This is a genomic window from Ohtaekwangia sp., assembly GCF_036786105.1.
Lineage (GTDB): Bacteria > Bacteroidota > Bacteroidia > Cytophagales > Cyclobacteriaceae > Ohtaekwangia.
Genome location: NZ_DAIQRQ010000032.1, coordinates 1 through 55052, shown reverse-complemented (window position 1 = coordinate 55052; position 55052 = coordinate 1). Strand labels below are relative to the sequence as shown.

At 43.9% G+C, this 55052-nt stretch carries 62 protein-coding genes; 16 read left to right on the top strand and 46 right to left on the bottom strand.

Annotated elements, in window-relative coordinates:
• From V7Q33_RS14170 to V7Q33_RS14140, 7 genes are all read left to right on the top strand, one after another.
• On the top strand, positions 1 to 821 hold an 821-nt coding region (locus V7Q33_RS14170; protein WP_333820245.1), incomplete at its 5' end, for a hypothetical protein.
• A 155-nt stretch (positions 822 to 976) separates the two neighbouring features.
• Positions 977 to 1921 (top strand): hypothetical protein, encoded by a 945-nt coding sequence (locus V7Q33_RS14165; RefSeq protein WP_333820244.1) that lies wholly within the window; start codon positions 977 to 979, stop codon positions 1919 to 1921.
• A 296-nt stretch (positions 1922 to 2217) separates the two neighbouring features.
• Positions 2218 to 2592: a hypothetical protein gene (locus tag V7Q33_RS14160; protein WP_331982984.1), complete on the top strand. Its 375-nt coding sequence runs from the start codon at positions 2218 to 2220 to the stop codon at positions 2590 to 2592.
• 603 nt (positions 2593 to 3195) lie between these two features.
• Entirely contained in the window at positions 3196 to 3999 is an 804-nt protein-coding gene (locus V7Q33_RS14155) for a hypothetical protein (protein ID WP_333820243.1), read from the top strand.
• Positions 4000 to 4058: 59 nt separating this feature from the next.
• Positions 4059 to 4655 (top strand): hypothetical protein, encoded by a 597-nt coding sequence (locus tag V7Q33_RS14150; RefSeq protein WP_333820242.1) that lies wholly within the window; start codon positions 4059 to 4061, stop codon positions 4653 to 4655.
• 52 nt (positions 4656 to 4707) lie between these two features.
• Positions 4708 to 5319, top strand: a complete 612-nt coding sequence (locus tag V7Q33_RS14145; RefSeq protein ID WP_333820241.1) for a hypothetical protein — start codon at positions 4708 to 4710, stop codon at positions 5317 to 5319.
• A gap of 26 nt (positions 5320 to 5345) precedes the next feature.
• Positions 5346 to 5795: a hypothetical protein gene (locus tag V7Q33_RS14140; protein ID WP_333820240.1), complete on the top strand. Its 450-nt coding sequence runs from the start codon at positions 5346 to 5348 to the stop codon at positions 5793 to 5795.
• Positions 5796 to 5871: 76 nt separating this feature from the next.
• Here V7Q33_RS14140 and V7Q33_RS14135 read toward each other — a convergent pair whose 3' ends face one another.
• The 3 genes from V7Q33_RS14135 to V7Q33_RS14125 form a co-directional block, all read right to left on the bottom strand.
• Positions 5872 to 10038, bottom strand: coding sequence for a two-component regulator propeller domain-containing protein (locus V7Q33_RS14135; RefSeq protein WP_333820239.1), 4167 nt, complete (start codon positions 10036 to 10038; stop codon positions 5872 to 5874).
• 8 nt (positions 10039 to 10046) lie between these two features.
• A complete protein-coding gene (locus tag V7Q33_RS14130) occupies positions 10047 to 10559 on the bottom strand; it encodes a phosphoheptose isomerase (protein ID WP_331982988.1) in 513 nt (170 codons plus the stop codon).
• Between the two features lie 123 nt (positions 10560 to 10682).
• Positions 10683 to 11966, bottom strand: coding sequence for a glycoside hydrolase family 26 protein (locus V7Q33_RS14125; protein ID WP_333820237.1), 1284 nt, complete (start codon positions 11964 to 11966; stop codon positions 10683 to 10685).
• 479 nt (positions 11967 to 12445) lie between these two features.
• On the opposite strand from V7Q33_RS14125, the gene V7Q33_RS14120 reads away from it, so the two are divergent.
• Positions 12446 to 12916, top strand: coding sequence for an FKBP-type peptidyl-prolyl cis-trans isomerase (locus V7Q33_RS14120; RefSeq protein ID WP_331982992.1), 471 nt, complete (start codon positions 12446 to 12448; stop codon positions 12914 to 12916).
• 281 nt (positions 12917 to 13197) lie between these two features.
• On the opposite strand, the gene V7Q33_RS14115 is transcribed toward V7Q33_RS14120, so the two are convergent.
• From V7Q33_RS14115 to V7Q33_RS14105, 3 genes are all read right to left on the bottom strand, one after another.
• Positions 13198 to 13545 (bottom strand): MmcQ/YjbR family DNA-binding protein, encoded by a 348-nt coding sequence (locus tag V7Q33_RS14115; RefSeq protein WP_333820236.1) that lies wholly within the window; start codon positions 13543 to 13545, stop codon positions 13198 to 13200.
• Positions 13546 to 13640: 95 nt separating this feature from the next.
• On the bottom strand, positions 13641 to 14774 hold the full coding sequence (locus tag V7Q33_RS14110) for a LysM peptidoglycan-binding domain-containing protein (RefSeq protein WP_333820235.1): 1134 nt from the start codon (positions 14772 to 14774) through the stop codon (positions 13641 to 13643).
• Positions 14771 to 15553, bottom strand: a complete 783-nt coding sequence (locus V7Q33_RS14105; RefSeq protein ID WP_333820234.1) for a DUF4905 domain-containing protein — start codon at positions 15551 to 15553, stop codon at positions 14771 to 14773. The genes V7Q33_RS14110 and V7Q33_RS14105 overlap by 4 nt, the downstream gene beginning before the upstream one ends.
• Positions 15554 to 15629: 76 nt before the next feature.
• Here V7Q33_RS14105 and V7Q33_RS14100 point away from each other — a divergent pair, with 76 nt between their 5' ends.
• Together V7Q33_RS14100 and kdsB are read left to right on the top strand one after the other, a co-directional pair.
• Complete coding sequence (locus tag V7Q33_RS14100) at positions 15630 to 16964, top strand: NfeD family protein (RefSeq protein ID WP_331983000.1); 1335 nt, start codon at positions 15630 to 15632, stop codon at positions 16962 to 16964.
• Positions 16961 to 17710, top strand: a complete 750-nt coding sequence (kdsB, locus tag V7Q33_RS14095) for a 3-deoxy-manno-octulosonate cytidylyltransferase (protein ID WP_333820233.1) — start codon at positions 16961 to 16963, stop codon at positions 17708 to 17710. The genes V7Q33_RS14100 and kdsB overlap by 4 nt, the downstream gene beginning before the upstream one ends.
• Before the next feature lie 21 nt (positions 17711 to 17731).
• On the opposite strand, the gene V7Q33_RS14090 is transcribed toward kdsB, so the two are convergent.
• Both V7Q33_RS14090 and V7Q33_RS14085 read right to left on the bottom strand, forming a co-directional pair.
• Positions 17732 to 18589 (bottom strand): phosphate/phosphite/phosphonate ABC transporter substrate-binding protein, encoded by an 858-nt coding sequence (locus V7Q33_RS14090; protein ID WP_331983004.1) that lies wholly within the window; start codon positions 18587 to 18589, stop codon positions 17732 to 17734.
• A gap of 53 nt (positions 18590 to 18642) precedes the next feature.
• Complete coding sequence (locus V7Q33_RS14085; protein ID WP_333820232.1) at positions 18643 to 19473, bottom strand: phytanoyl-CoA dioxygenase family protein; 831 nt, start codon at positions 19471 to 19473, stop codon at positions 18643 to 18645.
• A 118-nt stretch (positions 19474 to 19591) separates the two neighbouring features.
• On the opposite strand from V7Q33_RS14085, the gene V7Q33_RS14080 reads away from it, so the two are divergent.
• Positions 19592 to 20386 (top strand): glutaminyl-peptide cyclotransferase, encoded by a 795-nt coding sequence (locus V7Q33_RS14080; protein ID WP_331983008.1) that lies wholly within the window; start codon positions 19592 to 19594, stop codon positions 20384 to 20386.
• Positions 20387 to 20417: 31 nt separating this feature from the next.
• Here V7Q33_RS14080 and V7Q33_RS14075 read toward each other — a convergent pair whose 3' ends face one another.
• The 3 genes from V7Q33_RS14075 to V7Q33_RS14065 all read right to left on the bottom strand — a co-directional run bounded on the left by V7Q33_RS14075 (position 20418) and on the right by V7Q33_RS14065 (position 24758).
• Positions 20418 to 20927 carry a YfiR family protein gene (locus tag V7Q33_RS14075; protein ID WP_331983010.1) on the bottom strand — a complete coding sequence of 170 codons (510 nt, stop codon included), beginning with the start codon at positions 20925 to 20927 and terminating at the stop codon, positions 20418 to 20420.
• A 5-nt stretch (positions 20928 to 20932) separates the two neighbouring features.
• Positions 20933 to 22915 carry a TonB-dependent receptor plug domain-containing protein gene (locus V7Q33_RS14070; RefSeq protein ID WP_333820231.1) on the bottom strand — a complete coding sequence of 661 codons (1983 nt, stop codon included), beginning with the start codon at positions 22913 to 22915 and terminating at the stop codon, positions 20933 to 20935.
• A gap of 223 nt (positions 22916 to 23138) precedes the next feature.
• Positions 23139 to 24758, bottom strand: coding sequence for a DUF4139 domain-containing protein (locus V7Q33_RS14065; RefSeq protein ID WP_333820230.1), 1620 nt, complete (start codon positions 24756 to 24758; stop codon positions 23139 to 23141).
• A gap of 184 nt (positions 24759 to 24942) precedes the next feature.
• Between V7Q33_RS14065 and V7Q33_RS14060 the strand changes: the two genes are divergently transcribed.
• Positions 24943 to 27186 carry a PAS domain S-box protein gene (locus V7Q33_RS14060; RefSeq protein WP_333820229.1) on the top strand — a complete coding sequence of 748 codons (2244 nt, stop codon included), beginning with the start codon at positions 24943 to 24945 and terminating at the stop codon, positions 27184 to 27186.
• A gap of 51 nt (positions 27187 to 27237) precedes the next feature.
• A complete protein-coding gene (locus tag V7Q33_RS14055) occupies positions 27238 to 28314 on the top strand; it encodes an Ldh family oxidoreductase (RefSeq protein ID WP_333820228.1) in 1077 nt (358 codons plus the stop codon).
• On the opposite strand, the gene V7Q33_RS14050 is transcribed toward V7Q33_RS14055, so the two are convergent.
• From V7Q33_RS14050 to rplC, 33 genes are all read right to left on the bottom strand, one after another.
• A complete protein-coding gene (locus tag V7Q33_RS14050; RefSeq protein WP_333820227.1) occupies positions 28311 to 28868 on the bottom strand; it encodes a hypothetical protein in 558 nt (185 codons plus the stop codon). The two genes, V7Q33_RS14055 and V7Q33_RS14050, sit on opposite strands and share 4 nt — an antisense overlap.
• A 78-nt stretch (positions 28869 to 28946) precedes the next feature.
• On the bottom strand, positions 28947 to 29237 hold the full coding sequence (locus V7Q33_RS14045) for an FtsB family cell division protein (RefSeq protein WP_331979767.1): 291 nt from the start codon (positions 29235 to 29237) through the stop codon (positions 28947 to 28949).
• A 157-nt stretch (positions 29238 to 29394) separates the two neighbouring features.
• A complete protein-coding gene (gene eno / locus V7Q33_RS14040; protein WP_333820226.1) occupies positions 29395 to 30672 on the bottom strand; it encodes a phosphopyruvate hydratase in 1278 nt (425 codons plus the stop codon).
• 60 nt (positions 30673 to 30732) lie between these two features.
• Positions 30733 to 31830, bottom strand: a complete 1098-nt coding sequence (carA, locus tag V7Q33_RS14035; RefSeq protein ID WP_331979763.1) for a glutamine-hydrolyzing carbamoyl-phosphate synthase small subunit — start codon at positions 31828 to 31830, stop codon at positions 30733 to 30735.
• 155 nt (positions 31831 to 31985) lie between these two features.
• Complete coding sequence (rplQ, locus tag V7Q33_RS14030; protein ID WP_331979761.1) at positions 31986 to 32516, bottom strand: 50S ribosomal protein L17; 531 nt, start codon at positions 32514 to 32516, stop codon at positions 31986 to 31988.
• Between the two features lie 6 nt (positions 32517 to 32522).
• Positions 32523 to 33512 carry a DNA-directed RNA polymerase subunit alpha gene (locus tag V7Q33_RS14025; RefSeq protein ID WP_331979759.1) on the bottom strand — a complete coding sequence of 330 codons (990 nt, stop codon included), beginning with the start codon at positions 33510 to 33512 and terminating at the stop codon, positions 32523 to 32525.
• A 26-nt stretch (positions 33513 to 33538) separates the two neighbouring features.
• Complete coding sequence (gene rpsD, locus V7Q33_RS14020) at positions 33539 to 34144, bottom strand: 30S ribosomal protein S4 (protein ID WP_331979757.1); 606 nt, start codon at positions 34142 to 34144, stop codon at positions 33539 to 33541.
• A gap of 69 nt (positions 34145 to 34213) precedes the next feature.
• A complete protein-coding gene (gene rpsK, locus V7Q33_RS14015; RefSeq protein WP_331979755.1) occupies positions 34214 to 34612 on the bottom strand; it encodes a 30S ribosomal protein S11 in 399 nt (132 codons plus the stop codon).
• Positions 34613 to 34630: 18 nt separating this feature from the next.
• Positions 34631 to 35011 (bottom strand): 30S ribosomal protein S13, encoded by a 381-nt coding sequence (gene rpsM / locus V7Q33_RS14010; protein ID WP_331979753.1) that lies wholly within the window; start codon positions 35009 to 35011, stop codon positions 34631 to 34633.
• Between the two features lie 6 nt (positions 35012 to 35017).
• Entirely contained in the window at positions 35018 to 35134 is a 117-nt protein-coding gene (gene ykgO, locus V7Q33_RS14005) for a type B 50S ribosomal protein L36 (RefSeq protein ID WP_079690082.1), read from the bottom strand.
• Positions 35135 to 35146: 12 nt separating this feature from the next.
• Entirely contained in the window at positions 35147 to 35365 is a 219-nt protein-coding gene (infA, locus tag V7Q33_RS14000) for a translation initiation factor IF-1 (protein WP_331979749.1), read from the bottom strand.
• Positions 35326 to 36138, bottom strand: a complete 813-nt coding sequence (map, locus tag V7Q33_RS13995; protein ID WP_333820225.1) for a type I methionyl aminopeptidase — start codon at positions 36136 to 36138, stop codon at positions 35326 to 35328. Before map ends, infA begins: the two co-directional genes overlap by 40 nt.
• A 6-nt stretch (positions 36139 to 36144) precedes the next feature.
• Complete coding sequence (gene secY, locus V7Q33_RS13990) at positions 36145 to 37461, bottom strand: preprotein translocase subunit SecY (RefSeq protein WP_331979745.1); 1317 nt, start codon at positions 37459 to 37461, stop codon at positions 36145 to 36147.
• Positions 37461 to 37907, bottom strand: coding sequence for a 50S ribosomal protein L15 (rplO, locus tag V7Q33_RS13985; protein WP_331979743.1), 447 nt, complete (start codon positions 37905 to 37907; stop codon positions 37461 to 37463). Before rplO ends, secY begins: the two co-directional genes overlap by 1 nt.
• A 1-nt stretch (position 37908) precedes the next feature.
• Entirely contained in the window at positions 37909 to 38088 is a 180-nt protein-coding gene (gene rpmD / locus V7Q33_RS13980) for a 50S ribosomal protein L30 (protein ID WP_331979741.1), read from the bottom strand.
• A gap of 5 nt (positions 38089 to 38093) precedes the next feature.
• A complete protein-coding gene (rpsE, locus tag V7Q33_RS13975) occupies positions 38094 to 38612 on the bottom strand; it encodes a 30S ribosomal protein S5 (RefSeq protein WP_331979739.1) in 519 nt (172 codons plus the stop codon).
• Positions 38613 to 38622: 10 nt separating this feature from the next.
• The gene (gene rplR, locus V7Q33_RS13970; protein WP_331979737.1) at positions 38623 to 38973 is read right to left on the bottom strand and encodes a 50S ribosomal protein L18; all 351 of its coding nucleotides are present in this window, start codon (positions 38971 to 38973) and stop codon (positions 38623 to 38625) included.
• A 36-nt stretch (positions 38974 to 39009) separates the two neighbouring features.
• Positions 39010 to 39561 carry a 50S ribosomal protein L6 gene (gene rplF / locus V7Q33_RS13965; protein ID WP_331979735.1) on the bottom strand — a complete coding sequence of 184 codons (552 nt, stop codon included), beginning with the start codon at positions 39559 to 39561 and terminating at the stop codon, positions 39010 to 39012.
• A 12-nt stretch (positions 39562 to 39573) separates the two neighbouring features.
• Entirely contained in the window at positions 39574 to 39972 is a 399-nt protein-coding gene (gene rpsH, locus V7Q33_RS13960; RefSeq protein ID WP_331979733.1) for a 30S ribosomal protein S8, read from the bottom strand.
• A 228-nt stretch (positions 39973 to 40200) separates the two neighbouring features.
• Positions 40201 to 40470, bottom strand: coding sequence for a 30S ribosomal protein S14 (gene rpsN, locus V7Q33_RS13955; protein WP_079690073.1), 270 nt, complete (start codon positions 40468 to 40470; stop codon positions 40201 to 40203).
• An 8-nt stretch (positions 40471 to 40478) separates the two neighbouring features.
• Entirely contained in the window at positions 40479 to 41030 is a 552-nt protein-coding gene (rplE, locus tag V7Q33_RS13950; protein ID WP_331979731.1) for a 50S ribosomal protein L5, read from the bottom strand.
• Entirely contained in the window at positions 41030 to 41371 is a 342-nt protein-coding gene (gene rplX, locus V7Q33_RS13945) for a 50S ribosomal protein L24 (protein ID WP_331979729.1), read from the bottom strand. Before rplX ends, rplE begins: the two co-directional genes overlap by 1 nt.
• Before the next feature lie 3 nt (positions 41372 to 41374).
• Positions 41375 to 41743, bottom strand: a complete 369-nt coding sequence (gene rplN / locus V7Q33_RS13940) for a 50S ribosomal protein L14 (RefSeq protein ID WP_079690070.1) — start codon at positions 41741 to 41743, stop codon at positions 41375 to 41377.
• 55 nt (positions 41744 to 41798) lie between these two features.
• Positions 41799 to 42053, bottom strand: coding sequence for a 30S ribosomal protein S17 (gene rpsQ / locus V7Q33_RS13935; protein WP_331979725.1), 255 nt, complete (start codon positions 42051 to 42053; stop codon positions 41799 to 41801).
• A gap of 24 nt (positions 42054 to 42077) precedes the next feature.
• Complete coding sequence (rpmC, locus tag V7Q33_RS13930; protein ID WP_331979723.1) at positions 42078 to 42275, bottom strand: 50S ribosomal protein L29; 198 nt, start codon at positions 42273 to 42275, stop codon at positions 42078 to 42080.
• Between the two features lie 5 nt (positions 42276 to 42280).
• Positions 42281 to 42703: a 50S ribosomal protein L16 gene (gene rplP / locus V7Q33_RS13925; RefSeq protein WP_331979721.1), complete on the bottom strand. Its 423-nt coding sequence runs from the start codon at positions 42701 to 42703 to the stop codon at positions 42281 to 42283.
• 32 nt (positions 42704 to 42735) lie between these two features.
• Positions 42736 to 43557 (bottom strand): 30S ribosomal protein S3, encoded by an 822-nt coding sequence (rpsC, locus tag V7Q33_RS13920; RefSeq protein ID WP_331979720.1) that lies wholly within the window; start codon positions 43555 to 43557, stop codon positions 42736 to 42738.
• The gene (gene rplV, locus V7Q33_RS13915; RefSeq protein WP_331979718.1) at positions 43557 to 44027 is read right to left on the bottom strand and encodes a 50S ribosomal protein L22; all 471 of its coding nucleotides are present in this window, start codon (positions 44025 to 44027) and stop codon (positions 43557 to 43559) included. Before rplV ends, rpsC begins: the two co-directional genes overlap by 1 nt.
• Before the next feature lie 2 nt (positions 44028 to 44029).
• Positions 44030 to 44308 (bottom strand): 30S ribosomal protein S19, encoded by a 279-nt coding sequence (gene rpsS, locus V7Q33_RS13910; protein WP_331979716.1) that lies wholly within the window; start codon positions 44306 to 44308, stop codon positions 44030 to 44032.
• Entirely contained in the window at positions 44308 to 45132 is an 825-nt protein-coding gene (gene rplB / locus V7Q33_RS13905) for a 50S ribosomal protein L2 (protein WP_331979714.1), read from the bottom strand. Before rplB ends, rpsS begins: the two co-directional genes overlap by 1 nt.
• 10 nt (positions 45133 to 45142) lie before the next feature.
• The gene (gene rplW / locus V7Q33_RS13900; protein WP_331970120.1) at positions 45143 to 45430 is read right to left on the bottom strand and encodes a 50S ribosomal protein L23; all 288 of its coding nucleotides are present in this window, start codon (positions 45428 to 45430) and stop codon (positions 45143 to 45145) included.
• Positions 45430 to 46062 carry a 50S ribosomal protein L4 gene (gene rplD / locus V7Q33_RS13895; RefSeq protein ID WP_331979712.1) on the bottom strand — a complete coding sequence of 211 codons (633 nt, stop codon included), beginning with the start codon at positions 46060 to 46062 and terminating at the stop codon, positions 45430 to 45432. The genes rplW and rplD overlap by 1 nt, the downstream gene beginning before the upstream one ends.
• Complete coding sequence (rplC, locus tag V7Q33_RS13890) at positions 46062 to 46694, bottom strand: 50S ribosomal protein L3 (RefSeq protein WP_333820224.1); 633 nt, start codon at positions 46692 to 46694, stop codon at positions 46062 to 46064. Before rplC ends, rplD begins: the two co-directional genes overlap by 1 nt.
• Positions 46695 to 47111: 417 nt before the next feature.
• Between rplC and V7Q33_RS13885 the strand changes: the two genes are divergently transcribed.
• The gene (locus tag V7Q33_RS13885; protein ID WP_333820223.1) at positions 47112 to 48122 is read left to right on the top strand and encodes an iron ABC transporter permease; all 1011 of its coding nucleotides are present in this window, start codon (positions 47112 to 47114) and stop codon (positions 48120 to 48122) included.
• Positions 48119 to 49078 (top strand): ABC transporter ATP-binding protein, encoded by a 960-nt coding sequence (locus tag V7Q33_RS13880; RefSeq protein WP_333820222.1) that lies wholly within the window; start codon positions 48119 to 48121, stop codon positions 49076 to 49078. Before V7Q33_RS13885 ends, V7Q33_RS13880 begins: the two co-directional genes overlap by 4 nt.
• Here V7Q33_RS13880 and V7Q33_RS13875 read toward each other — a convergent pair.
• The gene (locus V7Q33_RS13875) at positions 49048 to 49683 is read right to left on the bottom strand and encodes a hypothetical protein (protein WP_331979926.1); all 636 of its coding nucleotides are present in this window, start codon (positions 49681 to 49683) and stop codon (positions 49048 to 49050) included. The two genes, V7Q33_RS13880 and V7Q33_RS13875, sit on opposite strands and share 31 nt — an antisense overlap.
• Before the next feature lie 24 nt (positions 49684 to 49707).
• Positions 49708 to 53115, bottom strand: coding sequence for a hypothetical protein (locus V7Q33_RS13870; RefSeq protein ID WP_333820221.1), 3408 nt, complete (start codon positions 53113 to 53115; stop codon positions 49708 to 49710).
• A gap of 251 nt (positions 53116 to 53366) precedes the next feature.
• Between V7Q33_RS13870 and glgP the strand changes: the two genes are divergently transcribed.
• Positions 53367 to 55016: an alpha-glucan family phosphorylase gene (gene glgP / locus V7Q33_RS13865; protein WP_331979923.1), complete on the top strand. Its 1650-nt coding sequence runs from the start codon at positions 53367 to 53369 to the stop codon at positions 55014 to 55016.
• Positions 55017 to 55052: the final 36 nt, after the last annotated feature.

The window sequence follows — 55052 nt, the reverse complement described above, 5'->3', positions numbered from 1 at the left end:
CTGTAAACATCGTTCCCCGCAATATTCTGATTGTAGGGCTCATTGCTTTGTTCATGGTTCTTGTAGCGCATGGCTGGCTTATGCTACACAGTCAATCGCAGCGGGTGCATCGTATGAAACAATACTATAGCCTTATGCTGCCTTCACTGAATGCTGTGCAGTCGTTTATACTGATGACGAATCAATCGAAAATGCTTTCCGTTAATTGGGTTTACCTTCCTGCTGATGGCGAGTCAAAAGCTTCTTTACGAAAGCTTCAGCAAGAGCAGTATCCTATTCTTAAAGACAAGCTCTTAAAATATAGTATAGCATGGAGCGAGGAGCAGTCAACACAAATAAACCTGGCGCTGATACGTTTTGATACGTTGATCGCCGTACAAGAAAATGGCATCATGGCAAACCTCGTAACAATTGATAACTATGAAGACCCACTGGTAAAGCTGCTGGCAGAAGATGCTGTTGAGAGTGCCGTTATTCCACGTGCCAATGCGATTCTGACATCCCTTACAACCCTGGCAGAACAACAACGTATAGCGATGGAAGCTTATGAAAAAGAGGCTGTGCAAACAACGATCGATGACTCACGCATAAACTCTCTATTTATAATTGCGGCTGTAACCATCGGCTTGCTTTGCCTTATCATGTCTTTATTTATTGTTCGTTCTGTGCAGCCGCATATACCGTTTGCCAATGGCACTACTCCCGATGCCAATGCAGCGCTCACAAAAATTCGCATCATAGAATGGATTGCGAAGACGGAGAACGAAGAACTCATTTCGCAACTGGACGACATTCATAAATCTACATCTATAGTTAAGTAAATCCGGAATTTATCGTTATAACGTTTATCATTCTCCCATCACATAATGGTGGTATATGGGCAAATTATAGCTATACTTTTCTCATAGCATACGTATGCATTCACTAATTTCATTGCCCGATTAAAAACTATAGTTTGACTTAAAAAAAATCCCTCATGAAAAAAAACCTCAAAACCACGGCACTGTATGCCGTCATCCTTTCTTGCTTAGCGCTCAGCTGCTTTATCTTCTCCGGCTGTAATGATCATGAAGTTTGTGCAAAATGTAATGCTGCATTCGCCAAGGAAAGAAGAGTAAAACAGATTGTGTACTACGATAACACCAGTACGCTGACAGAAAAGTATAGATTCTATTACCAGAATAACCTGGTGGATAGCATCGTAAAAGTATCTTACGGAAGTGCAAGCTCCAAGACTGCCGGCTCTGATAGTGTTATAACACGCTTAAAGGTAAGCTATGCTGCAAAAGAATGTATACCTTCTGCATACACAGCCAAGACCTATATACCGGCCAGCCCGGTAAGTGTAGAGAAAGCATTCTTCTCGGTGTCTGGCACCAGCATTAACAACAAGCACCTCGCGTTTTATCCGGATGAAGATTTCCTGGTGGTAGACAAGACTGCTGACATTGACTATACCTACGATGGCAGCAATCGTGTAAGCACGCGTAAGGGCACAGACTATGGCATATTAGTTTGGCCAAACATCTATGGCAACGAAAATTTCTATACTTATACCGGCAACAACATCACACACATTGTTGCGCAAAAAGAACAAGCCGGCTATAACCTTGACATTACGTTCGATGCCAGAAACAGTCCCTTCAGTATACAGGCCGGTGTGTTATACTATCTGAACCTTATCTCTTATCCTGACCAGGAATATTTCGAGACGCTAGCAGTTGACCGTAATAATCCTACGAAGATTGTCTATAAAGGAACGGATACATCCAACAGTTTTGTGACCAGCACCTTTACTTTTACCTATACGTATGATGTACTCAGCTATCCTACCAAAGTAAATATACATGAGTCGACAGACGATGATGTGCATGGCGATAGCGAAACCGACCACGGCACCTATTTATTCTCCTACTATTAATGAGCAATAAGGCCTCTGGAAACGGAGGCCTTTTCTACATCCTGCCTGCAATACCCTACAAAATTTGATTATTGAGTTTACCCTTGTGGAATGCGCGATTGCCCCCAGAGCTTCATTACTGCTCAAGTATAGAACCAAATGAAGTAGGGCCCTGAGTAAATAAATATCGCTGCAGATCAGAATTTTATTTGGTAACTTATCGTTCTTATGTGGAAGTCCCGCCCGTAATGGCTTGTCTGCATACTTCCACCACGAAATAGTCGTTTATTCTATGTCGCAACAAAAAACCGTAGGGTATGTACGCACGATTGATCCTTGTCGTCCTTGTCCTCTGTTCCGCATGTCAGTCAGGAAAACTCCCATGTCCGGACCCGCAATTTGCGAAGGTAAAGAAATCTACTCCGCGCAAAGGTTTCTTTGATCCATCACCACCAGCATCGGCCAAAGCCGAAACGGAAGAGGAGCAACATCGCCAGTCAAAGGGCAGCCGGAGCAACAGCAAAATGATCACACATGTGTCCGTGGAAGAATGGGATTGCCCGCATCCCGGTCAAAAGAAATATATGCCGAAGGAAGTGAAGCAGAACATTCGCAAAAATATGAAGCGCATTAATTCTACCGATCAGGAAAATGCCGCCGATTCTGTTCGCACTTCTTCAGGCCAGCAGTAGCTACCTTTCACGGAGGCTTAACAAAGCTCTAACTTATAGTTTTTTTTGCATCTGGCCTCTGTGAGAGATTTGCATTTCCCATCGGCCGGAAGCTTGCAGCCAGCCGCCTCTTCTTATTCCTCCTGATACTCTCCATTCGCTTTCTGTACAAACTCCGAAGGAGTAACGCCAAAAAGTTTTAAAACGTCCCGCTACCTTCGCATATTGATCGACTTGCTGTTGGCTGCAGCTGATCAAAATAATTTTCCTTATCTGAGCAAGTGTAGCAGGCTAGCTCCAGGCAAACACCGTCTTGAAGATCACGTATTCGGCAAAGACTCCTCAAATATTTTGTATATCATAAAGTGTTTCCATACATAATTTAGCGTTACGTAAAAAAGTTTCCAAAATGGAACGGGAATTTATTGAGATTGATTCGATTGCTCAGGAAGGTGATTGCAATATACCTTCAGGTACATAATATTCTTGTATACATCTATAGGTATAAATACCGATGCGATACTGCGTAATTTTTTATAGTATATTTTCCTAAATATGGAAACATATTGCAACGTCAGTATTAACAATTGACATATTATGTATCATCTATAAATTCCTTACCAAATGAAAATCAGAAAACTATTCAGCCTGCAACTAACCATTATCGCCGCACTTATTATTTTTTCTTGTAATGAACCTGAAGAAAGTCCGAACTCCAAACAAGTCCCTTCTATTAAACCAGTAACTATTGTTGACGACCGCCTAAACTTTGCTTCTAAGGAAGTATTTAAGAATTATATGACAGAGTTACTTGGAACAAATAGTAATTCTAAAATTATTCGTGAAAAGTATACAAGAAATGGCAAGTTTAAATCGCTTCGCGATATCCGGATTGAGAGAACATTGACTTTAGCCAGAATAGAATCCGATAGCATGGCTATTGAGGCAGACACATTAATTGACGATCCGAATTTCGAAAGTGTTCTCAATGAAAATCATGAAGTTCAGGTTGAAGGAACTTTGTATAAAATAACACCCTATGGAACCTATATTTGCACTCCAGAAAAACGTGACAGGGTGAATGAAATCTTGGCTACCCTGCTACTCAATAACTTTGAGCTCACGCCAATAAATAGAACGATCCCTGGAGAACAAAAACAATCTGAAAACATGTATTTTGTTGAACCCGGAATATATAGACTCGATAGTTTTAACGATACTCAAAAAGTGGAGATTACAGCTTCTGACTCTGAAGCTCAGGGATTATCAAATGGAAGAGAGACAACAAATGATCTTCTACCACAATATATTTACGATCAATTTCCAACCTATAATTTTGATGCCAAAACTTGGCTGGATCATTACTTCAAGACATTTTTGGAAGAACTAAGCCGCACACAGAAAATTTCGATAGCAAGCATCGAGTAAAAGTAAATTTTTACAATGTTAATTTTGGAGTGTATGCGTCTGCCGGTATAAATGTCAAAATGCAAAGAAAGGGTTGGACTGGAATATGGAGAAATGATGATGCCGAAGAGCTCCGCTTAGGATGGGATGGACTAATCATAGATTTAATGCTTCCAAATGCACCGCAACCAAATATACCTACTGTTGATTTTGGGAATGTAAAACTCGGGGACATCACATTTGCCACGCACTCTATCTCGGTTGCCGGATATACCATTCCCAAGGGAAAAATCAATGATGCCCTAAATGGGGCTTTGGAAGGACAATTCAGAAATGCTCTTAATGAAATTTATAATTATGCATTTGTTACGCTGGCTCCCGGGCAATTTAAGTACCAAGAGGATTATGTTAAAATGTTTAGAGTTGTATATCCTGATAAGATTAAGCTGGTATTTGGAAAATATGAGGTGGCAGAGAATAATACCAATAGCATTAGCAAAGTATTTGATTGGAATGTCGGGCTAACAATAAAATGGAATCCCAACGGCACTTCTGTCACCAGTCAAGATTTTAGTGCAAACGGATCAGCCACCGCCTATAAAATTATAAGCGGAAGTGTCTACGGGGCCGGTAAACATGATGGCGCTTGGAAAGGCGCGCGTGTTGATAAGAAATAATGGGATTGAACGCTTGTGGCTTTTGGTTACAAGCGTTCATAAAAAAAATTGAATGATTAGAATAATTATGTTAACGGATATTAATTTTACTCTATCAGCCTTAAAAATAGGCGTGACGTTGCTGCTGCTGCTGTTTTGCCTACAGACTATATTAGCACAAGATAACATCAATGACATAAATCCATTAAAGAACAACCAAATTAAAGTAAATGCCAGTGTAATAGGCTTAAGCTTGAATTGTGAAAAGTCAATAAGCAGAAGTCTGGCAATAAACTATGAGGCAGGTCTAAGTTATAGTTTTTACGTAGGAGGAGGGGCACTTTATGGAAATCGATTTGGATATGAACTATCCCCTATATTTTCAATCGAAAACCGATGGTACTATAATTTGCATAAACGGTTAATAAAAAATAAACCAACGATCAACAATAGTGGCAATTTTTTAAGCTTAAAAGCAGGATATCGTGCATCGCCGGTTGTGTCAAAGAATTTATATAACAATCCTGTATTTGTAATTATTCCAGCATGGGGTATTCAAAGAAGCATTGGAAAAAAAGTTAGCTTTGAGTTTGCTACAGGTTATGCATTTATAGTTGACACACACCGAAAAGAATGGAGCCGAAATATAAACTTGTCCATAAAATTTGGATACATATTAAAATAAATTTACCAAATAGTGTCTACTTAACAGTGGTTGCTATTTTTCTACAAGGTTGCACCCTTTTAGGTTTCTATAAATACGATTATATATCCCACAAAAAAGTACGAAGACCTGACGCAGGGGTATCTATACCTATCGGCGTTAAAAAGGCCAAAAGACAAATAACACCAAGCCAGGCCTTTAGAGATGCACTCAAAAATTACCGTGAAGGCCGCCATACTTTTCCGCCAAGTATTTGGGACCTTAGCAATTTTAGCGAAAAGGCTGCCCATTCGGTTCAGGAAATGCGCAACACAGGCTTCGATAATCTTGATGTTATATTCTTTAGTCCTGATTCAACACAGATATGGTTCAGCCATAAACCAGTTTATGATCAGAAAATCGGGAGAACAAAAATAGAAGGTTCTTATGTAACAGGAATGTTCATTTTTATTTACAACGATTCATCGTTTCAGACCTTTACAAGATACGATCGGTAGTATCTGGTTGCAGGCCTCAGGCCCTGAGAGATTTGCATTTCCCAGCGGCCGGAAGCTTGCAGCCAGCCGCCTCTTCTTATTCCTCCTGATACTCTCCATTCGCTTTCTGTACAAACTCCGAAGGAGTAACGCCAAAAAGTTTTTTGAAACACTCGCGGAAATATTTCAGGTCGCTGAAGCCAACTTCGTATGTTACTTCTGCAATGGTAAGCTGATTCTGTTCGAGTAATTGTGCGGCGCGTTTCAACCGGATCGTGCGTATAAATTCGTTGGCGGATTGCCCGGTAATTGCCTTGAGCTTTCTATACAGTTGCGTACGACTCATACCGACATCGCGGCCCAGATCATCTACAGCATAGTCGGGGTTGTTCATGTTCTTCTCTATACTTTCAAGCGCCTGCCGCACAAACAATTCATCGGCAGAAGTAAGCGTTACCCGCTTCGGTTCGATGTTGAGTACTTCGTGGTCATTGAACAGCTCGCGCATGCGGTCGCGCATCCGCATCAGGTTGCGTACTTTCAGTTGCAGCAGCCTGGGATTGAAAGGCTTCGTCACATAATCGTCAGCACCGGTTTCAAGACCTTCTACTTTAAAGATGAGCGATGTGCGTGCGGTAAGTAAAATTACCGGTATATGCGAAGTACGAATGTTAGACTTCAATTGGGTGCAGAGTGTGATGCCATCCATTACCGGCATCATTACATCGCTGATGATCACGTCCGGCACTTCTTCCAGCGCTATTTCCAAACCTTCTTTTCCTTCAGAAGCCTGGAGCACACGATATATACCTTCAAAAACAGATTTGATATAGGCACGTACTTCATCGTTGTCTTCCACCACCAGCAGCTTCGGCAGCTCGCTGAGGTTATCGGGCGTTACTTCCGGTTCTTTCTCCGGTATATATACAGACTCCTGTGTTAATGCAGGGTAACGATCCATGCTCTCTACATCGCGCGATACCAGTGTTCGTTCAGAGGCGTCAAAATGATCGGCACCTTTTTTAAGCATCACCTTAAAACGGGTAAATACGTTTACTTCGCTCTGCACCGTTAGCTCACCATGGTGCATATCCACCAGGCTCTTTGCCAGAGCAAGGCCTATACCGGTGCCCGCGTGGTGCTTGTCTTCATCGTAACTGAAGAAGGTTTGAAATATACTTTCAAAGTGTTCTCGTTTTATACCTTTACCGGTATCCTCCACCACAATCGAAATGTTGTCAGCATTCTCCATTACCTGTATCGTAATTTTGCCACCTTCCGGTGTATGCTTGAAGGCGTTGGCCAACAGGTTGAACATGATCTTTTCGAACTGGTCGCGATCGAACCACACGTTGATGATATTGGAAGAAGCGTAGAACGAAAAATCGATCTTCATCTGTTCTGCCAGGGTATCAAACGAAAGTTTTACCTCCTTTATAAACTTGACAATGTTTCCTTCCGAAACTTCGAGTGTAAGATTTCCCGACTCCGCTTTTCTGAAATCGAGCAACTGGTTTACAAGGCGCAGCAATCGTTGAGCATTGCTGTGAATGCTCATTAACTGAGTTCGCGTTTCCTTATCGCTCTCGCCTTTATCGAGCAAACTTTGTGATGGACCCAGTATCAGCGTAAGCGGTGTCTTAAATTCATGCGAGATGTTGGTGAAGAACTGAAGTTTGGCCTGGTTAAGTTTCTCCATATTCTCGCGCTGCAACCGCTCTACTTTCAGATCGTGGCGGAAGTTTGCGCGCATCAATACAAGTGTGCGGAATAAATGCAGTAATAATAAAGCCCCTATCATATACCCGATGCGCGCCCACATGGTTTTCCACCACGGGGGATTCACCACAATTGTCACAGTACTTACCGGCCCCGTCCAGGCACCTTCACTGTTGGCTGCCTTTACCTTAAATATATACTTCCCACCGTTAAGGTTGGTATAGGTTGCATAGCGCCTGGAGGCATCGGTATAATTCCAGTCTTTATCAAAACCTTCCAGCATGTAGGCATACAATGTTTTCTCAGGTGCCGCAAAATCGAGTGCCGTAAATTCGAACGACAAGGAATTTTCGTTATGCTTTACTTCTATTTTGTCTATGGCCGAGAGTGGTTTGTTCAGGATCACGCGTCCATCGAAATCACCGCCTACCGGCACAGGTTTGTTGAATATCTGAAAATCGCTGATGATAACCCTGGGCGTATTCGGGTTCTGCACCATTACATTCGGATCGATAATATTTAAACCTTCCGAACCTCCGAAGAGTAATTTTCCATTCTCATCTTTGAAGCTTACGTTGTTGTAAAAGAAGCCGCCCTGTATGCGATCGTGATGATCGTAATGTTTTATATAATTACGATTAGACGGATCGATTACGGTAAGGCCGTTCCAATGCGCCAGCCACAGTTTTCCGCTATCATCTTCCTGTATACTTACTATAACATCGTTGCTCGGGCCTTGCTTTACTTTGGTGCTGGCAAACTTCTCGGTTCTTCGATCAAACGAGTTAAGCCCTCCTTCTGTACCGATCCATAACAGCCCTGCGTGATCTTCATATACGGCATTAATGAAATTGTTGCTGAGTGTTGCCGCAGAGTCGTTATCATTATTATAAAAATGCCGAATGTCCAGCTTATCGGCTTTCGGCTTAACGCGGTATAATCCGTTGCCCCGCGTTCCTACCCAGAGTACTCCATTGCGGTCTGCATGAATTACCACCAGCGGTGCTTCGCGCAGCAGCTCGTCATGGTATACTGTTAATTTACCATCCACCGCTATTTTGTTCAATCCTCCACTCCAGGTGCCAACCCATATATTTCCGGCATTATCCTCCGCCAGCGACATAATATAGTCGCTATTGAAAGGATTTATACCATCACCTGTAAAATGATCCAATCGCTTTACTATGCCATCAGGCGATACATCGCGTTCATGAAAACGATAAACACCGGCACCGGCAGTACCAAACCATATATAGCCCCGCCTATCCGTATACAGCACTTGTATAAAATTGATAAAGTCATTTGGATTCTGATCGGGAACTCGAATGCGCTGAAAGGTCTTGTTACGGAGTATATATAGTCCCCCGCCAATCGTGGAGATCCAGTAGCCATGATCGTGCGTACTGCGCACTCCGGTAATGATGTTCCTGCTTTTATCGAAGGTACGTGTTTCGTACGCTTCAAAGTCTTTCGAGTAGCTATCAAACTTGTTGATTCCTTTTTTTGTGCCTACCCACAGCACGCCTCCACGATCTACATATAGTGCAGAAACGGTGTTGTGCGAAAGATTTACGTTTTCATCAGCATCGCCCAACGACCGTGTAAATTCATTCTTTACCGGATCGAAGAAGCTCAATCCTTTTTCTGAACCGGTAATAATATACGGATGCTCACCCTTTACAGCACACATGGCGCGGAAGAAGCTATAGCTGGAAGGTTTACCGGGCACGGTATAATTTCTGATAACACCATCTTTCAGATTCTTCAACCCTTTGATGGTGCAGAACCAGATCGATGACTTACCATTCACGGTCAATTCATCCACACCGTAGATAAAGTTCTGGTGATAGGGATCGGCTACATCCTGTGTATACCGGTATTGACGAAACGTATAGTTGTTATCCGTGTTGATCACACGGTTCAACCCGTTGGCAGTAGCAATCCAAAGCTCTTCTGCAGACGACAGGTATATATCGGTAACCATGTTGTTTGAGAGGGCCGCGGTATCCATCGGATCATAATGAAACGATGTGAAGGCATTCTTTTGCTGATCAAAGACATTCAATCCGTTTTCGGTTCCCACCCACAGGTTGCCTTGCCTGTCTTCTGCCACGCAGCCTATGTTATTGTTGCTGAGGCTGGCAGTGTTTCCTGCCTGGTGACTGTAGTGCAGAAAAGTATTCGTGTTCTTATCATAGCGAAACAAGCCGCCCATGTGTGTGCCAATCCAGAGATAGCCGCGGCGATCTTCGTAAAGCGTAGTGATTTTGTTACTCTTGAGTTTTCCGGGAGCATTATCGGAATGATATATAACGGTGGAGTAACCGTCATAGCGGATCAACCCGGACCATGTGCCGATCCATAAAAATCCTTCACGATCCTGAAGTATACAATTGATGGAGCTTTGCGACAGTCCGAGTTTTTCCGGCAGTTGATCAAAGATGATCTCTTTTTGAGGAAGTGCAGCAGGCTGGGCTCCGGCCAACTGTATTGTAAAAAACAAGATGGCTGTTACAAGCCCGTATAGTCGCTGCACTTTATACATGCTGATGTTTATCTTCCAAAGTCGTCTTGCACACGCACAATGTCATCTTCATCCGATGGATGTGCTGCATCGGTATGTTGCCATATTTCCGAGATCATGCCCCATCCTTTCAATCCTACCAGACGATGGCGCTGGCCGCAATTGAGACGGATGATCTCTCCGGGCGCAAGGGTTTTCAACGAACCTTCTTTATCTGTTTCGCTGATGATTACGCCCGCTTCACCTGCTACCAGTTTCCATATCTCGGCACGTCTGTGGTGATATTGCCACGAAAGACGTTTGTCAGGCTGCACCATCAGTATCTTCGGACTAAGCTTCTCGCTGATCTTGAGATCGTTTATTTCTATACCGGGAAAGAATTGTGCTGCGAATTGCTTTGCCTGTGCTTCATCAATCACGAAGAAGCCACCCCACGGGCGTTCAAAGTCTTTGGCTACTACTTTAAGTCCCAGTTCATCAAGGTATGCCTGTACCTTGCCGAAAGTTTGCTGTTTGGAATCGGAGTTTGAGAAAGTTATCATTGATAAAATCAGTTAAACATAGTTTGCGTTCAATCGGACGCACATCCATGGACACGCTATCGGATCAAGGCAGAAATATCGGCATTCGAATGATATTTTCTTACTGCCGGTACTTCCTGTAATTTATTTTATCAACGGCTTATTCAGCAAATACATATTTTGAATATCACCCTCGAAAAGTGAACGCTCATCTTGATAGAAGCGCACAAAGTCGGGAGCCGAGGTGTGCCCGAGGTAAGGTGCGTAATGATGTTTCTCGTTATCGTTTCGCCAAACCAAAATGTACGCCACGTCTATATCACGGTTCGCTTTAAGGGGCTCCAGTATCACTTGTGTGAACCACTGCGGATGGGTAACGCCTTCCAATCCCGTTTCGGTGAGCGCGGCTACTTTATTTTTCTCTTTGGCCAGCCTGGATACAATGCGCATCACAGTAATAAAATCCTGTTGCTGTTCTGTTGCTGATTTTTTATTCCAGGTTACGCCCACATCCATATAGTCGTCCAAACCGAGTATATCTACATAGTCATCACCAGGGTAAGCATATAGATACATCTGGTTGCCTTCTTCAAGCTTTATGCGGCTGCGATCAGGAGAGAATGCGTAGATGAGGTTGTGCAATTTCCTGGTATCGCGCAGATACTTCACCGTGAACTGCCACAACTGTATATATTCTTTTTCGGAGCACAAACCTTTGCCCCACCAGAACCAGTTTCCGTTATGCTCATGGTACGGACGAAAGATGATGGGTATAGATGCGTTGCCATCTTTGCAGTTCTCCAGAAAATCGGCTACCAGGTCGAGCTGTTGCACAAAATAAGCATGTGTTTTTCCTCCGGGCAGTATATCATATACAGCATGAGTTGTATCCCACGCATCCTTTTTACTTACCGGGTTGTCTGCGTGCCATGATACTGTGCTGATGCCTCCACGTTTATAGGTGTCGAGTATCGATTGATGCATTTTTTTAAAATAGGCGTCTTGTCCTTGTTTACCAAGGTTGCCCAGATCCCATCCGTGTATAGCAGGATAATCACCACATACATCTTTTATGTCCGATCGTCCGGCTTCATCTTTCCATTTTACACCATACGCATCGCTGTCCTGGTGACCGAAGAGTATACCAGCCTTACCGATCTTTTTCAGGTTCTGATCGAGTGCTTTTGTTTTATCCGTTGCCTGTCTATCAACCAACTTCTGTGCTACTGCACACGAGAATGAAACCAGCAATACCCAAACGATTAAAATTCTTTTCATGGTATATATCAATACAGGGTTACTTACCACCGAGGCACCGTTGGATAGCCCGGGCGTTGTAGCGGTTCCGAAATCTGTGAGCAACCGTTGTGCGTTCGCACTACCCATCGCGACTGCCATGACACACAGAAAAGTAAAGACAAGTCTCATGAAGAAAAGAATTTACAGGCTCACCATTTCACTATTCGGGTTTACAAAAACAATATCACCACCAGCAACAGACAGAGTATGAGCATAACCTGCAGAAGCACCTCCAGGAAAAGAAGAATCCGCATTCTTTTAAAATCTTTGTTTACAAGCCATCTCTCCAGCGAGAGAGTCCTGGCGATCCACTGCAACATGCTTTTTATGGAATAAACCCGCAGGAAAGTTGGCGTGAATCGTGTTGACGTGCGGGTGGTAAATCGACCAAAAACGCAGGACAAACGGTTTCAATGGGCATTATAAGGGTTTCAGGCAAAAATTAAGAATCGATAAAATTTGGAGGCATCCATGGCCCAACGAGCTTCATCCTTTTGAGAAAATCGTAACCGGTAAGCCAAAAAGAATGTACTTTTGACGGACAGAGAACCTGCCTTCGCTTATCCCGGAACAACACGCTCTCTTGGTTAACATTTAAAATTATTCACATGCAAATCACTAAAAACAAAGTAGCTGCGATCCATTACACGCTTCGCGACAATGACGGAAACATAATCGATACGAGCGATGGACGCGATCCGCTGCACTACCTGCATGGCGCGGGGAACCTGATTCTCGGTATGGAAGAAGGACTGGAAGGAAAGGCAAAAGGCGATAAATTTCAACTGAAGATTTCTCCGGATAAAGGATATGGTGAAAAGGATCCTAACATGGTTCAGAAAGTGCCACGCTCAGCTTTTGGCGACCAGGAAGTGCGCAAAGGCATGAAGTTCTCAACAAACCAGGGCAATGTGGTAACCGTAACGGAAGTAGGTCTTGACTCGGTAACGGTGGATGCAAACCACGAACTTGCCGGTGTTGAACTGAATTTTGATGTAGAAGTAATGGAAGTGCGCAACGCCACCAACGAAGAGATCACGCACGGTCACGTACATGGTCCGGGTGGACACCATCATTAGTAGATAGCTTCGAGCTTCGAGCTTTGAGTTATGAGTTATGAGCTTCGAGTTTGGAAGATGCCAGCTCGGAGCTCTTTGCTTTTGGAACCGTTACATGTTAAAAGTTATCAGTTACTAGTTGTTGCAGCCAGCTTTCCAACTAACTGCCGAAGTACAAAACGTTCTAACATAAATTCGTAACAAGCAGAAATATCAGTAACCCCCTACATCAATCTTCCTGCAGCCTGCAGCCAGAAACCATATCTCTCGTAACTCGCAGCTAATAGCTCGCGGCTATTTCCTCACTCTACTCCCAGTTCTTTCCTGAGCTTCTTCGTGAGCTTCGACTTTATCAGTTCGTATGACTGGCGGATATAGCTTTCCAGTTCTTTGGGTTTTACTTTGGCAGGATTACTCAGCAGCACCCATTTGTTGCGCGCCATATAAGGCGCAGGTTCAAAACCTTCGCGCACGGATAGCTCTTCATAATCCTCATCCGGTACTTTGAAGGAAAGTTTGAAGGAACCTTCCAGCGAGGTGACACAAAACATTTTCTCGCCAATACAGAAACACAGATCAGCCCCCCACTTGACGTCTTCCGTAACAGCAGGGAGCGAGAGACAAAATTTACGAAGCGATTCGGGTATCACGTTATCAGTTAATCGTTATTAGCAAGCGTCCAGTTGCCTGTAGCCTGCAGCCAGAAGCCATGCATTTCTCACAGCTCGCCACTCACAGCTCACCGCTATTTATAGTACGTTACTTCCACACGGAAGCGCGGGTCGATGGCACCGAGTCTGTCGAATGCTGATTTGGATATTTTGATGATCAGTTTATCAGTAAGTGCCGTGTCGGGAAGTTTGCCCATTACGCGTACAAATACTTCGCGGTTATTCAGTTCATTCTTTACTTTGAGAATGGTGCCTACCGGTGCCGTGCGGTGGAGCGCTAAATATTTCCGGTTGCCATCAGTGCCTTCTATCAACTCTGCAATTCCTTTTTCCAATATCTCATCGCCATTCTTTACGGATTCCGAAATGCGAATAGTAGTATTGGTAGGTTGTTGCTGCTGCGTTGTGGTTGTATTTGTATTTTTTGCAGTCTCTGTCGGTGGCGGATCGTTCTTTACCGGTATATCATTCTTCACGGGCTGCTGCACGGTAGTGGTTGTCTCACGATTGGTTACGGTGGAACGTGTTACCGATGTATCTTTCTTTACCACAGATTGTCCGTGAGGTGGACGTACTACAACGGTCTGGCCAATGCTTAGCTCATCGTTCTGCAGATTGTTCCATTCCTTCAATTGCTGCACCGAGATGTCGTACTTGTTGGCAATGGAGTAGAGTGTTTCCTTCGCTTCCACCACGTGCTGACCCGCTGTATTGGTATGCGCTGGTTGCGTTACAGCGGTTTGTGTATTGTTGTTGGCAGGATTTGTTGTGGAATTGGATGACGCTGTGTTGCGCTTGCGTATCACGATCTCCTGGCCTACTGATAAATTGTTATCGGCAAGGTTGTTCCATTGCCTGATCTCGTCTACCGTAACACCATACGCTTTGGAAATGGAAAACATGGTTTCTTTGGCGGCTACCACGTGGATAATACCTCCGCCTGATTTGGCAGTTGTGGTGTTTGTACTCTTCGCAGTATAGGGCACTTTCAATATTTGCCCGATGGAAAGACCTGAGCTTGCCGTTGGGTTATATTGCACAATAGCATCTACCGTTGTGCCGTAGCGTTTGGAAATCGCGTATAGCGTCTCCTTTTCGCCTACCTGGTGCACTACAAATATTTTTCCATTCACTGTTTCTATGCCCAGTGAATCCTGAGCCTGCGGCTGAAAAAATAAGGCACCCGCATATATCAATACATTCATCATAAAAAATAACTTATCAGCTCACATTTATTCTTCACGAAAATTACGCATCCGGCGAGGATGAAAAAAGTATCCTGACCGATTCCTTTCAAGGACTCATCCAGTTTTTCATGCAGCAGCACTTCACCGGCTAATGATAGCACTAACAAATAATTCGCCAGCCCATTTTCCTGCACATAGTATGAAATAAAAATCCTGCCGTCATGTTCCAGATATTCCAACGCAGTTACGGGCAATAAATTTAGTCCGCTCTCTAAAAATGTTTTCACAGTAGAGAAATAGGCTGTGCCCTCTGCATACAAAGAAGGCTTAAAAAAATTTGCAGTTTTCTTCTCCTGCAATTCCGGCAACGCACCGGCAAGCTCTTTCCCGGTGAGCACATCGAGTACAATTTCTTTTGTGCCCGTTTTTGTGGAGATGCCGTTAACGTAAAGATCGTTTACGGAGAGAATCGAAAAATCGTTATGCCACCACAGCAGTTTCGTGTCGTGCAGCGAATAGGCCAGCAGACCTTTCTTATCCGGATTTGACGTGTCGAGGTAAATCGTAAACAACACTACGTCTCCCGCAGCTGCACTGAGATTTACCCACCACAACTCATCAAGCGTTACATCCTGCCACAGGAATAAATCACTCGCATACTGCCAGGCCGAAAACGAAACCTGCTTACGCTCGTGGTTGCGTACTTCCAGCAATATGATATCCTTCTCCGGTAACGCTATGGTATTCCATACAATGCCAGGGAAGCGATGCGAAAACTTACGTTTCAGGGAACCGCTCAACTTCGTATTAATTATCTAATTTAGTGCAAGTATAGACGATAGAAACGTGAGGGCCGAAGACTCGGACTTTAAATTCATGAAGAACCTGCCGCTGATATTCCTGTTGTGTTTCACGCTGCTCCCCCTGCCCCTGTTTGCACAGCAGCGTGTAATGGTGATGGAGATCAAAAACGAGATCGATCCGCGCATGACGCGCTATGTGAAGCTCGCGCTGGAACATGCCACCGAAACAAAAGCCGACATCGTTATCATTGAAATGGATACGTATGGCGGTGTGCTTACTGATGCCAAAGATATTGTAGACAACATCATGGCATTTAAGAAACCGGTGTGGGTGTTTATCAATTCGGATGCCGCTTCTGCCGGTGCACTCATCTCCATCGCCTGCGATAGCATCTATATGTCGCCTGCGGCCAGCATTGGAGCGGCAACCGTTGTTGATGGCAATGGTGCAAAGGCACCTGATAAATATCAATCGTATATGCGCTCCATCATGCGTGCCACGGCAGAAGAAAATCACCGCGATCCAAAAATTGCCGAAGGCATGGTGGATGAAGATGTGGTGATCGAGGGCATAAAAAAAGAAGGACAGATCATTACCTTCTCTACTACCGAAGCATTGGAGCACGGCTATTGCGAAGCCAAAGCAGAATCGATCGCAGAAATTCTGAAACGAAATAAAATTGATCACTACCAGCTTGATCTCTTCCAACTCAGCACGACCGACCGCGTTGTGGCATTCTTTCTCAATCCCTTCATCAGCGGGTTGCTGATTCTCGTAATCATTGCCGGTATATATTTTGAAATGCAGGCACCCGGTATAGGTTTTGCCGGAGCAGCCGCACTGGTAGCACTTATACTATATCTTGTTCCTTATTACCTCAATGGTCTTGCCGAGAACTGGGAAATCCTCGCATTCCTCATCGGGCTCGCGCTGATCGGCGCAGAGGTATTTATAATTCCCGGCTTTGGTGTGGCGGGTATCGCAGGCATTGTACTTACCATTGGCTCGCTGGTACTCATCATGATCAACAACAAGGCGTTTGATTTTGAATTTGTACGCATGCACGATGTACTGCTGGCACTGGCTGCAGCCATCGGTGGCATGCTGGGCGGAACTATACTCTTGTTTGCAGGTGGCGCGCGACTTGCCAACACGCGCTTCTATAAACGAGTGGCTCTTACCGATACACAGGATCGCTCGCAAGGCTATACTTCCGGCTTTGCATCCGAATCACTCAAGGGCCGAACAGGAATCGCGCATACGGTACTTCGCCCGAGTGGAAAAGTGATGATCGATAATGAACTTCACGATGCTTATACACGTGGAGAGTATATTGAAAAGGGTGAAGCTATTGAAGTAGTTGACAGCGAAACCACATCTTTACGCGTTAAACGAATATCTGCATGAAAATTTTAGGAATTATACCCGCCCGCTATGCCTCCACACGTTTTCCCGCCAAGCCGTTGGTAGATATTGCGGGCAAGTCGATGATACAGCGGGTATACGAACAAGTGAAGAAAGCTTCCGGTATAGCATCGGTAGTGGTGGCTACTGATCACGCAGAAATATTCGATCACGTTAAAAAATTCGGAGGCGAAGTGTGCATGACAAACGAGAACCATGCCAGTGGCACAGATCGTTGTTATGAAGCACTTTCATTGCAAGCCGACACGTTCGATTATGTCATCAATATACAGGGGGATGAACCTTTCATTCAACCGGCACAAATTGAGTTGCTCGCTTCGAAGCTGAACGGACAGACCGAAATTGCCACGCTCATCAAAGCAATCGATCAGCCTGAACAGTTGTTCAATCCCAACCTGGTAAAAGTGGTAATCAATAAATTGGGCGAAGCACTATATTTCAGTCGCTCCACTATTCCGCACATTCGTAACACACCGGAGCGCGAATGGCTCAGCAAGCATACATTTTATAAGCACATTGGGATGTATGCTTATCGCACCGATATACTGGCACAGCTTACACGCATTTCGGTTTCATCGCTGGAGCGTGCCGAGTCGCTCGAACAATTGCGCTGGCTCGAAAATGGTTTCAGGATTATGGTTGCTGAAACAAAAGCTGAAACGGTAGGCATCGACACTCCGGAAGACCTGAGTCGCGCGCTTACCTTGTTAACAGCGCAACAGCTGTAGGTTGCTATATCACAAGGAATATTATCGGGTAATACCCATGACCTGTCGCAGTGAATTATAGTCGGCATCCGATGCTTTTACAAAACCTTCTGTTCCATAGAGGTCAATCAGCATTTGTTTGCCTTTGGGTTCTTTGGCAAGCTTCACCAGTGCCAGGTATAATTTGCGCGCAGCTTCTTCATCAAAGTTCCTGGAAAACACAATGGGGTCGTTGGGAATAGCATCGGTTTTTACCAACGTGATCACTTTCTGATCAACATCCGGATATTTATCTTTTAAACGAACCCTCGCATCGCGCAAGGTGCCATCGGTGGCTGGCGGAGAATAGAATGCAGCACCGGCATCTACTTTGCCTTCATATACCAGTCGCACAACTTCATCATGCTTCTTGGCAAAAATTTCTTTGGCGGGTTGAACCTTGTTTCGCTCCAATATTTTGCGGGGATATAAGTAACCCGATGTAGAAAGCTCATCGGTATAGGCAATGGTTTTGCCCTGCAGGTCTTTTACCGACTTTATACCAGACGATGCCCGCGTCAGTATTTGTCCATAGTATACCGAGTGGCCAAATCGCACCGTGCGAAGTTTCACCACCGCGCCATGTTTTTTATTGGCCAGTATATAACTCTGGCTGCTCATGATGGCAAACGAAGAACCATTCTCGCCAAAGTAATCTACCATGGCATCGTAAGACGCGGGTATGATCAGCTTGATGGTCATGCCGGTTTCTTTCTCCAGAAATTCTTTGATGAAAGTTCCATTCTTGTTGAGCAGCTCGGTAGAAATGGAAGGCGTCAGATAGAAGTTGATTACGGTTTGCGCCCGGGCAAACAATGTGCAGCAAAATAACAGGGCAGGCAGGAGGGTGGCGTTTTTCATGTGGTGTATAACGGTTGAGGAGTATATATACAAATCTGTATCCGGTAGTTTTCTTATCCGGCGGAATACAATATAGGATTTAATTTGCTATTGGCTACTGATCCAACTGGCACCGCATCGAGCCATGTTTTCCAATCATTCATGCGGTAGCTATTCGTAGGCTCTATCACCCGGATATCTTTATCCATATAAATCATCGTCATTACCTTGCGTGGCCTGGCCGATCGGTTTACGCCAGCCCGGTGATAGGTCCAGCCGGAATGAAAGCTTATCTCGCCTAACTCAAACGGTGTTTCATGGACGGGAAATTGTTTCAAAGCTTCTGCGAGCATGGCTTCGCTTTCATCGCTGATCTCCTTGTCGCGGCCTATTGCTACATGCTGACTCGATTCAGCAAAGGCAAGCGGCCCCATCTCCAAGGGCGTATCCTGCAACGGTATCCACACCGTGATCGTATTATCATTCGACAGCGGCCAGTAGAACTGATCGGCATGCCACGGTGTAATACCTCCGGAAGGTTCTTTATACAAAGCCTGGTCGTGGTATAGCCGAACGCCCTGCACGCCCATAAGCTCTGCAGCAATCCGTGCCAGTCGCTTGCTGAACACAAACTCACGAATGGCATCGTGCTCACGCCACATATTCATTACCTGTAGAAAAGCCTTCTCATACGTAGTGCGCTCTTCCATCGGCTTGGTAAGTGTATTCAGTTGAAATACCCATTCGGTGATGATGTCACCATACCATGTTAACAACAATTTGCTGAACACATCCTTTAATTTTATATAGCCTTTGTCGCGATAAAAGCGCACGGCATCTGCAGACAGCAGATAGGGAGTTTCCAACTCCCGCAGAAATGGGTGACGATCAGTATGCGGGGTCATACGTCTGATTAGTAAATATAACCAGCTGTTTTCAAAGAGCCTATCGCCGGTGTGGCAAACTCCTTTTGGAGTTACCAATAATTTTATTTCATTTCGAAGTAAAATTCACTGAATGCGAATGAAAAATCATTTTCTCGGTCTTTCCGTTGTGTTTGCATGCATCATCGCCCTGGCATCGTGCAGCAAGAAAAAAGAAGCAGAGACTGAAACCACGCGCGATAGTCTGGCCATGCAGTATTCTATCATCAGCACATTGCCTCACAATGCTGAAGCATATACACAGGGATTAACGATTTACCAGAACAAGATCCTCGAAAGCACGGGCCAGAATAATCGCTCCTGGATTGCGGAAGTAAACCCCGGCTCGGGGCAACACGATAAAAAAGTAAACTTGCCCGGCCAGTATTTCGGTGAAGGTATTACGGTAATGAACAACAAAATATACCAGCTCACCTGGCAGAACAAAGTGGGTTTTGTATACGATGCCAAAACCTATAAACAGTTGCGCGAATTTACCTACGATACAGAAGGCTGGGGCATTACAAATGATTCCAAAAATCTGATCATGAGCGATGGCAGCGAAAAGATATACTTTCTTGATACAACAACACTCAAACCCGTAAGAACCATTACCGTGATGGATGGGGGAACGCGCGTGAAAAAACTCAACGAGCTGGAGTATATAAACGGATATATTTTCTCGAATGTATACGAGACGAACTGGATACTGAAGATCGATCCGAACAGCGGCAAGGTTGTAGGCCGGCTTGACTTCTCTCCTATCGGGAATGAGATTCGGGCGATGTATCCCAATGCCGATGTATTGAACGGCATTGCTTATGATGCCAATTCAAAAGCACTTTTAATCACCGGCAAATTGTGGCCGAAAGCATATCTGGTTCGTCTGCAGTAAAAAAAACATTTATATAGCCATGCATCTATATTCAGATAGATGCATTGGCCAGTGCTGAAAGGTTTTTAGATACTTTGATTTGTCGCTTTTCGAGTTCGGTATTGTTGATATCGAAGCGGAGTGTGCTGTTCTCCATCACTACAAAGCTGAAGCCTGCACCTTTCTTGAAAAGTCCTTCGCGTTCGCTAATCACCATTACCGGCTTCCCTTGCGTAACTTTCAATACGTCCTCCAAAGCACCACTGCGACCATCGGCCAGAAATATAATATGAGGTTGGCTGATCTCTGCGAGATTATCTACCTGATTTACTTTTACGATCTGGCCGTTTACATTCTTCCCATTTTGCTTCATCAGTTCGTCAAATATCTTCGACTTGCCGAACACGGTAATGTGTATCTCACCCTTCAACTCCGGCCAGGATGAATACTTGGCAATGTTTATCACAAACAGCGAATATACCTGATAGTTGGTAGTTTGTGCTTTTAAGGATGACGAAGCCAGCACAACGGCAAAGAGTATATAGTATCTGAGGGTCCGCATATCGTTTATCGTGTAAAGTTGATCTGGTAAGACAGTTTTACAATGTATTCGCGGCTTCGCCCGGAAATAGGAGCAAAACCACCGTTATAGGCCTGGGGTATAGCTGGGTGCTCATTGAGTATATCGTATACACCCGTTCCTGCTGTAAGACCCGGCAGTATATTTTTATAGTTCACGAATGCATTGACAATGAGGTATGGATCAAGTGCTGTACTTACTGCGTTGCCATCAGCATCTTTTGTTGTGTAAGCATAACGCTTGCTGGCATAGATAAAGGTTGGATTGAAGGTAAGTTTTGGTGTAAGGTTGAAGTTGGTATTCAACGTGATCTTGTGCGAAGGGAAACCAACATTTTGCTTATCGGTTTGTGGCACATGGTATATATCTACTGTGTTGCCTTTTATAGCCTGGCTGAAAGAATAGGTTACATGGGCGTACCAGCTTTTCTGGCGAACGCTGTATACAAACTCGATGCCTTTGCTTCCGCTCTTGTGGAAATTCTCATACCACTCCTGAAAATCTTCGCCATCACCGGTAGAATTATAAATCATGATATTACGCGTGCTGATGCTGAAAGCATTTACGGCCAGTAGCATCTCCGGTGTAAACTGGTAGCCCAGCTCAACTTCAAACACATCCGACTTCTCCGGTTTTATTTTTCCTCCTAATGCGATGTTAATGTTTTGCAAAGAAGGCGCCCGGAAGGCCTGGCTATAGAGTACTTTGAAGTGGAAGTTCTCAATCTTCTTGGTGAGCGCGAGACGCGGTACAAACGCACCACCGTAACGGTTGTTCTTCTCGTAACGGAACCCGAGGGTAGTATTGGCCAAACGATGCTTGAAAAGAGCTTGCGCATAGAATGCAAAGTTTGAAAGTGTGAGCGATCGCTCTCCTGAAAATGTACTGAGCACCGTGCGATAATCGCCATGATCGCCAAAATATATACCTCCAAAATTCACGTTAGTCTTACGCGACAAACTGTACTGCGCATCCAGCTGCGAATACAGGCGGGTAGCTATAGCCTCGAAGTCGGGAGTATTGGTTTCCTTCGATCCGTACGACCACGGTATCTGACGGTAAAATTTTACCTGCGGTGTGAGCTTCAGTTTGTTGCTGATGTTCCAGTTATAGCGCAGGTCGGTAAAGAGATTTTTGAAGGAGACAAACACCAACGGATCGGATGTTTCAAAGTTTTCGTACATCGCACGGAAGGAAAGGTCTTTATACTTTAACCCTACGTTGATATTCGTAGGATCAGCCTTCGATACTTTGGACAGATTCTGATTAGTATATGTTCCCTGAATATTATCGTTGTGATGTTTCTGATCGCTTACAATACCGGAGCCTTTAAACGCTGAGAAGTCCCACGAAAGCACGTCCGATTTCTGTGCGGCCATTACGCCAAAATTTGTTCGCCCTATAGCATCCGCATGAAAGCCTCCGGTGCCATATACGGTTACGCCATTCAAACTCTCGGCAGCTTTTGTAATGATATTGATCACACCGTATTCGGCTGAACCCCCATATATAGCAGAGCCGGGGCCGCGTATGATCTCGATACGTTCCACAGCATCTACCGGAAAGCGATTACCTACAGCTACTGATTGATATAACAGATCATTGAAGGGTTGGCCGTCCATCATTACCAGCACCTTGCCCTCATTCGCCCAGCTTCCCCGCAAGCCTATACCCATTACAAACTGAAGGTCTTGCATCACATCAAAACCAGGCACCAGGCGTAGCACATCGATGAGATCGCGTGCTCCGCTGTTCTGAATTTCTTCCGAAGTAATTATACTGATAATGCCCGGAGTTTCGCGCGATGAAAGCTTCTGCGTGGATACAGCAACATTTTTGTTGAGTATCTTCTGCAAGTCACTTTCGGCCGTAAATGCATTCAGATTAAGAAGTGAATCAAGATCCTGGGCAGCGAGCGATGTGGAAAATAAAAGAAAAAGGGAAAGCGAGTAGAGGTACCTCCATTGCATACAATTAGGACTGGGTTGTTATAATTCCTGGCCGCTACCTATATATTGAGGCCAAAAATTAAAGTTTATTTACAGGTAGTGATCAGAATACTTATTCTTATCGACTCCCAAAATAATACTATTTTTTTACTTCCAAAACTTCCCCTATATCTACTACAAATAAAAATGGGACCATACCGGCTATACCCGATACGATCCCTTGTATATAGGGTTTTATACTGGATCAGTACAGCATTGGAATCGTTCTTCCTTTCGGATACTTCACTTCAAATTTATACACCACTTTCTTTGCCTGGTTGGGTTGCAGATTCATTTCCCACACAAGTTTGCCGGTAGTACTGTTTACGTTCGCTCCTCCTGCATCCGTTGTAGTCACCTCAATCTGGCTGTTCTGCGAAACCGGAATCTGATCTTCTACGATGATCTTAACGGGTTCTGCTTTTGTATTACGAACGGATATTTCGTAAGCGTAACTGTCGCGCTGGTTGGAGCCAATCGCTTTGCGCGAGCTAAAATCTTTCAGTTTCTCACGTTTCACCACAATGCGCTTGTCGCGGCCGAGGGAAACCGACAGTGTATCTTTTATACTGCTGGGATCGATGAATGTTTTGGCTACAAACGTTCCTTCGAAGAATACGTTGGCTTCGCCCGGTAACAAACTAAATTCTTCCCAACCGGTAACGCGCGCCATCAGAAAGGCATCAGCATCCAGTTTGGGTGCTACCGAATATTCATAGTCCGATTTCAGCTCGTGATTTTTAATATCCACAACGGTAGGTTTACTGGACGAAGCTACCGTGTAAGGCAATGCTATATCAAATACAGTATTCAGTGTTGTTTGCAGTGTGTTTACAAAATCGGCAGTAGTCCCTGCAGAAGCAGCATCCATGGCTACTTCTTCTTCCATCTTCTCCATGGCAGCGGCAGGAGCGGCTGAGCGCGCATCCTTATATTTCATTGGTTGGTAGCTATATTTGGGTTCCGGGCGTTCCCAATCCAGATACCAGGTATATAGTTCAGGTTTCAATCCTCCGAGGTTGGGGTTGGCGGTGGAGAGTTTCAGTTTTACACTCTTCCAATCCTCGCCTGTACTTTGGTATACATTGGCTTTATAACGCAACTGCACCGGACTCTTTGTATCAACAGCGCGCAAATCATATACCGGCTGCCAGCCTGCATTGGCTACCACATAACGTACATCCAATGCTACTGTAGCGGGTGCATCTGCAGAAACACTTACCACTATCTCGCTGGTGTTGCGTGCATACAGTTCGTTCTGCTCATTGATCTGACGCTGAAGTTTAACAATACGTTCATTAATCTTCCTGATCTTGTCGCCCTGTTTGAGATTAGACACTGCTATCTCTCCCAGGCGTTGACGATAAAAATCTGCCATACCTTTTAGTTCGGCAACAGTCAGGTTTTGGTTTGCACCACCGATCTTCTGATTGCTCAGCAGCATTTGTTCTTCTTTATTGAGGATTTCTTTTTGAGCCTGCTCTAATGTTGCCTGGCGCTGCAAATATTCCAGTGAATCTTTTAATGAACGCAACATCTTCGGAACGTTCAGCTCATTAAGATAATTCTGCTGATGGGCTATACCGAGAATGATAAAATTACCTTTACCGGCTACTTGTATACTTTGTGCATCGAGCGAGGATGGCAGTCCCGTTACAATAAGATCGGTCTTCCCCGCTTCCACGTGTGTCCGTGCTTCCCGCTCTACTTGTGCTTTATTCAGAAATACTGTTACATTATCGATCTTCGATTCTACGTTCTTCTGTTGCTGCGCGGCAAGCGGATAGCTCAACAGCAACACGAACCCTAACATGGCTTTATTCATATATGGTTTGATTTTTTAGCAAGATGCAGGTCTGGAAAGTTTTCCATACAAAAAATCAAAAAAATCTGGCAACACGCAATCCGAACGATTCAACACAGATAAATTAATAAGAAATCGTTATCTTTTCTAAGGCATACAAGCCCGCATACTCACCCCTTGGCGTATCCATTAAATAGTTGATGAAATGGTAAAAAAATCAGGGCAGCCGTTCAAAATTGCCATTGTTTATGCTCTGCTGGGGTTGGGCTGGATCTATATTAGCACAGTTGTATTAAACTCTTATTTTGATAAAGAATCCGAAAGACATATCAACACGATACAGGCATGGCTCCGGTTAGCGTTCATCACCGTTTCAGCAGTTGTATTATATATATTTATCAACCGGCTTTACAAAGCGTTGCAACAACGCGCCACAGAGTATGGAAAACTCTTTCAAAAAAATCCTAACCCCATGTGGGTATACGATCTTGATACCTTGTCATTTCTCGCAGTAAATGAAGCCGCTGTTCGCGAATACGGATATAGTGAAAAAGAATTTCTGTCAAAGACTATCAAAGATATACGGCCATCGGAGGATATACCCAAGCTGCAACAGGCGGTGCGAAATATACCGCAGGGCATTTACTCATCGGGTATCTGGAGGCATCTTCGTAAAAATGGAGAATTAATATGGGTGGAGATTACGTCTTACGCTATGGATTGGGAAGGCAAACGGGCAGAGCTGATTTTATCGCACAATGTAACAGAAAGGGTAAAATTTGAACAAAGTCTCCACGAACTTAACATGACGTTGGAAGAGAAGATCAGAGAACGCACCCATCAACTGGATGATACCAACCATGAACTTACGACCATGAACGAAGAGCTGGTTACTACCAATGAGGAATTACTTTCTACAAATGATCAGCTCTCGGCCGCACAGGAAAAGATACAGGAACAGGCAGAAGAACTGGTACGTCAAAGCCAGCAAAAGCTTAACAGCATTTTGAGCACGCTGAAAGATATGGTGTGGTCTGCACACTTCAATGGGAAAGGTGAAGACGTTACAATCGACTTTGTAAACAACGCTGCCGAAGAAATCTATGGTTACTCTCCACAAGAATTTTATGAAAATGACAACCTGCTGCGAGACACCATGGTTGTAGGTGATGAACAAACTGTTATTTCCAATATGCACACTCAGTTAATGAGCAATCATTATCTGGAAATCGAGCACCGGATACTTACCAAGCAACGCAAGCATAAATGGGTTATCAGCCGCATCTGGTTAACAAAAGATTATACCGGTTCACCCATACGCCTCGATGGCATCATTACCGACATAACCCAACGGAAATTTGCCGAGCACGAACTCATCACACAAAAAGAAACACTCCAGCGACTGATCGATAGTTTACCGCTTATTATTATACTGTTCGCTCCGGATGGACTGGTAAAATTTACCAATGGCTTTTGGGAGAACACGCTGCACGAGGCAACCCACGAACTATCGGAGGGAGATGTACTGAGAGATATATTTCCGGATGATGCCGTACGCAAAGACGCTGCTGACTTTATGCAAACCGGTAAAGGACATTGGCAGGATTTCAAGACCATGACAAAAGAAGGTCACCTCATCGATATCAGTTGGTGCAGCATACGACTATCCGATAATTCATTGATCTGTATCGGGCAAGACATTAGTCAGCGTAAAAAGCAGGAAGAAGAAAAGAGTAAACTTCTTCAGCAACTGGTTAATCACAATAACGATTTACTTCAATTCTCTTTTATTGCTTCACATAATCTTCGCGGCCCTGTTGCTACGATACTGGGTCTGGCACAGCTGATAAACTTACATCCTACTACTAACCAGGAACTTGGGTTATTGCTACAGCATCTCTTCTCATCGGTAAGCAAATTGAATGATGTAATACACGATCTCACCAAAATACTGGAAATACGCAGCGATCATTATCAATTAAAGGAGTGGGTAAATATACAAGACATCTTTCAGTCCATTCGCGATGCTTTGTCATTACAGATCATCAACAATAACGTAACGATCCGGGCAGACTTCACACCGATACTAAGTTTCTTTTCCATCAAAAGTTACTTTCATAGTATCCTTTATAATCTTATTTCGAATGCCATCAAGTACCGTGCTGTCGATCGGCCTTGCATTATTGAAATACAGAGTTTCAAAACGAATACGCATGCAGGTTTCGAAATACGTGATAATGGTATGGGTATAGATCTTGAACAATTCGGTCATAAGCTCTTCACGCTATACCAACGCTTTCATCTCGATGTAGAAGGAAAGGGCCTTGGGCTATATTTGGTCCGCACACAGGTACATGCGTTGAACGGCACCATTGATGTAGCCAGCAAGCCTGGCGAAGGAACAACCTTTACAGTGAGCTTTCCTGCCATTACAAACATGCCTGCATAATGCGTTATTATTCTCACGTGAAGAAGCCTATATTTGCCGAGCTGAATTTCTATGGATAAGATTTTTTCACTGGCATCTTTGCAGGCATTTACACATGCTATCTTCAAACACATTGGCTGCTCAGAAAAAGAAGCAACACTGGCAACAGAAGTATTGCTGCATGCCGATTTACGTGGTATTGATTCGCATGGTATAGCACGACTCTCCGGATATGTTCGACTGTGGGAAGCGAAGCGCGTAAATGCCCAACCTGATGTTCGCATCGTACACGAATCGCCCAGTACAGCGGTTGTCGATGGGGGCAGTGGTTTGGGATTGGTAGTGGCACCGAAAGCAATGTCTATTGCTATCGAAAAAGCAAAGACCGCAGGCACCGGTTGGGTATCAGTAAGAAACTCCAATCACTTTGGTATAGCCGGCCATCATGCTATGATGGCGCTCGAACACGATATGATTGGCATCGCCATGACGAATGCGAGTCCATTGGTAGCCCCTACATTTTCAGTAGAACGGTTATTGGGCACAAACCCCATTGCTATTGCTATACCAGCCGACAAACAACCTCCTTTTATAGCAGACTTTGCTACTACAACCGCTGCGAACGGCAAGCTTGAAATATTACAGCGCAAAAATCAGAATGCCCCGGTTGGTTGGGTACAAACTAAAGATGGTAAGCCTTCTACCGATCCAAATGAAACCAAAAGTGGCGGAGCATTAATTCCGCTGGGAAGCGATCGTGAACATGGAAGTCATAAAGGATATTGCCTCGGGGCGTGGGTAGATATATTCTCTGCCGTTCTATCGGGTGCCAATTATGGGCCGTGGGTTCCGCCATTCGTAGCGTTTCTCAGTCCTCCGAGTGATCCGGTGGGCGAAGGCATCGGCCATTTCTTTGGGGCCATGCGCATCGATGCATTTCGTTCTGCCGGTGAATTTAAAGAGCACATGGATAACTGGATAAACCGCTTCCGCAGTGCCAAGCCTGTTGAAGGTCAAGAACGTGTGCTTATACCCGGAGATCCGGAAAGAGAAACACATGCTTTACGCCTGAAAGAAGGTATACCTTTAAATCCTAAAGTAGTAGAAGATTTAGAACAACTTGGAGCAAAGCTTGGTATAGCGTTCTAGAATCCGGCTGTTACTCCCACTCTCAACACCAATGGACTGTTGTAAGGAGTAACTTCACCATAGTTAGCAGCCCTATAGCTGAAGTTATACATCGCTACAGCATAGAAGCCTGCATGCCTGCCGATCGGCTGAAAGAAACCACCACCGGCAAGAAAACTATTATAGGTCTTGCGAATGCTTTCACTGGTCGTGATCGGATATTCGTAATTCAGGTATTCATACTCTGCCTGCAGAAATATAGGTGCATATATACTATAGCGCACAAATGGGCTAATGCCATAGTCGTTCGTAGAGAACTTGGGCGTAAACTGTTTATACTTGGTGTACCGATATTGCACTTGTACACCCGCTGCCAGCTTCGGAGTGATTTTATAGCCAACTAACGGTGATACTGAAACAAAGTCATAGTAATTGGAAAAGCTAAGGCCGAATCCACCACCTGTAAACAGTCGTTCGCGCAGTGTTGGCTTGTCACTCATCTCTTCTTCGCCCCATTGTGCCATAGCGAATGTGCACACTGACATGGCGAGCAAGGTTATCAAAGTCTTTTTCATATATCTAGTCGTGAAGACGTTTAATCCAAGACAGTTAACATGACCTTATCCCCTATCGCAAGACTATAGTTGCGGTAATTATTCTTCCTGCACGATGAAAATATCTTCAGATTCTTTTTTCATCAGATATTTTTCACGGGCAAACTTTTCAATAGACTCACGATCTCCAAAGAGCTCATCCCGGTCTTTCTCCACCTCCTTGATTTTCTCATCGTAATACTCCTTTTCATTTTCAAGCGAGCGTAATTTGGATCGTAGCTGGAACCGTGCAATCAGATTATTGGGATCCAGCAGCAACATCCAAAGAAAAAATACAAGGGCCGTTAGTATATAAAAATTACGAAACGGCTTTGGCAGTTTCTGAAGCATATAGAAGTTTAAAAAGTGATACTAAGATAGGAAAAAAAGTTATTCATTAATCTTTCTCCTATATCCTGGTGTGTGTATAGCGCATGTTCATCTCTTTGTGAAACGAAAAAAGCCGAAGCGTGTTGCTCCGGCCTTCCTGTACTTGCCTGTTCGCAGATTAGAATTTCTTACCAGGAAAGTATGCTACCTCACCAAGTTCTTCTTCAATGCGGATCAGTTGATTGTATTTCGCCATCCGGTCTGAACGTGAAGCCGAACCAGTTTTAATCTGGCCAGTGTTCAACGCCACCGCGAGATCAGCAATCGTGCTATCTTCAGTTTCACCTGAGCGGTGAGACATTACGCTCTTGTAAGCATTACGCTTCGCAAGATTTACGGCTGCGATTGTTTCAGTAAGTGAACCGATCTGGTTTACTTTTACCAGGATTGAGTTGGCAACACCTTTGTCGATACCGTCTTGCAGACGAGTAACGTTTGTTACAAACAAGTCGTCACCAACAAGTTGTACCTTCTTACCGATCTTGTCGGTAAGGCCTTTCCAACCTGTCCAGTCATCTTCTGCCATACCGTCTTCGATAGAGATAATCGGATACTTGGCAGCCCATGATGCCCAATAGTCAACCATTTCAGCAGAGCTTAATTTTTTACCATCGGATTTTTTAAATGTATAGGTGTTGGTGGCAGCATCGAAGAATTCAGAGCTGGCTGCATCCATAGCTATAAATATATCTTCACCTGGCTTGAAGCCTGCTTTTTCAATCGCTCTCAACACAACTTCAATCGCCTCTTCGTTCGACTTGATGTTAGGAGCAAAACCACCTTCATCACCTACGTTTGTAGACAAACCCTGATCGTGAAGAACTTTTTTCAGTGTATGGAATACTTCTGTCCCCATGCGCAATGCTTCAGAAAATGTATCAGCCTTTACTGGCATTACCATAAATTCCTGGAAGTCTATTGAGTTATCAGCATGGCTACCACCGTTCAGGATGTTCATCATCGGCACGGGCAGTGTATTGGCACTTACACCACCAATGTAGCGGTATAGCGGTATACCAGCTTCAGCAGCAGCAGCTTTAGCAATGGCCAGTGAAGTACCGAGAATAGCATTTGCTCCAAGGTTTCCTTTATTTGCTGTACCATCAAGCTCGAGCATGATCTTATCCAGCAGATTCTGATCGAACACATCAAACCCTACAATTTCAGATGCAATCTTGGTGTTCACATTTTCAACAGCCTTCAATACACCTTTACCAACATATACTTTCTTATCGCCATCACGAAGTTCAACTGCCTCATGACTCCCGGTAGAGGCACCGGATGGAACCGCAGCACGGCCAAATGCGCCAGATTCTGTTACAACATCAACTTCAACGGTAGGATTACCGCGGCTGTCAAGAATCTGCCGGGCATGAATGCTTTCAATTAAGCTCATAGTAATTTAAGATTTATTGGATTGTAGAATTTAGTCTAGTTTTATTCAGCACGCTCACGTTTACTTCTTCGCGTCTTCTTTGATCATGGCAACAAAATCATCGAAGAGGTAACGTGAATCATGAGGACCGGGTGAAGCCTCCGGGTGATATTGAACCGAGAAAGCTTTCTTATCTTTTCTGCGAATACCCATGATTGTGTTATCATTCAAATGCACGTGCGTTACTTCTACATTTGGATTTTTCTCAATGTCTTTTTCACTCACCGCGAAACCATGATTCTGAGAGGTCATTTCACCTTTACCCGTAATGAGGTTCTTTACCGGGTGATTCAACCCACGGTGACCGTGGTGCATTTTATAAGTCGATACACCCGAAGCAAGTGCCAGCAACTGGTGCCCTAAGCAGATGCCAAATACAGGCTTATCTGAGTCAAGTGTTTTGGTTACCGTCTTGATAGCATAATCCATTACCGAAGGATCGCCAGGGCCATTTGAGATAAAGTACCCGTCTGGCTTCCATGCTGCCATCTCATCAAATGAAGTCTTCGCAGGGAATACTTTGCAATAGCAACCTCTTGAAGCGAGGTTTTCTACTATGCTTTTCTTGATACCTAAATCCAGCACTGCTACCTTTATAGGAGCATCTTTATCTCCTACAAAGTATGCTTCTTTGGTCGTTACGATCGAAGACAACTCAAGACCATCCATAGACGGAACCTTTTTAATTTCCTGCATGAGCTTCTCAGGAGCAAGCTCTGACGAAATGATAGCGTTCATGGTTCCTTTGCTTCGCAGATAGCGCACCAGCATGCGCGTGTCCACATCTGCAATCCCCACAATCCCTTTCTTCTCAAGATAACCTTGCAGGCTTTCCTTTGCCGATTTACGGCTGAATTCTTTTGCAAAGTCATTCACCACCAAACCGGCAATTTGAGCGCCTACCGATTCTTGCTCCTCATCCCTGGCACCGTAATTTCCGATATGCGAAGTGGTATTAACGATGATCTGACCGTAATATGAAGGATCGGTATAGATCTCCTGGTATCCGGTCATACCGGTGTTGAAACAAATCTCTCCACCAGATGTCCCGATTTTTCCGATGGCTGTACCCTCCACCAGGAGGCCGTCTTCAAGAAGTAAATAAGCTTTTTTCTGCATTGCGGTGACAAAAATACATTAGAAATTCATGATTAAAACAGAAAGTTGCGCAAGTTCCCCTGACTGCATACTTCTCTTTCTCCAGGAAATTGCGGGCAAAAAAAAAGGATTGAACTTTCGCTCAATCCTTTTCTTGTATATGAGATTCTCAAACACTACTCTTCGCTTTTTTTAGAAGTCTTTCTGGCCTTCTTTTCTTTTACTTCTGCTACGGGAGCTTCTGAAGTTTCTATTGCTGCTGTAGTTTCAGCACCTTCTTTTTTACCTCCCCTGCGACTTCTGCGAGTCTTAGCTTTCTTCGCAGCACCATCTTTAGTGTAGAGGGTATTGAAATCTACGAGTTCGATGAGGCACATTTCTGCGTTATCACCAACACGAGTATCAGCAAGCTTAATAATGCGTGTATAACCACCTGGACGTTCAGCAATTTTACCAGCTACTTCTCCGAACAAAGTCTTTACAGATTCTTTGTTCTGAAGGTACGAGAACACCGTTCTTCTTGAATGTGTTGTGTCATCCTTAGCCTTGGTGATCAGCGGCTCTACATATTTTCTAAGCGCTTTAGCCTTAGCTACAGTCGTAGTGATCCGCTTGTTAAGGATCAACGATGAAGCCATATTTGAAAGCAAGGCTTCGCGGTGCGCTGTTTTCCTTCCTAAATGATTGACTTTCTTACCGTGTCTCATGATATATTAATCCTCATCTAATTTATACTTGCTGAGATCCATACCAAAGGTAAGGTTCTTTTCAGCTACAAGTTGTTCCAATTCTGCCAGTGACTTCTTACCGAAGTTTCTGAATTTCATCATGTCAGAAATCTCAAGCTCAACCAAGTCACCAAGTGTCTTCACATCAGCTGCTTTCAAGCAGTTGTAAGCGCGTACCGACAAATCGAGATCATGCAGCGGAGTCTTCAACAGTTTACGCATATGAAGCATCTCTTCATCTACCTGCTCTACCTCAGCATCTTTGCCAGTCTCAAGTTCCATTGACTTATCTGAGAACAATGCGAAGTGCTTAATTAGAATATAAGCAGCTCCTTCTAGTGCCTTTTCAGGGTGGATAGAACCATCTGTTTCGATATCAACCACGAGTTTTTCGTAGTCAGTCTTCTGCTCCACACGGGTATTCTCAACGCTATACTTCACGTTTTTAATAGGCGTAAAGATTGCATCGATCGGAATGAACCCGAAAACCTGTTCCGCAGGCTTATTTTCCTCCGCAGGAAGATAACCTCTTCCTTTTTCTATCGTCAATTCGATTTCGAAATGTGCAGACTCATCCAGATTGCAGATCACATGTTCCGGATTCAGAATTTCAAAAGCAGAAGTAAACTTTGCTACATCGCCAGCTTTGAACTGCTTTTGTTTCTTAATATTAACAGTGATCTTATTATCGAAGTTATCAGATACCTTTCTAAAGCGAACCATTTTCAGGTTCAGAATAATCTCCGCTACATCTTCTACTACACCTTCGATTGTTGAAAACTCATGCAATACGCCCGGTATCTTGATACCAGTGATGGCATAACCTTCCAGAGAGGACAACAAAATTCTTCTCAGCGCATTGCCAATCGTAACTCCATATCCTTTTTCCAGAGGCTTGAATGTAAAGAGTCCGTGAAAATCATCAGACTTTTCCATTACAACCTTCTCTGGCATTTGAAATGCTAATATTGACATAGTCTTAGTTGGATTAACTGTTAAAATTACTTCGAGTACAATTCAACGATCAACTGTTCGTTGATATTTTCCGGGATATCTTCACGTGGAGGTAAGTTAATGATCTTTCCCACGAATTCACTGTTATCCCACTCTAACCAGTTATATTTTTTAGCACCTTGAATTGACAGGCTGTTTGTTACTACTTCCAAAGACTTGGAACGCTCACGAACACCTACCAGATCGCCCGGCTTCAAAGAGAATGATGGTACATTTACTACTTCGCCATTTACAAGGATGTGTTTATGAAGCACAAGCTGGCGTGCAGCTCTTCTTGTAGGTGCGATGCCCAGGCGGTAAACCGTGTTGTCCAGACGTGACTCCAACAACTGAAGTAATACTTCACCCGTAACGCCTTTCTTGCGGGTTGCTACATCGAACAATTTAGCGAATTGTCTCTCCAGCAAACCGTAGATATACTTAGCTTTCTGCTTCTCAGCAAGCTGCGTAGCATATTCTGATTGCTTACGCTTCTTACCACGACCATGCTGACCAGGAGCATAGTTCTTCTTTTGCAGAGCCTTGTTATCACCTAAGATAGGCTCATTGTATCGTCTTGATATTCTAACCTTTGGGCCTGTATATCGTGCCATTCTATTTAGATTTTAACTTTAGAATTTTCAGCTCAGGATATCCTGAGCCTTCAATCCATTATCGCTTTATTATACTCTTCTTTTCTTTGGAGGACGGCAACCGTTGTGCGGAAGCGGCGTAACATCGCGGATCGCAGTGATCTCAATACCGGAGTTCTGGATCGTACGAATCGCCGACTCACGACCAGCCCCAGGACCTTTTACAAAAACTTCTACTTTGCGCAAGCCAAGTTCGAAAGCTTTGGTAGCACAGTCCTGAGCAGCTGTTTGCGCTGCATAAGGAGTGTTCTTCTTTGATCCCTTAAAGCCCATTTTACCAGCAGACGCCCAGGAAATGACCTGACCAGTTGAGTTGGTAACAGAGATGATGATGTTGTTAAAAGTAGCCCGGATATGTACCTGGCCCACAGCCTCAACATTCACTACTCTCTTTTTTGCTTTATCTTTTCTCTTTTCAGCAGTTGCCATTATTGAAAAGTTTATCTATTAACCTTTAGTTGCTTTCTTCTTATTCGCTACTGTCTTACGCTTACCCTTACGAGTACGTGCGTTATTCTTCGTAGTTTGACCACGAACAGGCAGACCTTTACGGTGACGAAGACCGCGATAGCATCCGATATCCATAAGGCGCTTAATGCTAAGCTGAATCTCAGATTTTAATACACCTTCGATTCTGTATTTTTCGGCGATGATTGCGCGAACCGCATTGGATTCATCATCATTCCATTCCTTAACCTTCTTATCCCAGTCAATGCCGGCTTCAGTAAGGATATTTTGGGCTGACCTGCGGCCAATACCAAAAATGTAAGTAAGGCTGATTTCGCCTCGCTTGTTATCAGGAATATCTACACCTGCTATACGTGCCATAGTCTATTACCCTTGTCTTTGTTTATACCTCGGATTCTTTTTGTTAATCACATACAGTTTGCCCTTGCGTCTGATGATCTTACAGTCAGCGCTACGCTTTTTTATGGATGCTTTAACTTTCATGTCGTTATCTACTTACTTGTATCTGAATACAATTCTTCCTTTTGTTAAATCATAAGGCGACATTTCCAAACGTACTTTGTCTCCTGGTAAAATCCGGATATAGTGCATTCGCATTTTTCCGGAAATATGGGCCAATACCTCGTGGCCGTTTTCGAGCTGTACCCGAAACATTGCATTCGACAATGCTTCGCTTATAGTACCATCTTGTTCAATTGACTTTTGTTTCGCCACTTATACGTATAATTTTCTTCTATATACTTGTGCGTTGTCAATATCTCCGTCCTATCTTCATGCACGGCTATTGTGTGTTCGAAGTGCGCCGAAGGTTTCCTGTCCGAAGTTCGGATGGTCCAACCATCTCGCTCCTGCACAACATTCTTTGTTCCCTGGTTAATCATGGGCTCTATTGCGAACACCATTCCCGGCACAATCTTTACTCCTTTACCGCGTTTGCCATAGTTTGGAACTTCAGGATCTTCGTGAAGTTTCTTGCCAACTCCATGACCAACCAGTTCCCTAACTACACCATATCCAAAGCTTTCTACATAACTTTGAATGGCATACGCTACGTCACCAATCCTGTTTCCTGCCTTTGCCTGCTCGATACCTCTATAAAGAGAATCGTATGTGCGTTCCAGCAATAACAAGGTTTGAGCACCTACCGCCTCCAATGGATATGTGTAAGCCGAATCACTGTGATAACCCTTATAATATACTCCACAATCTACGGAGATAATATCGGTTTCTCTCAGTTCATACGTACCCGGAAATCCATGAACCACTACATCATTTACTGAGATGCAGAGGGATGCAGGAAACCCGTTATAATTTTTAAACGAGGGAACCCCACCATTATCCCGAATGTACTCTTCGGCAACCTTGTCCAACGTTAGAGTTCTTATACCCGGCTTTATCAGCTTGGCTACTTCTCCGTGAGCCTTCCCAAGTATCTGGGCTCCTTCACGAATAATTATCAGTTCCTCTTCCGTCTTTAATTGGACCATTTAGTTTTAGGCCGCAGCAAATTGAGAACGTCCTTTCACTCTACCCGACTTCATCATACCTTCATAGTGTCTCATTAGCAGGTAACTTTCAATCTGTTGAAGTGTATCGAGTACAACCCCTACAAGAATCAACAATGAAGTACCGCCATAGAACTGTGCGAAGTTCTGACCTACACCTGCCTTTACTGCGAATGCTGGAAGCACCGCTATTGCAGCCAGGAATAAAGCGCCAGGTAACGTGATCCGTGATAACACGGTATCTATAAAATCAGCAGTTTGTTTACCAGGTTTCACACCTGGAACAAAACCACCGTTTCTTTTCAAATTATCAGCAATGTCATTTGAGTTAATCGTGATCGCCGTATAGAAAAACGTAAAGATCAGGATCATGCTCGCAAACAACACACTGTACTGCCATGAATATGGATCAGAGAAAGTAGATCCTATGTACGCACCAAGATCGCTGTCATTCCAAATTCCAGCTAGCAACGCAGGTATGAACATCAATGCCTGAGCAAAAATGATAGGCATAACACCCGCAGAATTAAGCTTCAATGGAATAAAGTCACGCTTTCCACCATATAACTTGTTGCCAATCACTTGCTTAGCGTATTGAATCGGAATTCTACGTGTTGCTTGTGTCAATGCTATTACAGCCACCACTATTCCAAACAACGCAAATATTTCAATAATGAAGATGATCGCTTTACCCGGGAACTTGTCCGCTACTTCAGAGAAGATTGCAAGCGGTAATCTTGATACTATACCAATCATTATCAGCATAGATATACCATTACCGATACCTTTGTCCGTAATACGCTCACCCAACCACATGCAGAACATTGTTCCTGAAATAATCAGAGCAAGTGAAGTAACATAGAACATAGTACCAGGAGTTGTTATAACCGCAGGGTCAATTGTGCCCTTCAGATAACTATATCCCTGGAATACTGTAATAACAATCGTCAATACACGGGTAAGTTGATTCAATCTCTTACGACCAGACTCTCCTTCCTTCTGCAGTTTCTGAAAATACGGTACAGCAAAAGTCAAAAGCTGTACAATAATCGAAGCTGAAATGTAGGGCATAATTCCCAACGCAAAAATGGATGCGTTGTTGAATGCACCTCCCAGAAATGTATTGAGGTATCCAAGGATTCCACTTGTGTTTCGGCTAGGATCCAACAAGTTTGGATCGATACCAGGCAATACAATAAAAGACCCAAGTCTGAAGATAATCAGGAATCCGATAGTGTTCAGAATCCTGACTCTTAGGTCTTCAATTGAAAAGATGTTCTTTATGGTCTGAAAGAATCGCTTCATTACTTAACCGTTGTGGCTGTTCCACCTACTTTTTCAATTGCTTGTGTAGCAGATGCTGAGAACGCATGTGCCTCAACATTTACTTTGGCTTTCAACTCGCCTCTTCCTAATACCTTTACTTTATCATTCTTACCAACCACACCATTCTCTACCAATACCTGTAAAGTAAGTGCATTAGCTTTTATTTTCTCGGCAAGACCTTCGATTACATCGAGGTTGACTGCTTTGAAATATTCCTTATTATTATTCTTGAAACCGAATTTAGGAACGCGGCGCTGAAGTGGCATCTGTCCACCTTCAAAACCAGCTTTCTTTGCATATCCGGATCTTGATTGTGCTCCCTTGTGACCACGGCCTGCCGTGCTACCACCTGATCCCTGACCACGGCCAAGTCTCTTGTTTGTCTTTGTAGAACCTTCAGCAGGTTTGAGTGTGTGCAACTTCATCTTACAATTCTTTTACGGTAATCAAATGATTCACTTTAGCAATCATACCGGCAATTTGAGGAGTTAACTCTACCTCTACCGTTTTATTGATTCTACCAAGACCTAACGCCTTTATAGTACGTTGTTGAGTCTCAGGTCTTTTAATGATACTTCTAGTCTGAATGATCTGTACTTTTCCCATGTCGCTTAACCGTTAAACACTTTCGACAATGAAACTCCTCTGTTTTTGGCAACAGTATACGCATCACGCATGCTGGTAAGGGCCTTGAAAGTAGCTTTTACCACGTTGTGCGGATTGGATGATCCTTTTGACTTTGCCAATACGTTATGCACACCAGCACTTTCCAATACCGCGCGCATCGCACCACCTGCTATAACACCTGTACCAGGTGACGCTGGCTTCAGCAGAACATATCCGCCACCGAATTTGCCCAGTGATTCATGCGGAACTGTGCCTTTAATAATTGGCACTTTCACCAAGTGCTTCTTAGCATCGTCTATACCTTTTGTAATGGCATCTGTTACTTCATTGGCTTTACCAAGTCCATAACCTACTACTCCATTGCCATCACCTACTACAACGATCGCTGCGAAGCTGAATCTGCGACCACCTTTTACCACTTTTGCAACACGCTCAATGGCTACTACGCGCTCTTTCAGATCGATCTCGCTGGCTTTAACTGTGCTGATATTGCTTACTGACATATTTCAGTTCTTAGAATTTTAATCCACCTTCTCTGGCACCCTCTGCCAAAGCTTTAATATTTCCATGATACAGGTACCCGTTACGATCAAATACGATTGACTGTACTCCTGTAGCGATAGCCTTTTCAGCGATCTTCTTGCCTACATTCTTAGAGCTCTCAACATTAAGGCTTGTCTTCTCGCCCAATTCTGAGGTAGAAGCTGAAGCCACTGTAACTCCTTTTGAGTCATCAATAATCTGAACATACAAACCACGATTACTTCTGAATACAGATAATCTTGGTCTATCTGAAGTACCACTGATCTTCTTACGAACACCAGCTTTTATTCTTGTGCGTCTTTCTTGATTCTTGCCTGCCATAGCTTTATCGTCTCTATGATGCGATTTTTATCTTAATTACTTAGCAGCAGCTTTACCAGCTTTTCTGCGAACAAACTCACCAGTGAAGCGAATACCTTTCCCTTTGTACGGCTCAACTTTACGAAGTGACTTAATTTTAGCGGCAACCTGTCCAATTAGTTGCTTATCAATACCTTCCAGAATGATAGTAGGGTTTTGACCTTTTTCCTGTATAGCTTGTACCTTAATTTCTGAAGGAACAGCAAGGAAAACGTTGTGAGAATATCCCAAGCTGAGCTCAAGCACATTAGATTGTGCTGTTGCTTTATAACCTACACCCACTAACTCAAGCTGATGCTTATATCCTTTTGATACACCTTCTACCATGTTGGCAATCAAGGCTCGGTATAATCCGTGCATTGATTTATGGCGCTTCTGTTCAGTAGGACGGGTAACAGATATTTCTCCGTTCTCTTGTTTTATTGTAAAATCAGGGTCGATCGCCTGATGTAATTCACCTTTAGGTCCTTTAACGCTTACTTTGTGATTAGCAAAGTTGAACGTAACACCTGCAGGAATTGAAACTGGTTTATTACCTATACGTGACATTGCTTCTCTTTATTAATAAACGTAGCACAATACTTCACCACCAACATTCAGCGTACGAGCTTCTTTGTCAGTTATCACTCCTTTCGAAGTCGAAAGGATGGCAACACCTAAGCCGTTCATAACACGTGGCAGAGAACTTGTATTAACATACGTTCTCAAACCTGGCGTGCTGATACGCTCAAGTTTTGTAATTGCTGATTGCTTTGTTTCAGGATTGTATTTAAGTGCAATCTTGATGTTTCCTTGCCTGTCAGCAACATCCTCAAATTTGTAATTAAGGATATAACCCTTATCAAAAAGAACCTTTGTGATTTCCTTCTTGAGGTTGGATGCAGGGATTTCCACTACGCGGTGATTCGCCTTTATGGCATTGCGCAACCGGGTTAAGTAATCTGCTATCGGATCAGTCATTTTATTCGTCCTTTTATATTAAAAAGCAAGCCCGCGTTTTTTAAACCGGGCTGCAAAGATATATAACAATTTATATTATCCAAAACTGTCATCTGGTTTCATCCCAATCTTCTCAGGAGACCTTGATACTCAGCACCGTATGTTTAGTATTTAATCTCGGACGTTGGGCTATTTCAATCGCCTGAGAAGTGTGGCCGTGAAGAAACGTGTGTGAACGATGGTATTAAATTACCAGCTTGCTTTTGTCAGTCCAGGAATTTTGCCTGCTGAAGCCATTTCGCGGAAGACGTTACGACAAACACCGAACTTGCCAATGTATCCTTTCGGACGGCCAGTGAGTTTGCAACGATTCTTCAAACGAACTGGTGATGCATTGCGTGGCAATTTATCCAACGCTACATAGTCACCAGCTTCTTTCAGAGCTTTACGCTTTGCTGCATACGTTGCAACGAGCTTCTCTCTCTTTGTTTGTCTTGCTATTACTGATAATTTAGCCATGCTTGTAATTAGTTTTTGTTAGCAAAGGGCATTCCGAACGCCTTCAGAAGCTCAAAGCTTTCTTCATCTGTCTGAGCAGTGGTAACGAACGTGATGTCCATACCGCTGATCTTCGTTACCTTATCAATTGATATCTCCGGGAAGATAATCTGTTCCTTAACACCAAGTGTATAGTTACCACGACCATCAAATCCTTTATTGTTAACACCTTTGAAATCGCGTACACGAGGCAACGCGATGCTCATCAGTCTGTCAAGGAATTCATACATTTTATCACCACGTAGTGTTACACGAACACCGATTGGCATATTCTCCCTCAACTTGAAGTTAGAGATTGCTTTCTTGGATTTTGTAGAAACTGCCTTTTGACCAGTGATATTGGTAATCTCTTCGATTGCCACATCAATCAGCTTCTTATCCGTCACCGCTACACCCATACCTTTATTGATACAGATCTTCTCGATACGAGGAACCTGCATGATGGATGAATATTCGAATTTCTGCTTTAATGCAGGGACAATTTCCTTCGCGTACTTGTCCTTTAATCTTGGAGTAGCCATTATTTAATAAATTCTCCTGTTTTCTTAGAATATCTCTTCAGCTGACCTTTATCATCAAGCTTACGACCAACACGGGTTAATTTCCCGCTGGCCGGATCAATCAGTTGTAAATTACTGATGTGAATGGAAGCCTCTGTTTTTTTGATACCACCTTCCGGCTTACCAGCTGATGGTTTGGTATGCTTTGTTATGATATTGATACCTTCTACTACTGCTCTGTTCTTGGAGAGAAGTACTTCGAGTACCGCGCCTTCCTTACCTTTATCATCACCGGCGATAACTCTAACTTTATCACCTTTGCGAATGCCCAATTTAGGCTGTTTGTTATACTTTCTTTCCATGGCTTAAATAACTTCTGGGGCCAATGAAACAATTTTCATAAACTGCTTCTCGCGGAGTTCGCGGGCTACAGGACCGAATATACGCGTACCGCGTGGTTCATCCTGTGCGTTCAACAGAACGGCAGCATTATCTTCAAAGCGGATATAAGATCCGTCTTTTCTTCTCACCTCTTTTGTTGTTCTTACAACAACAGCTTTGGTCACGGTTCCTTTTTTAACCTGGCTGCTAGGCAGAGCAGACTTTACAGTAACCACGATCTTATCGCCCACAGAAGCGTAACGTCTACCTGTACCGCCAAGCACGTGCATACAAAGAACTTCCTTTGCTCCACTGTTATCTGCTACGGTAAGTCTGGATTCGGTGCGTATCATATCTTTATTTCTTCAGTTCTCTTTTATCCTTAAAGCTTCAGGTTCAGCTGATTGGTTATTTCGCTTTCTCAACGATTTCAACCAATCTCCAGCGCTTGTCTTTGCTCAGCGGACGAGTTTCCATGATACGTACGGTATCGCCGATACCAGCCGTATTTTCTTCGTCATGAGCCTTGAACTTGGTAGTTCTGTTCACAAATTTACCATAGATCGGGTGCTTCACTTTTCTGTCGACAGCTACCGTGATGGTCTTTTGCATTTTATTGCTAACTACCTTGCCGATCCTTTCTTTGCGTTCGTTACGTTCCATAACGTTAATCGTTATTCGTTATAATTAATTTGCGGCCTTTTGTTTTGCTGTCAACTCCGTGCTGAGGCGTGCAATCAGCTTACGTGTATCTTTCAGTTTCATCGGATTTTCAACGGATGAAATCTGATGAGCAAACTGCAGCTTGCGCAGCGCTTCTTTTTCAGCACCGATCTTTTCTTTCAGTTCGGCTACAGTCAATCCTTTGATTTCTGTTGTTTTCATAGCGCTTATTGTTCTATGTAATCCGGTCTAACAGTAAATTTCGTTTTGATCGGCAATTTACCTTCTGCCAATTTCAAAGCTTCCTTCGCGGTTGCCATGTTAACACCACCAGCCTCAAACAAAATAGTACCTGGCTTGATAACGGCTACCCAATATTCCGGAGCACCTTTCCCTTTACCCATACGAACCTCAGCAGGCTTACGGGTTACTGGTTTATCGGGGAAGATACGGATCCACACCTGTCCTTCGCGCTTCATGGCACGAGTAACTGCGATACGAGCCGCCTCCAATTGGCGCGCTGTTATCCATCCTCCTTCTAAAGATTTCAATGCAAATGAACCGAATGCTATTGAGTGACCTCTGGTAGCCATTCCTTTAACACGGCCTTTCTGCGTTTTTCTGAATTTCGTTCGTTTAGGCTGTAACATTGTTACGGGCTTTAATGCGTTGTTACTTTATATTAACCGTTTCTTCTTTCACCTCGGCCGCGGTTATCACCACCACGTCTTCCACCATCGCGTTTATTATCACCGCCTCTTCTGCGGCCGCCTCTATCTCCACCACGCTCATTGCGATCGCCTCTGCCTCCGCGGTGTTCGCCACCACCTTGTTGACCAGATGTGCTAGCCAAGCCTACGTTTGGTGACAGATCACGTTTTCCATAGATCTCGCCTTTAAAGATCCACACTTTAATACCGATCTTTCCGTATACGGTCAGCGCTTCAGAGTGAGCATAGTCGATATCAGCACGAAGTGTGTGCAAAGGAATACGTCCTTCTTTGTACTGCTCAGTACGCGCCATATCAGCACCAGCCAAACGACCCGATACTTTTACTTTGATACCTTCAGCACCAACACGCATTGCTGAAGCAATTGCCTGTTTCATGGCGCGCTTATAAGAAATACGAGCTTCGATCTGCTGAGCGATAGATTCACCTACAAGTTTCGCATCCAATTCAGGACGCTTAATCTCGAAGATGTTGATCTGAACATCCTTGTTCGTGATCTTCTTCAACTCTTCCTTGATCTTATCTACTTCGCCACCACCTTTACCAATTACAACGCCTGGACGAGCAGTGTGAATGGTTAGCGTGATGCGCTTTAATGTTCTTTCAATAACAACTTTAGCAATTCCGCCTTTCGGAATACGAGCCTGAACGTACTCTCTGATTTTCTGGTCTTCAACGAGTTTATCAGAGAAGGTTTTGCCACCGTACCAGTTGCTATCCCAACCACGAACGATGCCTAAGCGCAGGCTTACCGGATTAATTTTTTGTCCCATTATTCCTTCGTTTCTTTTTCAGTTGCTACTACTTCAGCACCAGTTTTTTTGAAGCTGTCTACGATCAGCGTAACATGATTTGAACGCTTTCTTACGCGGTGAGCTCTTCCTTGTGGTGCAGGTCTTAATCTTTTCAGGATGCGACCGCCATCAACAAAGATGTCTTTTACATACAGATCAGCTTCTTCAAGCTTTACATCTGTGTGTTTCGCTTCCCAGCTGGAGATTGCAGACAACAGAAGTTTTTCCAACTTCGGTGCTCCAATCTTAGGCTCATACTTTAAAATGTTAAGAGCCTTATTTACGCGCTCACCTCGGATCAGGTCAGCAATTAATCTCATCTTACGCGGAGATGTCGGTACATTTTTCAATTTAGCCAAAGAAGGTCCTGTCTTAGCAGCTTCTTTCCTGGCATCACGCTTTTCGCGCTTTAATACCGAACGCTTTGTTTTTTTCGCTACAGCTTCCATGATTACTTAGCGTTATCTTTCTTATTTCCTGAATGTCCGCGGAATGTACGTGTAGGAGCAAACTCACCGAGTTTATGACCTACCATGTTTTCCGTTACATATACCGGAATGAATTTATTTCCATTGTGAACAGCAAACGTATTTCCGATTAACTCGGGCGTTACGGTTGATCTTCTGGACCAAGTCTTAATAACAGACTTCTTGCCTGATTTTTCCATTGCTTCTACTTTCTTGAGAAGACGGAAGTCACAATACGGTCCCTTCTTAATCGAGCGTCCCATTATTTTTTCCTTCTAGATATAATTAAATTATCAGAATACTTCTTCGGATGACGGGTCTTCTTACCCTTTGTGTAAAGACCTTTGCGTGAACGAGGGTGACCTCCAGATGCACGACCTTCACCACCACCCATCGGGTGATCAACTGGGTTCATCGCTACAGCACGTGTGCGTGGGCGAATACCTCTCCAACGGCTACGACCTGCCTTACCTACGCTCTCATTCATGTGATCTGCGTTTGACGTAGCTCCGATTGTTGCCATGCAAACATCAAGTACGTTACGCATTTCACCCGAAGGCATTTTCAACGTTGCCAATCCGTTTTCACGAGCCAGCAATTGAACAAATGATCCGGCTGAGCGGGCTATTGCACCACCTTTGCCTGGCTTCATTTCCACATTGTGGATGATCGTACCAAGAGGAATTTTAGCCAGAGGAAGTGCGTTTCCTACTTCCGGTGCTACATCAGCACCTGAAACAAGCTGTTGTCCTACTTTCAATCCTTCCGGAGCGATTATATATGACTTGGAACCATCTACATAATACAGAAGAGCAATGCGGGCAGAACGGGTTGGATCGTATTCAATAGACTTCACAGTAGCAGGAACACCTGTCTTATTACGTTTAAAGTCTATCTCACGGATTTTTTGTTTATGACCACCACCGATATAGCGCATCGTCATACGACCATTGCTATTTCTACCGCCTGATTTCTTTACAGTTTTTACCAGTGACTTCTCAGGCTTCGATGCAGTAATATCATCGAATGAAGGCGCGAGTCTATGACGCGTACCTGCAGTTACTGGTTTTAATTTCTTCAACGCCATTGCTCAAAAATTATACGTTGCTATAAAAATCAATTACTTCACCTTGTGCCAGAGTCACAACAGCTTTTTTGTATCCAGGTCTGCGACCTGAAAGGATACCTGTTTTGGTATAGCGGGTTTTCTTTTTACCCATTACGTTGATTGTATTTACTTTTTCAACGTTTACGCCATACTGTTTCTCAACGGCTTTCTTGATCTCAACCTTGTTCGCATCGGCATCAACGATGAAACCGTATTTGCCTTTTTCGTTCAAAGCGGAAACTTTCTCCGTTACTAATGGTTGCTTCAGGATACTCATTATGCTTTATTTAATAGGTTCTCAACTTTAGTTACAGAACTCTCTACAAAGATCACGTTATCAGCATTCATCACATCGTATGTGTTGATCTGATCAGCCGTTGTAACTTTTGTATTCTGGATATTTCTTCCTGACAGAACGATGTTCTTGTTAACTTCAGGGAGAACGAGTAACGTCTTCTTGTCGCTCAGAGAAAGAGCATTTAATAAAGAAAGGAATTGCTTGGTCTTAGGAGACTCAAATGAGAAGTCTTCGAGAATAGCAATTGAGTTATCTTTTGCTTTGTAAGACAGGGCTGATTTACGAGCCAAGTCTTTCACTTTCTTATTCAGTTTGAAAGAATAGTCACGGGGAGTAGGACCAAAAACACGTCCACCACCTTTAAATTGAGGGTTCTTAATGTTACCCGCACGAGCGCCCCCTGTACCTTTCTGTTTCTTCAATTTCTTAGAAGAACCAGATATTTCGTTACGCTGCTTTGACTTGTGCGTGCCTTGACGTTGATTAGCTAGGAAGCTTTTTACGTCCAGGTAAATGGCGTGGTCGTTCGGCTCGATGCCAAACACATCAGCAGAAAGAGTAACTTTCTTAGAAGTTGATTTACCACTATTATTTAATACTGCTACTTCCATTATTTCTGAAGGATTACAGTTGAATTCTTAGCTCCTGGAAGGGAACCACTGATTACGATCAAATTCTGATCTGCTATGATCTTTACCACCTGAAGGTTGGTAAGTTTTACACGATCGTTACCCATACGGCCAGCAAGACGCTTGCCTTTTGGTACACGTGATGCGAAAGACGCGTTACCCATTGAACCGGGAGCACGAAGTCTGTTGTGTTGACCGTGAGTCTGTCCGCCTACACCGGCAAAGTTGTGGCGCTTTACAACACCTTGAAAACCACGACCTTTAGAAGTACCAATGGCATCAATGAAATCACCTTCAACGAAGATGTCCTGAATACGGATCTCTTTGCCAAGCTCAACTAAGTTGTCGAACTCTGTTTTGAAATCGCGGAACTCAGCTACATCTCGCTTTGGAGTTGTGTTCGCTTTCTTGAAGTGGCCGATAGCCGCCTTCGTAGTGTTCTTTTCTTTTTTCTCACCAAAAGCGAGTTGTACGGCACGATATCCGTCTGTCTCTTCGCTTTTGACCTGTGTTACGACACAGGGACCAGCCTCGATCACTGTGCAGGCTATATTCTCGCCCTCAGGGCCGAATATGCTAGTCATTCCTATTTTCTTTCCTATAATGCCAGGCATGGTTGAAACCTTTTAATGCTTGTTTTTCAGGACTTTTTGCATGTCAGGTATACTCGGGGTAGACTCTTTCTGCAAAAAGGACTGCAAAGATAGGAACTAAAGGATAGTTACCAAATGTGGGTTTCAAAATTTTCCAGAAAATCTACTGGTAACAGGCTTACAGATGCCGTTTTGTTGCTTTCTGGCTTTTATAACTGGTCGTTTTGTTAATACATTCAAGAAGTGCTTTTTCATTGTATTCGCGAAAATTTCGAAATTTTATTCGCCTATTGGCAATAAAAGACATTGAACAGAAAACTTTTGATCGCAAGAGTTCACGATCTAATGGCAGTAACCAATCTCGTAGTATCAAAAACAAATTTAATTTTGATTCCTGATCAGGCTTTTGAAATGAAGCCACGACAATACAGGATTTTCATGAATAATAATCGCTGGCTGCTTCTTCCTTTTTTATTGATTCTGTTATTCGGCCTTAACCTTTCACTTGGCAGTGTACATATTCCTTTTCGCGAGATCATTTCAATTCTTACCGGGCATGAAGGCGGGGAGCCTGTGTGGAGTGACATTGTCTGGAATTTTCGATTGACAAAAGCGCTCACCTGTATGCTGGCAGGTGGAGCACTGGCCTTGGCCGGGCTTCAGATGCAAACGCTCTTCAGAAATGCACTGGCAGGCCCGGATGTACTGGGACTCACATCGGGGGCCAGTCTTGCAGTGTCTTTGATTTTTATGAGCCCGGCAGCTGGTTTACAGTTTCTTACTACGCCCAATCCCTGGACAATAGCCATTGCTGCTACATTCGGGTGTACGGGAGTTTTCCTGATCATGCTGGCCATTGCGCGAAAGCTGCTTGACAATGTTTCTCTTCTTATTGTAGGATTAATGATTGGGGCCGGCACATCTTCGGTTGTAAGCGTGCTTCAGTACATAAGTCGTGCGGAAGAAATGCAGACGTATCTAATCTGGACATTCGGAAGTCTGGGTGGGTTGAACTGGACAGAACTTACTGTATTAGCCGTTGTATTGTTCTGCGGAGCAGCCATCGCTATCGGCTCCTCCAAATCACTAAATGCCTGGTTGCTGGGGGATAACTATGCCGTTAGTATTGGTATCGATATTAAACGCTCGCGGTTCTGGATTATACTTTCTGCGAGTATATTAACCGGCGGAGTTACGGCATTTTGTGGTCCTATTGCCTTTGTTGGATTGGCGGTGCCCCATCTTGTAAAACTTCTAATATCCACCAGTAATCACAAAATACTAATTCCGATGGTAATGACGGGAGGCGCTGCATTGATGCTCTTCTGTGATATACTCTCGCAGCTGCCGGGTAATACGCAAGTGCTTCCTATTAATGCTATTACTGCCCTTATTGGAGCTCCCGTTGTTATCGGAGTAATTATGCGCCATTCAAGACTAAGACCATGAGTAATCCTGCCAAGAAAATATTGTTGTCAACAGATGGTCTGGCTGTGGGCTATGCAGGTTTTAACGAAGCACTTTTCGAGAATCTGAATCTCAACTTGCATAGCGGAGATCTGGTATGCTTTATGGGCCCGAATGGTGTTGGTAAATCGACATTAATACGAACGCTGGCCGGCTTGCAAAAAGAGCTTCGGGGAACGATTGATCTGAAGGCAGATCGATATCGGGAGGTTGCCGTTGTATTGACGGATAAGATCAATGCCTCCAATATGTCAGTCTATGAGTTGATCTCGTTTGGGCGCTACCCTTACCTTGATTGGAGTATACAACTGAGAGAAGAAGATCGAAACATTATTGACGAAGCCATTCGCCAGGTTCGAATTGAATCACTTGTTTCCAGGAAGCTCCATCAACTCAGTGATGGGCAGCTTCAACTGGTGATGATTGCCCGTGCGCTCGCCCAATCAACACCGATTATTTTGCTGGATGAACCTACCGCACACCTCGATCTGAACAACCGCGTAGAAATCATGCGGTTGTTGCGTGATCTGGCTAGACGGACACAACGTGCTATTCTGGTTGCCACGCATGAGCTTGACCTCGCTTTGCAAACAGCAGACTATATCTGGCTTACTGGGCTTCACCATAATATCATTACAGGTATTCCCGAAGACCTGGTATTGAATGGCACTTTCGATAACATTTTTCAATTCAAAGGATTTGATTTGAAAACGGGCAAGGTAACGCACGAAGCGCACCGCGGAAAAACGATTCAACTGGAGGGAGGCGGATCAGAATATTTGTGGACTAAAAATGCACTAGAGCGGAACGGCTTTGCCATCTCCTCCCCCGCTGATATCTTGGTTAAAATCGAAAATGAAACAAATCAACTCATGTGGGCGGTGAATGGTCAGCGATTCGATTCTCTTCAGGGTTTACTGAAATATTTGTGTGATTGATTCTCTTCTCCTGTCTTAAGATTAGATTCCCAAAGTCCGTCATAGTAAGGTGAATACTTTTTATTCGTCCAGCCAACACGAATGCCTCTGGCTTTTAAAGCCTTGAAAAGATCTTCGAACAATGGCCCCTTATTATCGAAGTAATCGTAGTCGAGACCGAAACAGTAGAAGCGTAACGCTTTGCTGTTTGATATCTCTATCCATTTATAGTCGAATGGGAAAAACAAATGCATTGTCCAGCGTACCGCGGTTCTTACTATACGGATCTTGATCTCTTTTCCTGCCGTCTCTGTCCAGTCGTGCCTAAATAAAACCTGCCTCACTTGTCGCAACGGAATAGCACTGTGCGTTCGAAAGAAAAGCACACGGTTCTGAATCACCACCGAATCTTCCGTAAGAATAAAATCATGATTGGTAATGCCGAGGTATATATATACCAGTACCAGGTAAATAACAGCTCCTACAATGATCACGCTCTTCTCTACTGATGGCAGGCTGAATCCATTGATTAGATACGTAGCCGAAACAAGAACAAATACAATTTGAGCGTGGCTTGTAAATATATTCGCAAGCGCCCGGGTCAGGCTGCTTTCAAATCGCGTCATATTCCTTGGTTCCTCTCCACGCATCTATACTCTCAATTTCCGATTCTTGCCTCGCTTTACTCCACCCATTGCTCCCTGAAGAGCGGATTTAACCCAGTAATTGAAAATTGCCTTGTGCCTGATCCGTAGTTGGGTTACGGAGGCCGTTGCATTCTCTTTACTGTTCTTCACAATAATACCATCTGCGAGGAATGTGAGCAATTCACTGCCCAGTGTTTTTTTATCCGGCTCGTTGCGGTTCAGAATTTCAAGATGCAAATTTCCATAGCTTATGGATGCTGTACCGTTTGCTTCATCTGCGTTTGCGATAACCTGCAGTTCGTAATCTTTCAAGACTCCCGATTTTACCTGCACTGACGCTAGCGGCACCAGCGCACGATTAAGCTTGATCAGGTTCAAATCGCGAACACGAACATGTAAGAGAAACGAAGCTGTATCGAGCGATTGATACTTTACTTCCATTAAACCTTCTCCATACAACGTACTGGTAGCGCTCAATGCAAGTGTACGATTGGCACTGAACTTGCCAATGGCGTTAATATCTTCCAGCATCACCACACCTGCATTTCCTGTTTTCTCTGATATCTCGGTGTACAGAATCTTTCCCTTTTTCAAATCGACCGAGCTTAACTTTACAAAGGCTGGTAATTTTAGCAATCCTTCGAGCGTAACAGGCTTCTCTTTCACCGGAAGATCGGGCATGCGCTTGTCGCGATGTATATCGAAGTCGAACTTATCGACTGACACTGCTACATCTTTCATAACCTGTGACTCGATAAAGTCTTCGCTTGAAAAGCCCTGCAGGGTAACACCAAGAAAGTTTGCATGAATGATATCGTCTTCAAAACGATTGGATGACAGCCACTCCGGCCTGGGATGCACCGCAATTGAATCCATGCGAAGCACATTATCTTTCAACGCGACATTATATATACCTATAATCATGCGATAGGTTTCTGAACGGATCGAGGCGCAATTGAGGATACCCTTGCGCGTGTCCGCTTCCAGCTTGCCAAAAGATATAGTCTTATTCTTGCTCCAGGTAACTATACCGGGATGCAGTACAAAATGCTTTACCACCGCGAGCGACAGTTCTTTGCTGTCGGGGGCTTTGGCGCGAGCTGTTTTACTCTCAGGCAATGTAATCGCAGGACTATATATTTCCAGCCTGTCAACGGAGGGGGCATCATCTGCAGCCAGTTCTGTATGATGTAACGTGGCGCGCTCACAAGTAAACACAGGATCATTGTTCAGGACGACATTCATCGTTTTTGCCTGCACATTTTCAATCGACCAAAAGTGCTGTTCGGGATTGATGTTTTGCAATGCAATCCGATCCGACTCTACCTTTACATTGTTTTGTATAAACACAAAATTGTTGGCTTCTATTTTTTCAGGATAACCAAGTACTACCATTCGCGCAGTTGCTAACAGACCTGGCTTTGAGAAATTTACTGTCGACAAGTTGCCACGAAGCGTTTCCAGCTTGAATTTATCTTTTTCTGCGATCACATTCCGCATTACCACATCTTTGCCTGAACAGGCTATCTGAATTTCTTTTTTCTGCAAAGAAACATTGAGATGATTAATCGCGATCTCGTCAACCATGCCCAGGGAAAGCGCAGTTTCTACCCGTTCAAGTTTACTCACACCATGAGTGGGAAGTCTGCCCTCCAGCGCAAGGGTGTTTATTTGCAGCGACTGCCAATGACGATAATTTTTTTGAATAGGCGCGGTTCCATACATATTTGCCTTGACGTTGCCGGCACGAACGTGAAGACTATCTTTATATACTTCGATCTCTGTTGCATAGAAAGACTGTCCATCATACGCAAGTCCTTTTAGTCGTGATTCAAAATGTTTGGATGCATGTTTTATATATGCATGCTGAAAATGGATATTATCGATAGTATACTGAATCTCTCCGCTTACACTTTGTTTAAGATCGTGAGCGGTTACCGAAAGTTTATTTACCCGAATGGTTCGTGCTGAATCGGCATAGTTTACGTTGACATTTCGCAAGGCGAGTGAGCGCACGTTTATATCGCTTGCATCTCCTGTATCCTGAGCTCGTTTTTTGAATCGCTCCGGTGTTATATGAATATCGGCATTCTCAAGGGCCAGCGCATCTGCATGAAACTTCTTATCGAATAAAAATGTAAGGAGGTTGAAATATTTCAGTTTGAGCTTGCCGCATTTGGCAATCGTGGATTGACTGACGGAATCGTACAACACTACATCGGTTATGGTAAGGTCGCGATGCTTATCAAACAATATGGCATCGCAGTTAAAAGAGAAATTCCTGCGCAACGCAATGGCTGTGCGATCGAGGCCGATCTCCAGTTCTCCTACCTGAAAGGCGCTGCTATCGCGAACAACTTTAAAAGCATATACTTTAAAATTAACGTGTGGCAGCTCGATCTTTACAGAGTCGCGATCTTTTTGCACGATGAGGTGAACCCGTGCATCGCGCACCACAGTGCTATCTACAGAACACTCTCCTATTGCCTGCTTCAATATCCGCGTAAGCAAATCGCGGTCTTTAATTTTTGTGGTATCGCGTTTCAGCTTAAACTCTGCTACAACATTGGGCTGGTCGAGCTCTGCACGTTTTATAGCATAGCGCTGGTTCTCGTATAGATCTTTATAGTCAAGCTTCTGCAGCAATAAAGATTTACCCGATACTTCTACGCGCGATTGCGATACCGTATCGAGCGATGCAAACCGGAAATCAGTAAACAATAAATGATGCTGCCTGAAGTTAAATTCTATACCGGAAAAATTAAGTGATGCTTTCGGAAATGCGAGTTGCTGCCCGCCTACTTTCAACTGAAGCTGACTGTTATCGGTAAGTCGCTGTATGTTCCAATGCTCTACTAACAGATCGATCAATCCAAGCCGCAGCGTTCCTTTCATCAGGTTTTTCATTCCTACGGTTGCCTTGCGGATTGACAGCGACTGTATATCGAACCTGCCTAACAGCGATTCAATGGCGGGGTATAATTTCACCATCTGATAGGTGAGGTTGGCGTTAACGATCTTCGCGGAGCTGCGCTGTTGCGCCTCTATCTCGATCTGGGGTTCGTCAATGATGAGGCTTTGAATGTCAAACCTGCGCACCATCGACATGGATGCAAGTGATCCAAACCTGATCTTCATATAGGGGATGCTCACTTTGCGAATGCCGCGTGCCGGTGCTGCCGATGTTCTGCGAATCACAACATCTTCCAAGGTAAAGGTGAGCGCAAACATATCGATGGAAGAATGACCAACCGAGAGAGCATACAGGCCATCTGTTTTCGAATCTACCAAGTCAGACAAAGCGCGCTTGAATCCATAGAGCTTTGCATACACCAGGATGCCAAACAGGATGATGAGCGGGATCATCGCTATGAGGATGCGTATCACTATTTTCCGCGAAGACTTTTTCAAAGGCATCAACTGTTAGCGTATGTCCGAATATAAAGAACCGGATGGGTAAATAAAATGAGGGATCGTCTTGTAACAGACAACGTTCCTGTCGCTCGCATCACATGCAACATCCACATTATTTTATAAGAAATGAAATTTAGCAAAGATTTTACAATCGTTTGCAATAAACTCTTGTAAGTTCTTATACAGATTTATGAATCTCTATCCGATCTGTTTATTAGTTTGTGTTTTCTTTTTTCAGAACCACCCCTATGATCAAGCTGAACGAATTATTCCCCTATCAATTTGACAAGAAATACGCGAAGCCGGTTGCTTACTTCTCCATGGAGTTTGCTGTAGACCAGCCTTTGAAGATATACAGTGGCGGGCTCGGCTTCCTGGCCGGCTCACATCTGCGCAGTGCATATGAGCTCAGGCAAAATATGATTGGTATTGGTATACTTTGGAAGAAAGGATACTACGACCAGGAGCGAAATCAGGATCAAACGCTACGGGTAAATTTCCGCGATAAGGATTATTTTTTTCTCACTGATACCAATATCGTTTTTCCTATTACGATCCATGGCTCGCGGGTGTTTGTGAAAGTATATTTATTGAAGCCTGACGTATTCCACACAGCACCGTTGTTCCTGCTTTCAACCGATATACAGGAAAACGACTACCTGGCACAAACGATCAGCCACCGTTTATACGATCCGAACGAAACCACACGCATTGCGCAGTCTATACTCCTGGGTACCGGTGGTGCAAAGCTGCTGGATATACTGGGACGTGCAACTGAAATATACCACATGAACGAAGGGCATGCGCTGCCGCTGTGCTTCTACCTGCTGGATAAATACAAGAACCTGGAAGAAGTAAGGAAACGCGTTGTGTTTACAACACATACTCCCGAGAAGGCCGGTAACGAAGAACACAGTGTACCTTTGCTCAATAGCATGAGCTTCTTTAATGGCCTTACGTTAAAGCAGGTAGACGAATATGTGCATCCGGAGAATGGTGTGCTGAATTATACACTTACCGCGCTGCGTCTTTCAAAACGCGCCAACGGTGTGTCGCAATTGCATGGTGAAGTATCCCGGAAAATGTGGGGCGGTTACAAGGGCATCTGTGAAATTACTGCCATTACAAATGCCCAAAACAAAACGTATTGGCTGGATGAAGGACTGGGTGAGGCATTGGAGAAAGAAGATGATCAGGCGCTGGTAAAACGTAAGAAGGAATTAAAATATAAATTGTTCCGCACGGTGGCTAATCAGACCGGCAAACTGTTCAATGAAAATGTACTCACGCTCGTATGGGCGAGACGCTTTGCCGCATATAAACGCGCTAATTTATTGATGGCCGATTACAATCGTTTTTTGCGCATTGCGCAGAATACGAAATATCCGATACAGATTATCTGGGCAGGTAAACCTTACCCGGAGGATTATGGTGCGATCAACATCTTTAATGAGATATACTGGAAGACCCGCGATTTGCCTAACTGTACCGTTGTAACAGGTTATGAGCTCTGGCTCTCCGGACATTTAAAGAAGGGTTCTGACTTGTGGCTGAATAACCCGAGACTGTATCATGAAGCTTCTGGAACCTCGGGCATGACGGCTGCAATGAATGGTTCCATTAACGTTTCTATACCGGACGGCTGGGTTCCTGAATTTGCCAAGCCGGGTAAAAATGCTTTCATCATCGATACAGCCAACGATCAACTCACGCAGGATTCTAAAGATAAAATAGAAGCCACTGCCTTACTCGATTTGTTAGAGAATGAAATTATACCAATGTACTACGAGGATCCAACTCGTTGGTTAAACATTATGAAAACAAGTATGCGCGATGTATTGCCTTTCTTCGATTCGGGCAGAATGGCGGATGAGTATTACGGCAACCTGTATAAATAGTTAACGGATATTAGTTACAGGTTAATCGTTATTAGT

Excerpts from the sequence above, each read along its gene's own strand:
- V7Q33_RS14165 (WP_333820244.1), top strand. The coding sequence starts at position 977 with ATGAAAAAAAACCTCAAAACCACGGCACTGTATGCCGTCATCCTTTCT.
- V7Q33_RS14160 (WP_331982984.1), top strand. The coding sequence starts at position 2,218 with ATGTACGCACGATTGATCCTTGTCGTCCTTGTCCTCTGTTCCGCATGT.
- V7Q33_RS14155 (WP_333820243.1), top strand. The coding sequence starts at position 3,196 with ATGAAAATCAGAAAACTATTCAGCCTGCAACTAACCATTATCGCCGCA.
- V7Q33_RS14150 (WP_333820242.1), top strand. The coding sequence starts at position 4,059 with ATGCAAAGAAAGGGTTGGACTGGAATATGGAGAAATGATGATGCCGAA.
- V7Q33_RS14145 (WP_333820241.1), top strand. The coding sequence starts at position 4,708 with ATGATTAGAATAATTATGTTAACGGATATTAATTTTACTCTATCAGCC.
- V7Q33_RS14135 (WP_333820239.1), bottom strand. The coding sequence starts at position 10,038 with ATGTATAAAGTGCAGCGACTATACGGGCTTGTAACAGCCATCTTGTTT.
- V7Q33_RS14130 (WP_331982988.1), bottom strand. The coding sequence starts at position 10,559 with ATGATAACTTTCTCAAACTCCGATTCCAAACAGCAAACTTTCGGCAAG.
- V7Q33_RS14125 (WP_333820237.1), bottom strand. The coding sequence starts at position 11,966 with ATGAGACTTGTCTTTACTTTTCTGTGTGTCATGGCAGTCGCGATGGGT.
- V7Q33_RS14120 (WP_331982992.1), top strand. The coding sequence starts at position 12,446 with ATGCAAATCACTAAAAACAAAGTAGCTGCGATCCATTACACGCTTCGC.
- V7Q33_RS14110 (WP_333820235.1), bottom strand. The coding sequence starts at position 14,774 with ATGATGAATGTATTGATATATGCGGGTGCCTTATTTTTTCAGCCGCAG.
- V7Q33_RS14100 (WP_331983000.1), top strand. The coding sequence starts at position 15,630 with ATGAAGAACCTGCCGCTGATATTCCTGTTGTGTTTCACGCTGCTCCCC.
- kdsB (WP_333820233.1), top strand. The coding sequence starts at position 16,961 with ATGAAAATTTTAGGAATTATACCCGCCCGCTATGCCTCCACACGTTTT.
- V7Q33_RS14090 (WP_331983004.1), bottom strand. The coding sequence starts at position 18,589 with ATGAAAAACGCCACCCTCCTGCCTGCCCTGTTATTTTGCTGCACATTG.
- V7Q33_RS14085 (WP_333820232.1), bottom strand. The coding sequence starts at position 19,473 with ATGACCCCGCATACTGATCGTCACCCATTTCTGCGGGAGTTGGAAACT.
- V7Q33_RS14080 (WP_331983008.1), top strand. The coding sequence starts at position 19,592 with ATGAAAAATCATTTTCTCGGTCTTTCCGTTGTGTTTGCATGCATCATC.
- V7Q33_RS14075 (WP_331983010.1), bottom strand. The coding sequence starts at position 20,927 with ATGCGGACCCTCAGATACTATATACTCTTTGCCGTTGTGCTGGCTTCG.
- V7Q33_RS14070 (WP_333820231.1), bottom strand. The coding sequence starts at position 22,915 with ATGCAATGGAGGTACCTCTACTCGCTTTCCCTTTTTCTTTTATTTTCC.
- V7Q33_RS14065 (WP_333820230.1), bottom strand. The coding sequence starts at position 24,758 with ATGAATAAAGCCATGTTAGGGTTCGTGTTGCTGTTGAGCTATCCGCTT.
- V7Q33_RS14060 (WP_333820229.1), top strand. The coding sequence starts at position 24,943 with ATGGTAAAAAAATCAGGGCAGCCGTTCAAAATTGCCATTGTTTATGCT.
- V7Q33_RS14055 (WP_333820228.1), top strand. The coding sequence starts at position 27,238 with ATGGATAAGATTTTTTCACTGGCATCTTTGCAGGCATTTACACATGCT.
- V7Q33_RS14050 (WP_333820227.1), bottom strand. The coding sequence starts at position 28,868 with ATGAAAAAGACTTTGATAACCTTGCTCGCCATGTCAGTGTGCACATTC.
- V7Q33_RS14045 (WP_331979767.1), bottom strand. The coding sequence starts at position 29,237 with ATGCTTCAGAAACTGCCAAAGCCGTTTCGTAATTTTTATATACTAACG.
- eno (WP_333820226.1), bottom strand. The coding sequence starts at position 30,672 with ATGAGCTTAATTGAAAGCATTCATGCCCGGCAGATTCTTGACAGCCGC.
- carA (WP_331979763.1), bottom strand. The coding sequence starts at position 31,830 with ATGCAGAAAAAAGCTTATTTACTTCTTGAAGACGGCCTCCTGGTGGAG.
- rplQ (WP_331979761.1), bottom strand. The coding sequence starts at position 32,516 with ATGAGACACGGTAAGAAAGTCAATCATTTAGGAAGGAAAACAGCGCAC.
- V7Q33_RS14025 (WP_331979759.1), bottom strand. The coding sequence starts at position 33,512 with ATGTCAATATTAGCATTTCAAATGCCAGAGAAGGTTGTAATGGAAAAG.
- rpsD (WP_331979757.1), bottom strand. The coding sequence starts at position 34,144 with ATGGCACGATATACAGGCCCAAAGGTTAGAATATCAAGACGATACAAT.
- rpsK (WP_331979755.1), bottom strand. The coding sequence starts at position 34,612 with ATGGCAACTGCTGAAAAGAGAAAAGATAAAGCAAAAAAGAGAGTAGTG.
- rpsM (WP_331979753.1), bottom strand. The coding sequence starts at position 35,011 with ATGGCACGTATAGCAGGTGTAGATATTCCTGATAACAAGCGAGGCGAA.
- ykgO (WP_079690082.1), bottom strand. The coding sequence starts at position 35,134 with ATGAAAGTTAAAGCATCCATAAAAAAGCGTAGCGCTGACTGTAAGATC.
- map (WP_333820225.1), bottom strand. The coding sequence starts at position 36,138 with ATGGTCCAATTAAAGACGGAAGAGGAACTGATAATTATTCGTGAAGGA.
- secY (WP_331979745.1), bottom strand. The coding sequence starts at position 37,461 with ATGAAGCGATTCTTTCAGACCATAAAGAACATCTTTTCAATTGAAGAC.
- rplO (WP_331979743.1), bottom strand. The coding sequence starts at position 37,907 with ATGAAGTTGCACACACTCAAACCTGCTGAAGGTTCTACAAAGACAAAC.
- rpmD (WP_331979741.1), bottom strand. The coding sequence starts at position 38,088 with ATGGGAAAAGTACAGATCATTCAGACTAGAAGTATCATTAAAAGACCT.
- rpsE (WP_331979739.1), bottom strand. The coding sequence starts at position 38,612 with ATGTCAGTAAGCAATATCAGCACAGTTAAAGCCAGCGAGATCGATCTG.
- rplR (WP_331979737.1), bottom strand. The coding sequence starts at position 38,973 with ATGGCAGGCAAGAATCAAGAAAGACGCACAAGAATAAAAGCTGGTGTT.
- rplF (WP_331979735.1), bottom strand. The coding sequence starts at position 39,561 with ATGTCACGTATAGGTAATAAACCAGTTTCAATTCCTGCAGGTGTTACG.
- rpsH (WP_331979733.1), bottom strand. The coding sequence starts at position 39,972 with ATGACTGATCCGATAGCAGATTACTTAACCCGGTTGCGCAATGCCATA.
- rpsN (WP_079690073.1), bottom strand. The coding sequence starts at position 40,470 with ATGGCTAAATTATCAGTAATAGCAAGACAAACAAAGAGAGAGAAGCTC.
- rplE (WP_331979731.1), bottom strand. The coding sequence starts at position 41,030 with ATGGCTACTCCAAGATTAAAGGACAAGTACGCGAAGGAAATTGTCCCT.
- rplX (WP_331979729.1), bottom strand. The coding sequence starts at position 41,371 with ATGGAAAGAAAGTATAACAAACAGCCTAAATTGGGCATTCGCAAAGGT.
- rplN (WP_079690070.1), bottom strand. The coding sequence starts at position 41,743 with ATGATACGCACCGAATCCAGACTTACCGTAGCAGATAACAGTGGAGCA.
- rpsQ (WP_331979725.1), bottom strand. The coding sequence starts at position 42,053 with ATGGAACGTAACGAACGCAAAGAAAGGATCGGCAAGGTAGTTAGCAAT.
- rpmC (WP_331979723.1), bottom strand. The coding sequence starts at position 42,275 with ATGAAAACAACAGAAATCAAAGGATTGACTGTAGCCGAACTGAAAGAA.
- rplP (WP_331979721.1), bottom strand. The coding sequence starts at position 42,703 with ATGTTACAGCCTAAACGAACGAAATTCAGAAAAACGCAGAAAGGCCGT.
- rpsC (WP_331979720.1), bottom strand. The coding sequence starts at position 43,557 with ATGGGACAAAAAATTAATCCGGTAAGCCTGCGCTTAGGCATCGTTCGT.
- rplV (WP_331979718.1), bottom strand. The coding sequence starts at position 44,027 with ATGGAAGCTGTAGCGAAAAAAACAAAGCGTTCGGTATTAAAGCGCGAA.
- rpsS (WP_331979716.1), bottom strand. The coding sequence starts at position 44,308 with ATGGGACGCTCGATTAAGAAGGGACCGTATTGTGACTTCCGTCTTCTC.
- rplB (WP_331979714.1), bottom strand. The coding sequence starts at position 45,132 with ATGGCGTTGAAGAAATTAAAACCAGTAACTGCAGGTACGCGTCATAGA.
- rplW (WP_331970120.1), bottom strand. The coding sequence starts at position 45,430 with ATGAGTATCCTGAAGCAACCATTAGTAACGGAGAAAGTTTCCGCTTTG.
- rplD (WP_331979712.1), bottom strand. The coding sequence starts at position 46,062 with ATGGAAGTAGCAGTATTAAATAATAGTGGTAAATCAACTTCTAAGAAA.
- rplC (WP_333820224.1), bottom strand. The coding sequence starts at position 46,694 with ATGCCTGGCATTATAGGAAAGAAAATAGGAATGACTAGCATATTCGGC.
- V7Q33_RS13885 (WP_333820223.1), top strand. The coding sequence starts at position 47,112 with ATGAATAATAATCGCTGGCTGCTTCTTCCTTTTTTATTGATTCTGTTA.
- V7Q33_RS13880 (WP_333820222.1), top strand. The coding sequence starts at position 48,119 with ATGAGTAATCCTGCCAAGAAAATATTGTTGTCAACAGATGGTCTGGCT.
- V7Q33_RS13875 (WP_331979926.1), bottom strand. The coding sequence starts at position 49,683 with ATGACGCGATTTGAAAGCAGCCTGACCCGGGCGCTTGCGAATATATTT.
- glgP (WP_331979923.1), top strand. The coding sequence starts at position 53,367 with ATGATCAAGCTGAACGAATTATTCCCCTATCAATTTGACAAGAAATAC.